Below are 57,671 nucleotides of genomic sequence, written 5' to 3'. Positions count from 1 at the left end.
TCGCGTTCACGTTACCAATAATTAAAAACTCTTTATCATATCTTACAAGTTGCTTAATATATTCTCGAAAAAGACTGAATGGCGGATTAGTTACCACTATATCGGATTGTTTCAGTAGTTCCACAGATTCATCGCTACGAAAATCGCCGTTGCCTTCTAACGGCGCCCATTCATTATCCTTATTTGCCTTTAGTTGCAATGCAACATCTTTCAGGTTGAATTCACCATCGCCGTCAATATCATGCACTGCGTTGATAATAAATCTGTTCGCAGTTATTTTAGGAAGGTCTTTTGAATGCGTTAGAGTCTCATCATCACTAAATAACTCTATTTGCGTATTGGCAATAGCTGAAGGTTTATAGCTGGTAGTGATTAGCCGCTTCAATCCAATCCTGTTGAAATTTAGTACGAAATAGCGAAAGAAGTTGCTCTCAAAAGGATCGTCGCAGTTGCAATACACTACCTTACCTCGAAATACATCAGGGCTGTACTCTAAATACGATTCAATCTCTTTTTGAATATCGTTGAATTGGGTATAGAACTCGTCGTTCTTTACCCTTTTTGCATTTGTAAGACTTTTGTTTGCCATGCTTTTTCCAACCTACTTTCTTTGCCACCAATTCATTGCGAATTAGTGTTTTCTATATGTATAATAGTATAACTTATACTAGAATAGATTCAATTCAAATATAATAAAAGGACAGTCAAGGCATCTTTACTCGCCCCAATGTCCATTTATTAGTTAAATTAAATTGTTACTGAAAATTGTTATTAGATCGATTGTTTTACCAAGGTGAATTAGTTTTTTGTTTATCCAGTTCTAATCTTTTAGTTTTTTTGATGGCATTTAATTCATCTCTGACCTCAATAAACTTTTTTCGATACGATTTTACAACCTCAATTGTAATTGGCTCTTCCCGCATCGTATCACTACGATTATGCGCATCAATAAATCTAGAGAGTTGACCGTGCATATCTACTATTTTTCCCGCTTTCATATCATCCCATGGCACTTCATTGAGATTACTTACTCGTATATAGTCATCATGTCTTTGGATGGTTTTGTTAAATAAGACTTGCTCTATCAGGGCTTCGCAACCACTCCTAAGCAAACTAAAACTATCAACAAGCCTTTGTTGCTGTTGCTGATGTTGATCATCTAAAAGTCCTGCTTCAACAATCAATCTATCAACCTCTTGAGCTATTACTGCAAGTGTAGCAAGTTTAGGGCTGCTATTTAACGATATCTTCCCTGGGCGATTTCCAAGACGCTGGATCCAATGTGCTTCGTATGGGGTGTCAAGTTCTGAAGAAATATCGGCAAGATAACTTAAAAAGACTTTATCATGCGTTAGGATTATTACTTGACGTCTTGAAGCTTCAATGACTAATCTGTGAGCAATTTGCCTCTTTCTTACATGATCCAAAGATGTCACTGGGTCGTCAAAAATGATTCCACTGTTCCTCTTATCGAGTGAAATCTCCGTCATAAAATCGGCAAGCGCACAAACCCTTTGTTCTCCTTCACTTAATATCTTTCCCATTTTATGATCAGCCGAAATGTTTAACCGCAACTCTTTGACCGTAGAACCACTTGCCCCTCTTGTAGTTACGGATACTCCAAAGTTACAATCCAATGTTTTGCATTCTTCAGCAAATCTGCGCTTATATTCTTCAGTAACAATTTGATCAAATAGTTCTCTTTGTTTCGTTGTTATTTGCCTTCTAGGAAATGTTATTCCTTCACATGACTTAAGCCAAGATTGGTTTTTAACATACGTAATGACTTCTTCTTTTATTTGAGAGTATATTTTACAATGCGTAATTAGATTCAATTCATCTTCTAACTTTTTAATATCTAACTCCGGATTACCTAGTGCATCAATTTGCTTATTAATTTCTGATATCATAGTTTTTAGTTTCTCAATAAATAATGGCGCAATTTTCGGGTAATCACTTACTTCCAGACGCTCTGTTTTCTCCTTTACTTTTTTATTAATTACGAATGAATTCTCAATCTGTTCTTTTAAATGATTGAAATACTCCTCATCCATTTCTCTAACAATTCTTGCTCCTGGAGAATCAACATCGAATTTTGGAAACTCAATTTTTTCGAGTAGCTTTCTATGTTTCTCTAAGTTTTCTTTTGCTATTTTTAACTCATTCAAAGATTTTCCTTCTAAAAAAGACCAATAGCGTTCAAATAGCGATAATTCCTCATTTCTTAGGCCTTGCTTGCATAGAGGACATTTAGTCAAAGCAAATTCTGAATTGAACTTCTTTTCATCGTCGAGTAAAACTTTGGCGGCGCTAATGAGTGATTTCCACTCTTCAGATCCAGTAGTTAAGAACAATTCATCTCTGAACGAACTTTCCCCCATCCTTTTTGAAAGATCCGTCTTTTGATTAATTTCGTTAATATATGATATGGTAGTGGTAATATATTCTAGATTAAATATTGAATTAATTTTCTCTAGTTTTTCAACTAAATCTTCGATTTCCTTAACCTCAAGGGTTAACTGCTTTTTCTTGGATTCAACATCTAGTTTACGGAGTTTTTGTAACTCATCTTGTATAACTGCGGTTCGTTCAGCATCACTTGATGAATAATTCCATTGATTTATTTGTTCTGACGAAACCTTATGATCTAATTCATTACAAAACTTAGAAATTATACTTTCGTTCTCAAAACGGCCGTCTGATGGGTTTTGAGTCCTACGACGTGCTTTTTCGTTATTCAATTTCTTTTCCAAATCATTAAATGCTTCGATTACATACTCAAATACCTTTAATTGAATAGGGGTAATGGTTACATTTGATGTGCCATTAATATGTATTTGAACACTCGATGAATCAAATACCGAAAATTTCTGTAAGATATCGTATTTTTCATCTTCTTTATAATTAATTTTTTTTTGTTCGTCCCCAATAACCACATTAAAATCCGCTGAAGCTCTAGTTGATTTTGAAACCTTTGTTTCCCTAAGGTTTGGAAGTATACTTTTATCTCCTCGCGAGAAACAAGCAGAACTAAGTAATCGTGAATAGCCAGACTTACCAGAACCATTCTCGCCGTATATTAAAGTAAGGTTTTTACCAAATACTAACTTTTGATCTGATTGCAATGCATTGACATGCTTTAGATTATATACATCTTTAAGATAAACCACCTGTTCTTGATCCTCAGAAATATTTGTCTTGGAGATACCAATAAAACTAAGCGGTGTACGCTCATGCTTTTCCCCACTTATGTAGTCTTCCATCAATATAGTATAAATCTCTTCTATTTTCTTATCATCAAGCTTCCCCTCATTATTTGCGAACAACCAAATTTGTTGTTCCCAATAAGGTCGTGAATTAAGCCAATTTCCCATGTTATTAAGATAGATCATCCCAACACCACCAAATAAATTAGTATCTCAACCATTCTACTACATATTCCAACAAATTCCTTCAATAAATAATAAAATAAGAGGACAGCTAAGATTTTTATCTTAAACTGTCCTCTTATTTACTTAATCCAAATTGTTACTGAAAATCCACCATGTAAGTATATTGTGTTCGTTTTTGATAAGGTTGGTGGAGGCGAGGGGATTTGAACCCCTGTCCGAAGATCAGGTCACACAGGCATCTACGGGTTTAGTCACAGTTTTGATGTCACCTAAAAGTCATTGCTAGCAATGACTGGCATCGAAAGCGATACCTCGACGCCCCGTAACCGGCTGCGATCTAGGTCAGCCTGATTGTCTTCTTCAGCACACCCCAGGCGGAGATGTGACAGCGTATCCCACTAGAGTTGGTCCACCACAAATTACTTATTCATTGTTATAGAGTATAAAATATTCATTAATCTCTGATTATTATACGGCGATTCAATCATAGCTCTGAGCATTAAGGCAGGTTCAACTTCTGCAAATTCTATACAAAACCCAGACTCTAAGGCTAGGGAACGTATGAACTCACGTTGAGTACGTCCGTTTCCTTCCCTGAATGGATGAAGAACATTTAGTTCCGTAAAATAATAAGTAATTCGTTCTATAAACCGTTCAAACGGCAGATCTTTTAATAAATTTTCGCTACTGAGTTCACTCAACAATTGATCAGTTTGACTAACTAGAAATCTTACATTAGCGAAACGAAAGTTATCTTTGGCAATATCCTCTTCTCGCAGTTCGCCTGCAAAAGGATAGATATCCTTAAAAATGAATTTATGAATATTACACAAATGCCTTCGGTCATACTTCCCTTTCAGTGACCTCATATTGAGCAATCTCAATCGATCAAGTGTTATCATTCTTTCAAAGGCATCTAATTGCTCTTGCACTGTAAACCCAGGAATATTGACTAATACATCGCTATTAGGATAGCAATACTTTGAATCACTTTCGTTATACACTTTTTGCAATTTCCATAGCTTGAGCAAGAAACTCTGCGTTCTTCATTTTCCCATTAGCTCTTTTTAATACTAGTTCTTCTTCCCGATTCGTAAGATGCATTCCTTCGATCGCAAGAGAAGCTTTGGCATTTAACATTGCATGGAGTTTTTTCTCATGCGTGTATCGTTTCACAAGCAACACCCGTTTCTTGTTTTTGTTTCGATGTGAGATATGTATATTCAATTAGCTTGTCCACCTTTCCTGCGAAGAATACTTCTAATTAATTATAACAAAAAACTTTAAAAACGGGGACTCTGTTGTAAATTGCAGAACCACATCCTCATACGATTTTCAATTCACATGATACATATCCACTCAGAGTACATTCAACACAAAAAAGACACCTAACATGGTGTCTCCTCTGATAGGTTTGGTGGAGGCGAGGGGATTTGAACCCCTGTCCGAAGATCACGTCACACAGGCATCTACGGCCCTCATCCCGACACATGGGCGATGCAGTGCGAGAGCACGCGAGCAGGTTATTAAGCTGCTACAGCGTAAGAAGTTCCAGCATTCTCATCCTACTTGCGGTAACCGCTGATGAACTTGGCAGCATAATTGGCTTTAGCGTTAATAAAGCAGACGATACTCCTTGCCCTCGTTCTAAATAAGTTGAATCTCAATTCTATAATTGTATAATTGTTATTACAGTTGAATATGATGATAAGGAGGAACACTAATGAATAGGATGGTTGAGATGGAGCGAAAAGTGACCAAATTCGGCAACAGTCTGGGTATAACTATGACTGACGCTTTGAGGCAAATTGGATTGGATCAAGGTGATATAGTCAGCATTGATGTTAGTCCCGATACAGGAGAAATCGTCATTAGGAAATCAACAAAAGTTTCATTGCCTGAAGGAATCAGTGCAGATTTTATGGATACTTTGACTGATGTCATTGAGGAATACGATCAAACACTTAGAGGACTTAAAGACAGATGACATCCATTCGCTATTTATCCGTCCAAGAAGTAATAGCTATCAATGTAGCCATGATTCAACGTTACAGTCCAGGTGAACATATAGGAGTTAAAGAACCTGGATTGCTCGAATCAGCCCTCCATCGACCTCAATCTTCTGTCTTTGGTGAAGATGCTTATCCCACTATTTTCGAGAAGGCTGCGGCTTTGTTCGAATCGATTGACCAAAACCATCCTTTCCACAACGCAAATAAACGAACTGCTTTTGCAGCACTGGTTATATTCTTACGTTATAATGGCCTGCACATTAAGATGGATATCAAAAAAGCCGAGGATTTTACGGTGGATATGGTTAATCATGGATTCGATCGTCAACAGGCAGCTGCGATCATTGAAGCTCACTGCATCACGGTTCCGAAATCATAAAATGCACAAACACCATCCTCATGCGGATGGTGTTTGTGTTGGTGGAGGCGAGGGGAGTTGAACCCCTGTCCGAAGATCACGCCACAGGGCTTTCTAGGGGTGTAGTCGCAGTATTGATGTCACCTAAAAGTCATTGCTAGCAATGACTGGCATCGAAAGCGATACCTCGACGCCCCGTAATAATAATTCACTACTTGTTTTAGCCTACACTAGCGGATGCGGCTTCTTCCATTCCTTGCAAGCTTAGTTTCATGCCCATAGCTAGTGCTAACTTAAGAACAGTATCAAGACGAGGAACGGTTCCCGCATTCTCGATGCGAGCAATTGACTCTTGATGAAGGCCCACTTTATCCGCCAGTTCCTTTTGAGTCCATCCCAACTCTACTCTTCTTTGGTGAATGGCATTGACTAATTCCGCAACAGCTTCAAGTTCATTCATACGAATTGGATCTATGGATTTTAATTCTTTCTTCTTTTCGCTCCAACTTTTCATTTATCGTCACTCCCTTTACTTTCTAGACAACCATTTCTCCATTCGTCTTTCGGCAATCGCAATTTCTCTAAGTGGTGTTTCGAAAAATAATATACGATTATTCCCTGGACGCAACTCCCACACATCACCTTTAATGCGTTTCGTGAATTTCTCACCAGCTCGCGTTCCTTTATCCTCTAACCGATTCAAACAATAAATAATCTGCTCTAATTGAACTCGAGCATTCTTATTCTTCGGGGCAGCAGCATCTAGCTCATCAATAAACTTTTCGACTGGCTTATTACCATCCTCATCTTCGTAAAACAATATATTGTACAAAGTTACCTCCGACTCTTTACAAGTATACTCATTACTTGCTCCAATTATAACATATAGATCATATTTACGCATATCCACTTAGAGTACATTCAACACAAAAAAGACACCTGACACGGTGTCTCCTCTGATAGTATTGGTGGAGGCGAGGGGATTTGAACCCCTGTCCGAAGATCACGTCACACAGGCATCTACGGGTGTAGTCACAGTTTTGATGTCACCTAGGCCGACGCCCCGTAACCGGCTGCGATCTAGGTCAGCCTGATTGTCTTCTTCAGCACACCCCAGGCGGAGATGTGACAGCGTATCCCACTAAAGTTGGGCCCTCATCCCGGCACATGGGCGATGCAGAGCGAGAGCACGCGAGCAGGTTATTAAGCTGCTACAGCGTAGTTTGTTTGTTGTTTGCCATTTAATTGGCTTTAGCGTTGATGAAGCAGACGACTCCCTGCTACCCGCAACCCGCGCTCGTCCAACCCCCGTCGAATCCATAAACGCCCCCAAATTTCGCATAAATGAAGCCTCATCCTCCCAGCCGCCATACGACAAGTACAGCACCGGTCAGGACAATCAACATTTAGCATGGAACAAAGGACCTCTGGAATGAGGTGGATACAGCTAACGGATTTATAAAAATCAGCTTGCTTGCCTTACAAACTTAGTATACCACGAGCGCCAATAAAATGCTTCAAGATGTTGCTGGCAAGCTTGCCCCTTCCATCCATGGAAGCGCTGGTGTAACTTGACTTTGACGATGTGATTACCGAGCCACCTTCTGCTTCTCGCGAAGCACACGCTGAATATCGCGCTGAGCATCACGCTTCGCCGCCGATTCGCGCTTATCGTATTTCTTCTTGCCCTTGCCAAGACCGATCAACAGCTTGGCATAGCCATTGCGCACATAAATCTTCAATGGAACGATCGCGTAGCCTTCTTGCTTCGTCTGACCGTACAGCTTATGAATTTGCTCCTTGTGCAGCAGCAGCTTGCGAGCTCTAGTCGGGTCCGAAGGATTATGAATATTGCCCTGCTCGAACGGGCTAATATGCATATTGTTAATGAAGATCTCGCCGTTCCGAATCGTAGCGAATGCATCGTTAATGTTCGCTCTGCCATTGCGCAGCGACTTGATCTCCGTGCCCTTCAGCACCATGCCCGCTTCGAATGTTTCCTCAATGAAATAGTCATGGGAAGCTTTCTTGTTTTGGGCCAATTGCTTGCCGTCATTCTTCTTACTGCCCATGCCGATCACCTCACACTCCGGGCTATATCCGCTCCAGCAATTGGAACGCGGACATTCATTGTATCAATTTTGATTGAAGAAATCAAGAAAGAGCATACACCAAAAACCGCCCCCAGCCTTGCGGTCGAGGGCGGTTTCCGCATGAAGTTGAATGAAGTAGCAGCTATTACAGCTTAACTACGTTCTCAGCTTGTGGTCCGCGGTTGCCTTCCACAACGTTGAATTCAACTTGTTGGCCTTCTTCAAGAGTCTTGAAGCCTTCGCCAACGATTGCGGAGAAATGTACGAATACGTCATTTCCGCCCTCTACTTCGATAAAGCCGTAGCCTTTCTCAGCGTTGAACCATTTAACAGTACCTTGTTGCATGTCTGTGTACCTCCTTGCACAAATATTAATATGCGCCTATTTCTGTTCTTGAAAACAAAAAATTCACACATTGAAAAGGACTTCATGATGCAATGATACCCTTTTCAATATGTGAATGCAGGCTCATCAATCAGATGACTTGAGTTTACTATAGCCTTCGCGAAAAAGCAAGGGATAGAATGTTTATATTTTTTGTAACGATATCCAATCGTTCCACCCTAAGTATGAAGGAGCATCGAACTGCAGCAGTGAACCATGTCAGTCCATACGCTCCTTCATTCCAGCCAGATTTTACGCCGACTTGCAAAGCCTTATTTTTTCTTTTTGCCCGTTTTTGCAGGTGAACTGTTTTTCTTCTTTTTCTTCTTCGCCTTCTTGCCGGCTAACGGCACGACTACCGCATCGTTGCCGCCATCTCCAACGAATACACCGCTTCGCGATGTGTTCTTGCGGCGCTTGCCTGCACTGCCTTCTCTTGCTCCTTCGCCGGAACTGCCGGAGCTGCCGCCGATGGCGGAACCGCTGCCGTCTGCTCGGCCCGGGCGACCGCCGCCACTGCTCTTCCTGCGTCCTTGACGACGGCTCGGCAAGCTGCTGAACCATTCGCCTGAATCATCGCCTCCGCGCTGTCCGTCGTTGCCGGACTCTTCATGGCCAATGACGTCATCGCCTTCACGGCGAGCGCGACCGCGAATCGGCAATCCCCACATATCCTTGCGGGAAACTGCGGGAGTAGCTGTTGTGTCATCGGCCGGCAAGAAGTCGCGTTCGCCTTCAGCCTCCGGACCTCTCAGCCACGGATTGCCGCCTTTGCCATCAGGCCCGTTGTGCACATGACCGCCGTCGCCACGCTTCCGGCGTCGCCCGTCACCGCCGCGGCCGCTGAAGCTTATGCCGTTTCCGGAGCCGCCTTTGCCCTGACGTGCAGCCCCAGCCCCTCCGGTTCCGCCAGCAGCGGAACCGGGACCTCCGCGCTTATTGCCGCCGCCCGGGCCGCCATTGGAGCCTCCACGTTCGCCGCGTCCGCGGCGCCTTCCTTGCTGGCGATCATCGTCGCGGCCATTGCGACCGCGCTTGCGTCCGCCGCCCGCACTATACCCGCCGCCGTCGGACACGCCTCTGAAGTGCTGCCGTGGCTTCATGTCCACCATCTCGAAGTCGATGGTGTATTCCTCCATATCGACACGCGATACGCGCACTTTCACCTCATCGCCGATGCGATACACTTTGGACGTGCGCTCTCCGATTAGCACCATATGCATCTCGTGGAAGTGATAATAATCGTCGTTCAAGTCGCTAAGCCGGATTAATCCCTCTACTGTATTGTCCAACTCGATGAACATGCCGAAGCTCGTTACGCTGCTGACAATCCCGTCGAATTCCTCGCCGACCTTATCCAGCATGAATTCGCATTTCTTCAGCCGCTCTGTATCCCTCTCCGCATCGACCGCCACCCGCTCGCGCTCCGAGGAGTGCTGGGCGACATCCGGCATGCGCGCCGACAGCGCCTCGTTCCGCGCCTCGCTCAGCATGCCGCCGCCCTCGATGACCTCGCGCATAATGCGATGGATGACCAGATCGGGATAACGCCTGATCGGCGATGTGAAGTGAGAATAGAATTCCGCCGCAAGTCCGAAGTGGCCCAGACTTTCCGCATCGTACTTCGCCTGCTTCATTGACCGCAGCATCATCGTAGAGATCACAGTTGCTTCCTTCGTCCCCTGAATCTCTTCCAACAGCGTCTGCAGCGCGCGGGGATGCACGGAGTTGCCCTTGCCCTTCACGACATAGCCGAAGTTGGAGGCGAATCGCAAGAAGGTTAGCAGCTTCTCGCTGTCGGGGTCCTCGTGAATACGGTACAGGAACGGTACTCGCAGCCAATGGAAGTGCTCCGCGACCGTCTCATTGGCCGCCAGCATGAATTCCTCAATAATCTGCTCCGCAACCGAGCGCTCCCGCTTGACGATATCGACAGCCTTGCCTTCTTCGTCCACCAGCACTTTCGACTCCTGGAAGTCGAAGTCGATCGCGCCCCGCTTCATCCGCCTGGAGCGCAGCCGCATTGCCAGATGCTCCATCATACCGAACATGTCCAGCAGCTCGGAATAACGCTCCTTCAGCTCCGTCTCGGGCTCCTCATCCGTAGCGTTCAGAATTCGTCTCACATTCGTGTAAGTCATTCTTTCCTTCGTGCGTATCACACTGGTGAAAATATCGTGCCTGACCCGCTTCATCTTGCTGTCGAACTCCATCTCGCAAGAAAGCGTCAGACGATCGACCTGCGGATTAAGCGAGCAGATGCCGTTCGACAGCCGGTGCGGCAGCATCGGAATAACCCGGTCCACCAGATACACGCTGCACCCCCGCCTGTACGCCTCCTGATCCAGCGCGGACTGCTCCTTCACATAATAGCCGACATCCGCAATGTGTACGCCCAGCACATAGTTGCCGTTCTCCAGCCGCTTCACATGAACGGCATCATCCAGATCCTTGGCATCCTCGCCGTCGATGGTGACAATGACCTCATCCCTCAGATCGCGCCGCCCTTGCTGCCGAATCTCTTCCTCTGTAATCGTATCGGGCGCAGCTTCGGCTTCCTTCATGACTTCCTCCGGGAAGCCCTCCGGCAGCCCATGCTTGCGGATAATGGACAGAATATCGACGCCGGGATCATTTTTGTGCCCCAGTATTTCCATAATTTCGCCTTCGGCGGCTGACCGGCCTTCCGGATACGAGACGATGCGGACCACGACCTTCTGGCCGCTGACCGCTCCCTTGAACCCTTCCTTCGGAATGAAAATATCCCGGTTGATCCGCTTGTCATCCGGAACGACGAAGGCATACGCTTCGTGATGCTCGAATGTTCCCACAACTTGCGTAACCGCCCGCTGCACGATACGGACGACCTCGCCTTCCATGCGGCCTCCGCCCTCGCTCTTGGACGTCACCCGGACAAGCACGATATCGCCGTTCATCGCACTCTTCAGGTCATTGGCATGCAGATATACGTCAGGATGGTCCTTCTCGTCTACAATGAGGAATGCGAATCCCTTCGCATGCGCATGCACCTTGCCCCGCAGCAGATTCATCCGCTCCGGCACGCCGTACCGCTCATTGCGCGTCCGGATAATCTTGCCCTCTTCCTCCAGCGCGTTGAGCAGCTTCAAGAACGCCTTGAACTCCGCGGCATCGGCAATGCCGAAGTGTCCCTCAAGCTCTTGATACGTCATCGGCTTGTAAGCCGTCTCTTTCATAAAATCAAGCAATTCCTGCTCGTTCATCATGAATGCTAGTTCTCCCCATGACCGCTGCCATCAGCGGTTGATAGATGATCATATACCATGTAGTATACACGAAAGCCTTTCCCCGCATCCCTCATGCACAAAAAAAGACGAGGTTCGCCCTCGCCTTCCAACAGCTCATGTATTATTTCTCTACGAAGTAAGACACTACAAGCGCCAGTACAAAAAATCCTACAGCAAACGCAACCGTCAAGCGTTGCAGGAACAAGTCCAGTCCGCGTGCCTTCTGCTTGCCGAACAGATGCTCCGCACCGCCCGTAATCGCTCCGGACAATCCGGCGCTCTTGCCCTTCTGGAGCAAGACGACAGCGATCAGGCCCAAGGAAAAGACGATGAGTACGATCTTCAATGCGATTTCCATTCAATCCACCTCCAGCGTAGCCGTTCCATAGAAACACATAGACTGATTGTACCATAGCCCTCTATAAGATTCAATAGGAGCGATCAAACCTCAACGTATGCATGATCAACCATTTTTTTTAAATAGGCAAAATTCGCTGCTGCACTCTCCAGGGAACCTTCCGCGAACTGTTCTTGCTCCGCATACACGTTGTCAATGCCCGCGGCGCACAGTTCCCCGACAAGCCGGTCGCAATCCAGCTTGCCCTTGCCCAGCTCCACATCTCTCCGGCCGCTCTCGAAGTCCCGCATATGTACGCCGGCAATCCGCTCCTTATACCGGTGCATATACTGACCGGCATCTTGCCCGGCCAATGCTGCCCAGCCGATGTCCAGCTCCAGCCCCAGCAGATCGGCTGGCACCTGCTCAAGCAGTCGGTCCAGCATCGTCGTGCCGTCCACCACCTTGAACTCACTCTCATGATTATGAATCGCATACTTCATGCCTGCCGATCTCACCTGCTCGCCGCAACGGGACAGCACCTCTGTCAAGTAATTCACCTCGTCCATGGACGGCACTTCCGATACCGGAATCCACGGCGAGACAATCCACTTCACGCCCAGCTCATCGGCGTATTCCAAATCCCTGGCCAGGTCGGACGCCATCTTGCTTATCGTATTGAAATTAATCGACACAATCATCGACGGGATGATCAGCCCCAGCGCCTGCACCTCCGAACGAAGCCGCTTCGCAGGCATATTAAAGCAGCCCGCCAGCTCCGCAGCCTCATATCCGATGTCCGTCACCTTCTTGAGCGTTCCCAGGAAGTCCCGCTCCGCTTCATCCCTGAGCGAATACATCTGAATGCCGATCACCGGCTTGCGCATACGAACGTCACCTCTCTTCTGGACTTCCTTTCTTACAATGTGTCCAGAAGCAGGTGCCGGTTATGCGCGTGACGGCCAATTGGAACGAATCCGTTCTACGACGCGGGCATCCACGCCATATTGGAAGCTTCCCTTCACGCGTGCTCCCGAGCCGAAATGTACTTCCGGCACACCCGTCTTCTTCACGAAGTCCGCCGCGTTATCGGCATTCAATCCGTATCCGCCCATAATGCGCGGCCCTCCCAGTTCAGCAGACAGCTCCTGCAGCATACGCAATTGCCCGGCCGATTCCGGCGCGGGACGCAATCCTCCCGCCGTCAGCACTCGGCTGATCGCCTCATATTCCGACAGCACACGAAGCCCCTCGGCTTGATCCTGCAGCTCGTCGAACGCGCGATGGAAGGTCACATCCATGCCGTCGGCAGCTGCCAGCAACAGCTCCAGCCCCGTCCGGTCAATCTCGCCGGCAGCATTCAGCAAGCCGATAACGATTCCGGCCGCTCCCGCGGCGCGGGCCGCTTCAATATCCCGTAGCATGACTCGCTGATCCGTCTCGTTATAGCGGAACGACTGGCTGTGCGGCCGAATCATGACATTGACGGGAATAGCCGCCGCTTGCACAGCGGCTTCCATCAAGCCTGCGCTGGGCGTAAGCCCCCCTTCCGCAATGCCGCTCACCAGCTCAATCCGGTCTGCGCCGGCTGCGGCAGCCACTGCCACATCGTCCGGCGTAATCGCGATAATCTCAACAATCATCTCTATAGCTCCTCTGTTACAGATAATATATAATCGGCCAGCAGCCGCACGCCATAGCCGGTCGCGCCGGCCGGTGAGTAGCCGCGCGCAGGCTTGGCCTGCACTGTATTGGCCATATCGATGTGCGTCCATCGGATATTCTTGTCAACGAAGCGGCGCAGGAACAGTGCAGCTTGAATCGCTCCGCCGTAAGGGCTGGAGCCGATATTGTTCAAGTCGGCATAATCGCTGCGAAGCAGCTCCTCATATTCCTCCACGAGAGGCATTGCCCAATTGCGATCGCCATTGCGCTCACCGATCTCATGCAGCTCCCGCGCCACCGCCGTATCGCCCCAGACGCCCGCCATGCCAAGACCTAACGCCTGGCCTACATTGCCCGTCAGAGTCGCGATATCGATGATCCGGCTCGCTCCCAGTCGCTGGGCGTGCAGCAGCGCATCAGCCAGTATGAGCCTTCCTTCCGCATCGGTGTTGCCCACCTGTACGTGCAGACCGTTAGGATAGGCGATTACGGTGGACGGCACATACGCTTCGCCGTCCGGCACGTTGTACGCTGTCGGGATGAGCGCAACGACATTCGCCTCCGCTCCCAGCCTGGCCAGCATATGCATCGCTCCCAGCACCGCGCAAGCGCCGCCCATATCATAACGGGCTTCGCTCAGGTCCTTGCCTTCCTTCACATTCATACCGCCCATATCGAAGGTGACGCCTTTGCCTACCAATGCCATTAGCGGCAGATCCGGCTGTGTCCTGTAGGTCAGCTGAATCATGGCCGGTCCGTGGCTGCTGCCCCTTCCCACCGTCAGCAAGCCCGCCATCTCCAGTTCATGCAGCGCTTCGCCTTCGATCACCTCGCAGGTCATGCCCGGCAATAGCGAGAAGTGCTCCCGGCACGCTTCCGCCAGACGGAGAGGCGTCATCACATTCGACGGCTCGTTGCACCAGTCGCGTGCCAGCATAACCGCTTCCGCGCGAACAGTGGCGCGCTCTGCTGCAGTCTTCACCATTGCGCCGCCATCTTCCTCCGCCGCTTCGGCCGCTTCCGCTCCACCGGCCGCACTGTTATCGCTAACCCCGATATCTGCATCACTGCCGGAATGGCCGCCAGCCACCCCCGCAACGATATGAAGCCGATCCACGGCTTGGAATCGCGCGGAAGGCGTCTTGTACTTGTCGAAGCTGTATCCGCCAAGCAGCCAGCCCTCCGTCCAGGCTTCGACTGCCGCTTCCATCGTGCAGCCGCAGGCGGCTGCAACAGCAGCAAGTTCCCGCTCCTCAAGCGATACGGTCGACACGCGCCGCGCGGCAATGCCCCTGGCGCACTGTCCCGCCGCCCGTCGCAGCCCCTCCAGCGTCAGCGACGCCGTCTTGCCGAGTCCAGCTATAACATACTCCGCTCCGTTGTCCAGACCGAACGACAAGGCGCCAGCGGCTCCTGCACCAGGTACCCCATTCGACGAGCCGTCCTCCAGCTCCAGCCGAAGTCGCAAGCCCCCGACTCGTTCCATGCCTACGGTCACTTCCATATGCTCCCCCCCTTACGATTGCCTGACATCAGGCATGTCCAGATTGCCCAGCTCGTAGATTGCTCGGGCGAACATCGCCGTCGCTTGCATCAGCTCGTCGATATCGACGTACTCGTCCGGTTGATGCGCGGTGTCTTCGCGATCCGGGAACAATGCGCCGAATGCGACTCCGTACGGCATCTTGCAGGCATACGTCCCTCCGCCGGTCGACAGCAGCTCGGGCTCCAGTCCCGTCTCTTCCCGGTATATTCGCTGCAGAGCCCCGATCATGGGATGGCTTCTCGGCACATGATGCGGCTCCTTCACTGTAATATCCCGCCAGCGATAACCCAGGCGGCCGACGCAATGCGAGATCCGGCCAATGATTTCTTCGGCGTCCGAGCTGATGGGATAGCGAATATTAAGCACTAGGCTGGAAGATACGCCCCGCTCATAACCAATCACCCCGACATTGACGGTGAGCTCCTTCGTCTCTTCATCCCGCCGGGCGATGCCGAGACGTTCGCCAAGGTAGTCATCCACGAAGTACAGCTCGCAGCAGTCCAGGAAGCTTCTCGCTTCCGCATCGACAGACTGCCGGCTCAAGAAGCCCGCCAGCTTCAGCCCGGCATTCACACCCTTCTGCGGCTCCATACCATGGGCAGACCTCCCCTTCACACAGATCTCCACCAGTCCGTCATCCAGCCTGACCGCACTTCTTTGAACGGAAGCAGTCTCGCTATAGCGCTGCAGAGATGCCCGGAGCTCGTGCAGCCGCTCGTCAGACACCCCCATTAGAATCGCTTTTGCTTCGTCGGGCACCATATTGGCTGCCGTCCCGGCTTGGAAGCTGATAAGCACCAACTCGGCATTCTCATCAGCTGGCTCATGCCCGTCCGCTCCTGCCGTTACATCCGCTATCCGCTCGATCCGGCCGTTCACCTGTCCCTTCTCGGCATTCACGATGGGGAATACCGCGTCCGGCGTGAAGCCTGCCAGCGGCGGCCGCTGCCTGCGATTGTAGGCGTCCATACAAGTCATACCGGTTTCTTCGTCGATTCCGAATATAAGCCTGACGTTATGCTTCATCGGCAGCCCGAGCTCTTTCACGATTTTGAGAGCATAGAGCGTAGCCATCGCCGGCCCCTTGTCATCGATAGCGCCGCGCGCATACAATCTGCCGTCCCTGATCCAGGGCTCGAAGGGCGGTGTCGTCCAGTTGCCCGTGGCGGGAACCACATCCAGATGACTCAATACGGCGATATACTCTCTCTGGCTTCTTCCGATGCGCCGCTTCTCCCGGACGGCGTCATATTCCGCGTATCCTACCAATCCGTCAATGACAGCCGTATGCAATCCGCTCTTCTCCGCCAGCCTTATCATATATTCCAACGCGCGCGCCGAGTGGCAGCCTTGAGGCTGCCCCGGGCCGCTGCTCGCGGCATCCTTCACGCTCGGAATGGCCAGCAGGGGAATCAGGTCGCCCAGCAGCGCTTCGCGTCTCGCTTCTACTTCCGCTTTCCAATCGATCATTAGTCCACCATCACATCTTCGAGCCGGAATACCGCCTGATTTCTCCCGATGACCAGCCCGTTGTCGTTCCGGATCTCCGGCGGACCGATCCGGTACATCCGATCGATGGTCGCCCGGTTGCTATAGTCGATCTGCTCCAGTATGGATGCGACGATAATCGGCCACTCCTCCTCGGAGCCGTCATTCACCTTCAAGGCGAAGGCCATACGCTCCTTCCGCAAGGCGAAGCAATAGACGCCCTTGGCGCCGCCCTTGGCCACGATATTGTCGTCCATCAGCAGATTGGGACAGATCAGATAATCGGCGGATATCATCGCGGGATAGCGATTCATATTCGCCGTCACTTCCATGACGGCCTTCCGGACCGCTTCATCTTCTATCAGATCGGGACAAGCCAGCTTAAGGAAGGCTCTGGCCATTCCTGATAGCGGCATGCCGAATACCGGGAAGCCGCAGCCGTCCGTTCCGATTCGAATGTCTCCGGTCGGCACTTCGGACAGAAGGGCTACGATACGAAGCACTTCCTGCTGAGCGGGATGACTAGCCTGTTCATACCCCTCCAGCGGATAACCCATGCCGATGCAATAAGCGAGTAGCCCCAGATGCTTGCCGGAGCAATTGTGATACACTCTGCGCTGCGGCTTGCCGCCAGCCACTAACGCATCTCTGGCATCCATATCCAGCGGATAAGTCGGCTTGCATACTAGCGCATCCTCGCGAAGACCCAGCTTCGAGAGCATTCCCTCCAGCGCTTCCACATGATACGGAAGCGCCCGATGCGATGCCATCATGATCGCCTTCTCCTCGTCCGTGAAGTGGAATCTCTCATCCAGGAAGCCGCCCATGAATGCCGGTATCGCCTGCATCGGCTTGGCCGCCGAGCGCATGAACGTCACCCATTCCGGATCGCCCGACCGGTATACAACCTTCCTCCTCTCATTCACACCGCAAATATGACCGTAATGAACATTTTCCAAGAAACCTCCGCGGTACTCCTCCACCAACACATTGCTCATTCTCTGTTGCCTCCTCACACATGGCGGAAAAGGATTCATTCCCAAGAATGAATCCTTCCCCTACTCTTATTGGATTATTGCTGAGCATCGTAAGCCGCTTGATAGATTTCGATCAGGCGCTTCAGATTCATGCTGTCCAGCGTCTTCAGATACGTATCCCACTCCGCGTCGATATCAGCGTCGCCGATAATGAAGCGAGCCATCATCTCCTCTACGAAGTCGTTGATCGTCTTGGACAGGTCAGCTGTCTCTGTCGCTTGATCGTTCGTCATGAACAGCGGCGGAACCGTTTTGTATTGATCAGACTTGAACGGCTCATAGTTATTTTTCGTCTCGTGATACAGAATATCCTCTAATGCGTCCTCACCTTTACTTACTGCGCTCAAGCGGAACTCGTTCGAACGGTTGGACGGACCGGTCTGCGCCCAGTGTATATTCTGCACTTCGCCGAAGGACTTCAGGTCAATCCACTTGGCAGGCTCGCCGTTAATGCCGATCTCGCCTGCCTCCGCATCGCGCCATTCCTCGCCCGGACGACCGTAGTTGGAACGAAGCGTATGCTCGTATTCGAAGAGACCGTCGGCCCAGCGAAGCGCAACCTCAGGATGCTTCGCTTTGTTTGTAATAATGAATGTGCCAAGCGTCATGCCGGACGGATCTGTCGGAGCGAAGCCCTCGCCGTTCGGCCCTTTCAATACCGGAACAGTCTTATATTCACTCCATCTGCCGCTCTCGCCCATCAGCTGGGTGAAGACGCCTTGGTGGCCGCCCGTCGATGCGCCGAGAAGAACCGTATCCGGATTTTCGCCAATTTGAATCAGCTGGTTGTCATCTTGCGTGAAGGACTCGCTTGCGATCAGGCCGTCTTGATACAGCTTGCGGATATACTTCAATCCTTCCTTCCACTCCGGCTTGTCGAAGGCGACGTCCATGACGCCATCTTTCACGAACATGTGCTTCGTGCTGCTTCCGTATACCGGGTTGTAGATGAAGGAGTTCATCAGGAACGCATCCATGGAAGATCTCCAGCTCTTCGGCGAGATGGACAATGGAATTTCGTCCGCTTTGCCGTTGCCGTTAGGGTCTTGCTCCTTGAACGCCTTCAGTACGTCATAGAGCTCATCCGTCGTAGTAGGCATGTCAAGGCCAAGCTTATCCAGCCACGGCTGGTATATCCACATCTTCTGGCTCATGGAGCAGTGGTAGCATTGGTTGATTTCCGGCAAGCCGTAGATGTTGCCGTCCGGTGCCGTTATCGCTTTCTCTACCTCCGGGTATTGCTCGAACAACTTCTTCGTCTGCACGCCATGCTCTGCGATCAGATCGTTCAGCGGCAAGAAGGACCCTTCACTGCCGTAGATCATCTGCTGTGCCGGCGTGACGTTCAGACCGAGAATGACATCAGGCAGATCGCCTCCCGCCAGCACCAGGTTCAGCTTTTCCTGCATGCTCTGCTCGGGAACGACTTCCCACTCGATATGCACGTTCGTTTTCTCTTCATACCACTTCGTGAATTCATTCGTTGCGAAATCCTCGACTAGCGGATTGCCGCGAACCATGACCTTCAGCGTAACCTGCTCGTTCACGATCGGGTAAGTGCCGGGTTCCGTCAGCAGCTCGGCAGAACCGCTATTGCCGTTGCCGCCGCTCTTCCCGTCATTCCCGCCCTTGCCCGTATCTTTATTGTTATCGGAGCCGGAGCATCCGGCAAGCACAAGCGTTAACACCATGACAACCGCAAGCATAGACATGAGAAGCTTCTTCAAATTGACCCCTCCTAATAATAAGTTGCTATTATCCCTTCAACGATCCGATCATAACGCCCTTCACGAAAAACTTCTGCACAAACGGATAGACGACAATCAATGGCAGCGACGATACGACGATAAGCGAATACTTGAGCAGTTCCCTCAAGCCTTGGCGTGCGGCTGCCGTCTTAGCGTCCCCGATCATATCGATGTTCACTTCATTCTGAATGAGAATATCGCGCAGAATGAGCTGAAGCGGATACAAATCAGGACTCTTCAAGTAAATCATCGCATTGAAGTACTGATTCCAGTGGCCTACGGCATAGAACAAAGCGATAACCGCCAGAATGGGACCCGACAGCGGCAGCACGATGCGCCACAGAAAGCGGAAGTCATTGCAGCCGTCGATCTGGGAGGCTTCCAGAATCTCATGCGGAATGGTCGTCTGGAAGTACGTCCGCATAATGATCACATTCCATGCCGTCAGCGCGGTCGGAATGATCATCGACCAGAACGTATCGATCATGCCCAGTTCCTTGACAATCAGGTAGTTGGGAATGAGCCCGCCGTTGAACATCATCGTGAAGACCAGCATCAGCATGAATGCCCCTCTGAAGCGGAAGTCGCGACGGGACAGCGGATAAGCCGCCAGAATCGTCATCGCCACATTGAGCAGCGTCCCGATACCCGTATAGAGAACTGTGTTCTTGAAGCCGACGAGTACATTTTTATTTTTAAATACCGCCGTGTAGCCATCAAGCGACGGCTCCACCGGCCACAGCCACACCTTGCCCGACATTATCGCGTAAGTCGAACTGAAGGAGGCGCTTACAACATAGATCAAGGGATAGAGTATAATCAACAGCACGAATGTCAGCAGCACATAGTTGACGATAGTAAACACTCTATCTCCACCGGATTCTTTCATTGCGTTCGTTTCCATGCACTATCCCCCCTTACCATAAACTTTCCTGTTTCATTTTCTTGGCTGCGGTGTTCACGATAATGAGGAGAGCGAAGCCGACAACCGCCTTGAACAATCCGATTGCTGTGGCGTAAGAGAAGTTCATCGCCTGTGAAATCAAGCCTACCTTGTACACGTAAGTGTCGATCACTTCGGAGGTCCGCAAGTTAAGCGCATTTTGCATAAGCAGGATTTTCTCGAAGCCGGTCTCCAGCACCTGTCCCGTATTGAGGATTAGCAGGATAACGGCGATCGGCAGTATGCCGGGAATATCGATATGCCAGATGCGCTGCACTTTGGATGCACCGTCGATCACGGCCGCTTCGTGAAGTGCGGGATCGATTCCCGCCAGCGTCGCCAGATAGATGATGCAAGCGAAGCCGACGTTTTGCCATACATGAGACCATACATAAATCGACTGGAACAGCGACGCATCGGCCATGAAGTTGATCGGCTCCACTCCGAACCAGCCCAGCACCAGGTTAATGGCGCCCGTGCGAGGGTCCAGGAATTGGAACAGCAAGCCGACGAGCACGACCACACTTATAAAGTACGGTGCGTACGTCACCATTTGAACCGTCTTTTTGAACCGCTGGTTCCTCACATAGTTCAATCCGATTGCAAGCATTATAGGAAATGGAAAGCTTGCGATCAGCGTATAGAAGCTGACGCTTAACGTATTGAACAGGAGCCTGCTGAAATCATAGGATTCGAAAAACCGCATGAAATGCTTCAGTCCAACCCATTCGCTGGCGAAAATGCCCTTGGAAATAGAGAAGTCCTTGAAAGCAATGACGGCTCCCAGCATCGGAACGTACTTAAATAATAGAATGTAGATCAAAGGTGGTAAGAAAAGCACATACAGCTGCCAACTACGAAAGGTTCTCCGTCTTGCAATCAAGTTACGTCCCCCCTTGGTATCGCCAAAGTCATGTTTACCGGCCGGTGATTCGAAGTATAGACGACTGGGACTCCTTTCGTAAATATGACATATTCTAACGCTATTCCTCATTCAAGAAAGCGCTTTATTATGATCATTATTCCTTATTCATGCCGTGTGCAAATCTTTAGAAACCGCTTTCCTCACTTGCCTTTGCGGTATTCCGTAGCACTGATGCCGTTGGCCCGCTTGAAGGCGCGGCTGAAGGAGTTCAGGGAATAATAGCCTACCAGACGGGCGATCTCGTTCACCGATGCGTCGCCTTCCTTCAGCAGTTGCCGGGCCGCGTTCATCCGCAGCCGCTCCACATATTCCGAGAAGTTGACTCCTGTCTGCTCCTTGAAAAAGTATGAAATATACGTCTCCGAAGTTTGCAATTCCTCCGCCAGCAGCGTCAGGCCCAGATCGGTACGACTGTAGTTTTGCTCGACATAAGCGATCAACCGTTCCTTCAATTCGTCGTTATGGCTCTTCTTCCGGTCATGATGCTTGTCGCATAAGCTGAGGAACGCATCGCCAAGCAGCTCCAGGCTTTCCTCCATCGTCCGCTTTGGCTCCGTCGCCAGCAGCGCGCCTTCGCGCTCGTCATGCAGCTCCTCTGCGGGAATGGTCGACTGCTCGCAGCATTTCAGCAACGTGCCGGACAGCTCGTGAATGAAGATTTTGCCCACGGAATGCGGCAGCGAGCGCTCCTGTACATTCTTCTCCGCCAGCTGGGCAAGCACACCCTTCACCTCTTGGCTGTTGCCGGACTTCACAAGCCCCATCAACCGCTGCTCCAGATCCGACGGGTAGAAGTAGGCTTGAATCGCTATCGTCCCGATATCGCCATGGCAAGCGACCGGCTGTTCCGCCGACCATTCCTTGCGGTCAAGCAGGAAGCCCGCCTCCTGGTAGGAACGGCTGACATCCGTCAACTGACTGCAGCTGCCGCCAGCCGCAATATAGGTCAGCACGCCGAGCTTCTCGCTTATCCCGCTCTGCAGTTCCTCCAGCAGCTGGCGCGTCTTCTCTTCGAAGCGCTTCCGGGACGAGGCGTCGCCATGAAGGAACAAGGCGATCTGATGCTCGTCAAGATCAAGCGTTGTGACCATGCCGGCATATTCCTTCGTGATTAGCTCCCTTATTCCTAGCTTCTGGATGTCCAGCTCGTCCAATATTTCTTCCGTATAAGCTCCCTTATAGCTGGCCAGCTGCAGGATGGCGACCGTAACATAGCGGCCTTCCCAGGACAGCTTGGAGTGCTCCATGGCGAGTTCAATATCCCGGCTCGAAGGGAATTGGCCGCGCAGCAGCCTGCCCAGGAAGGCGCTGCGCAGCAAGGGCAATTGCTCGTCCAGCTTCGCAAGCAGCGTCTCATGATTGAAGATAAGACTCGTCACCGACTGTCCCACATAATCCATTGTATGACGTACGGATGCGGTGTTGGTCGTCACGCCGCGCTGCTCCGGCAGCAGCCGCAGCATCTTCCATAGCCATTGGCTGTTGCGATAAGAGAAGTAGAGTGCGGCAAGCAGACCGCCCAGCAGCGCGATGACGAGAACTGTCAGGAATGTCTCCCGGATATATTCCGCCCTCTCCATCAGCTTCTTCTCCGGCTGCAGCGCTACGTAGGTCCATCCGCTGTAGCTCGAGCTGATGCGGGTGACGTACATATTCTCCCCGCCTACCTCCATATGATAATAGCCGTCCTTCATACTCGTCAGAGAGAGGCTGAACGGGCCGTTGCCGAAGGAACTGATCAGCTCGCCTTGCTTGTTGGCGATGAACGCCACGCCGCCGCTTAGCGTCAGGTTGGACAGCATGCCCCGGATCTGGGTATTGTCGATGAGCATCAGCACTTGCCCGTTCTGAGTTCCCGTGCCGAACGGCTGCAGGAATGTGACGACGGAGGAGGACTTCCCTTGGTACAATGACGCCCTTCCCGGCACATACTGCTTGGAGCGGTCATTGCTTAACAGCATTTCCCTCCACTCTTCATACGAGACGCCTTCATATTGGAATTTCAGATCGTAGAGCTGCCGCAGCTTGCTTACGCTCTTGGGCGATATGGCCAGCTCGCTCTCGGGGTAGATGACATAATAATCGATGAGGAATTGATTGACGAGCGAATAGTCGAACAGGTCGTTCTTCACATCAATAATGCGGTAAGGATTGCTGTCGCGGAACGGGTCCTTCACCTGCAGGAACGACAATACCTTCGTGTTGCTGGCGACCTGCATCGCAATTGTCTCCACTTCGACGAACCGTCGCTCCAGATTCTCTTGCATTTGCACCAGCATATATTGCGCCGTGCTTTGAGCGTTCGACTCCACCTTCTGCGCCGTTCTTTCATAGATGAACAGCCCTGCGCCGCCGAATAGCGCAAGCAGCAGCGCGAACGGAATGAAATAATACAGAAGTACTTTCACATGATTGCCACGCGCTTTCCCCATTCATTACAACCCCCTTTGTTTCTCTATCTCGCATCTGCACCACAGTGTGCATCTCTATCTGTGTCTGTATAGCATATATCGTCTTTAATCATATTAATTTTTACAATATTAAAAAGAAAATGTATAAGTTTTACATTTACTCGTGAGCAATACTTGATAACGCTTTCAAATATCATAGTTAGAACAGCAATAGCAAAATAATTATACATGAGCTTGTACGCAGATGCCACCTCTTTTGCCCTCTAATCGATTACTAATTTCAGACAATATGATTAGGTAAAAGGCTTGCCTTCCGGCTCCAATAGAAAAAACCGCTTCGCGAGACCATTATGATCTCGGGAAGCGGCTTTCCGATTGCCGTGCCTTAAGCGGCACTGCGATCTTATTTGAAGTTTTTCAGATTATAGAAAGCAGCTTTGCCGCCGTATTGCGCCGTAGAGCCCAGTTGGTCCTCGATGCGGAGCAATTGGTTGTACTTCGCTACGCGGTCTGTACGGGATGGCGCGCCTGTCTTGATCTGGCCAGCGTTAGTCGCCACCGCGATGTCAGCGATCGTGCTGTCTTCGCTCTCGCCGGAACGGTGGGAGATGACTGCAGTATAGCCTGCGCGCTTCGCCATTTCGATTGCGTCGAACGTCTCTGTCAGCGTACCGATCTGGTTCACCTTAACCAGAATGGAGTTGCCCACGCCTTTCTCGATGCCGTCGGACAGACGCTCTGTATTCGTCACGAACAGGTCGTCGCCCACGAGCTGAACTTTGCCGCCCAGCTTGTCGGTAAGCAGCTTCCAGCCGTCCCAGTCGTCTTCGGAGCAGCCGTCTTCGATCGATACGATCGGATATTTGTCCACCCAGGAAGCAAGCAGATCCACGAACTCTGCGGAAGTGAAGGACTTGCCTTCGCCGGACAATACGTACTTGCCATCCTTGTAGAACTCTGTGGATGCAACGTCCATGCCCAGGAATACGTCTTCGCCAGGCTTGTAGCCGGCGCGCTCGATTGCGGAGATGATCGTTGTGATCGCTTCTTCGTTGGAACCCAGGTTCGGCGCGAAGCCGCCCTCGTCGCCAACTGCCGTGTTCAGACCTTTGTCATGCAATACAGCCTTCAGGTTGTGGAAGATTTCCGCACCGATGCGAAGCGCTTCTTTGAAGTCCGCAGCGCCAACCGGCAGAATCATGAACTCTTGCACGTCGATGTTGTTGTCGGCATGCTCGCCGCCGTTGATGATGTTCATCATCGGTACAGGAAGAGTTTTCGCGTTGAAGCCGCCAAGGTAAGTGTACAGCGATACGTCCAGCGCGTCTGCAGCAGCGCGCGCTACGGCCATGGATACAGCCAGAATAGCGTTGGCGCCCAGCTTGCCTTTGTTAGGCGTGCCATCGATTTGAATCATTTTGCGGTCGATTGCGACTTGATCCAATGCATCCAGACCGATAATTTCCGGTGCGATCAATGTATTTACGTTTTCTACTGCTTTCAGTACGCCTTTGCCCAGGTAACGGGACTTGTCGCCGTCGCGCAGCTCTACCGCTTCATATGCGCCTGTGGATGCGCCGGAAGGCACGATAGCACGGCCTTTACCGCCAGATTCCAGCGTTACTTCTACCTCAACTGTAGGATTCCCGCGGGAATCCAGCACTTCGCGTGCATATACGTCAACGATCATGGACATGAATAGACACTCCTTCAATGTTCAATTAGTGTTGTTGTTGGCCTTGCTCGATCCTTACTTGATAAGCGATTGCCCTGTCATCTCAGCCGGCTTGTCAAGCTTCAGCAGCTCCAGCATCGTCGGCGCGATATCCGCCAGAATGCCGCCGTCGCGAAGCTCCAGACCTTCTCTTGTGACAATGAGCGGAACGGGATTCGTCGTATGCGCCGTATGCGGACGGCCATTCTCATCGCTAATCATATCCGCGTTGCCATGGTCCGCCGTAATAATGCAGACGCCGCCTTTCGCCAGCACCGCTTCCACCACTTTGCCGAGACACTCGTCCGTCGTCTCCACCGCCTTGATCGTCGGCTCCAGCATGCCGGAGTGGCCGACCATATCCGGATTGGCAAAGTTCAGAATGATGGCGTCATGCTTATCCGCTTCAATCTCCCGCACGGTCGATTCCGCCAGCTCGTAGGCGCTCATCTCCGGCTGGAGATCGTACGTCGCCACCTTCGGCGAATTGATCAGCACGCGCGTCTCGCCGGGCAGCTCGACATCGCGGCCGCCGCTGAAGAAGAACGTGACATGCGGATACTTCTCCGTCTCCGCCGTACGCAGCTGGGTCTTGCCGTTCTGCGCCAGCACTTCGCCCAGCGTGTTGTCCAGGTTCTTAGGCGAGTAAGCGACATAACCGCCGACCGTCTCGCTGAACAAGGTCAGACAGACGAAGTGAAGATGCTTCGGACACTTCTCTCCGCGATCGAAGCCGCGGAAATCCTCATTCGTGAACACTTGCGACAGTTGGATAGCACGGTCGGGACGGAAGTTGAAGAATACGACGGCATCCTCCGACTCCACGAGACCGACAGGCTTATTATCCTCGCCCACGATAACCGTTGGCATAACGAATTCATCATATACGGATTTCGCGTAGGATTCAACTACCGCTTCCACGGGATCGGTGTACTGCGGCCCTTCGCCATATACCATCGCCCGGTAGGACTTCTCCGTACGTTCCCAGCGCTTGTCGCGGTCCATCGCGTAGTAGCGGCCTTGCACCGTCGCAATGCGGCCTACGCCCAACTCGTCGATCTTCGCCTGCAGCGCTTCGACATAACCCTTCGCGCTGTCCGGAGCGACATCGCGCCCGTCCAGGAACGCATGGATGTAGACTTCCTTCAAGCTCTCCTTCTTGGCCAGCTCCAGCAAGGCGAACAGATGGGCAATGTGGCTGTGCACGCCGCCGTCGGACAGCAGACCGTACAGATGCAGCTTCTTGCCCTTCTCCTTCGCATGCCTCACTGCGGCAAGCAGCGTCTCATTGTCGAAGAACTCGCCTTCACGAATCGACTTGCTGATCCGGGTCAGGTCCTGATACACGATACGTCCCGCTCCGATATTCAGATGGCCGACCTCCGAGTTGCCCATCTGCCCTTCTGGCAAGCCTACCGCTTCACCGCACGCCGTCAGAGTGGTATTCGGATATTGCTGCAAGTATTTGTCGTAGTTGGGCTTGTTCGCTTGCGCAACCGCGTTGCCCGTGACATCATCGCGCAATCCGAAGCCGTCCATAATAATTAATGCTACCGGTTTGCGTTCAGCCATCTTACTTGGCCCCCTCGATGAGAGCGATATAAGATGCAGGCTCCAGGCTTGCGCCGCCGACGAGCGCGCCATCGATATCCGCCTGGCCCATATACTCCGCTACGTTGTTCGGCTTTACGCTGCCACCGTATTGAATGCGGACGGCGCTGGCTGTCGCATCGTCGTACAGCCCCGCCACGATGCCGCGGATATAGCCAATGACATCCTGCGCATCCTCGGATGTGGAGGATTTGCCTGTTCCAATCGCCCAGATTGGCTCATACGCAATAACGACAGCTGCCGCTTGCTCCCGGGACAGACCCTCGAACGCCGCCTCCGTCTGCACCTTGCATACTTCCTTCGTCGCACCCGCTTCGCGCTCCTCCAGCTTCTCTCCTACGCATACGATTGGAGTAAGCCCATGTCTGAATGCGGCGTGAACCTTCTTGTTCACGATCTCGTCCGACTCTGCGAAGTAAGCGCGGCGCTCGGAGTGGCCGATGATGACATACGTCACGCCAAGCTCATTCAGCATTCCTCCGCTGATCTCGCCAGTGAAAGCTCCGTTATCCTCGAAGTGGACATTTTGCGCTCCGATCGCAATGCTTGTCCCCTTCGCCGCTTCGACGAGAGCGGGAAGATTCGTATAAGGCGCGCAGATAACTGCCTCGACGCCTTCCACCTCCGCTTTGCCCTTCACTTCTGCGAAGAAGCTTTGCGCTTCGGATACCGTTTTGAACATTTTCCAGTTGCCCGCAATAATCGGTGTTCTGCTCATGCTTGTGCCTCCTTAGGCTTATTTGTCGTTAAGAGCTTCTACGCCCGGCAGCTTCTTGCCTTCCATGAACTCCAGAGAAGCGCCGCCGCCTGTAGAGATGAAGTCCATCTGGTCCGCCAGGCCGAACTTCTCAGCCGCTGCAGCGGAATCGCCGCCGCCGATGACTGTGTAAGCGGACGTCTCTGCCGCAGCTTGCGCTACAGCAAGCGTGCCATGGGAGAACGGCTCAATCTCGAATACGCCCATAGGTCCGTTCCATACGACGAGCTTGGAATTTTTGATGACGTCTTCGTAGATGGCGCGCGTCTTCGGTCCGATGTCGATACCTTCCCATTCGGCCGGGATGCCGTCCACGTCTACGATTTGCGTATTCGCCGTCGGGCTGAAATCGTCCGTTACCACAATATCAACCGGCATATAGAAGTTTTTGCCCAGCTGCTTCGCCTTCTCGATGAAGCCGAGCGCCAGATCCAGCTTGCTCTCGTCCAGAAGCGATTTGCCGACTTCGTGGCCTTGCGCCTTGAAGAAGGTATAGGACAAGCCGCCGCCGATAATAATATTGTCCGCGATCTCCAGCATTTTGTCGATAACCGCAATTTTATCTTTCACCTTGGAGCCGCCGATAATTGCCGTGAACGGGCGCTCAGGATTGTGAAGCGCCTTGCCCAGCACATCCAGCTCTCTCTCCATCAGCAGACCGGATACGGCCGGCAGCAGGTGCGCGATGCCTTCTGTAGAAGCATGTGCGCGGTGAGCTGCGCCGAACGCGTCGTTCACGAACAGGTCGGCCAGCTTCGCGAACGCCTTCGCCAGCTCAGGATCATTCTTCTCTTCACCCGCATAGAAGCGCACGTTCTCAAGCAGCAGCACATCGCCGTTCTGCATCGCAGCGATTTGTGCTTCCACCTTCTCGCCGATCGCTTCGTCGGCTTTCGTCACCGACTTGCCCAGCAGCTCGGAGAGACGTACAGCGGATGCCGTATGGCGCAGCTCCTCGACCACTTCGCCCTTCGGACGGCCCAGATGGCTCGCCAGGATCACTTTTGCGCCTTGCTCGATCAGATAGTTAATAGTAGGAAGCGTCTCGCGGATCCGCTTGTCGTCGGTAATTTTGCCGTCTTCGATCGGCACGTTGAAGTCCACGCGCACGAACACTCTTTTGCCGGCCAGATCAGCCACATCGCGTATGCTCTTTTTATTCATGAATGGAACCCTCCCAGATTTATATTGCGAAGAAAACAGGAGAAGGGCGCCCCTTCCAGGGAAGGAACGCCCTCATGGCGGGACCCTGCTTCAGGGCACAAGGCCTTGGGGCCAAAGCTCATTCGCAGAGACAGCCAGAACGCTGAAGTCCTGCCCGCTTGTCTCCTCTTACAGACCTTTCGCTGCGATGTAAGCAGCCAGGTCAACTACACGGTTGGAGTAGCCCCACTCGTTGTCGTACCAGGATACCACTTTCACCATGTTGCCTTCTACGATCATAGTCGACAGAGCGTCGATTGTGGAGGATGCAGGATCTGTGTTGTAGTCGCTGGATACAAGCGGCTCTTCGTTGTAGTTCATAATGCCTTTCAGCGGACCTTCTGCAGCAGCCTTCAGAGCGCCGTTCACTTCTTCAACCGTTACGTCGACTTTCAGCTCGGCTACAAGATCAGTTACGGATACGTTAGGCGTAGGAACGCGCATAGCCATGCCGTTCAGCTTGCCTTTCAGCTCAGGCAGTACAAGGGATACAGCTTTCGCTGCGCCAGTTGTGGAAGGAATGATGTTCTCGGCAGCTGCGCGAGCGCGACGAAGATCTTTATGCGGAAGATCCAGTACGCTTTGGTCGTTCGTGTAGGAGTGAATAGTTGTCATCATGCCTTTCACGATACCGAACTTGTCATTCAGCACTTTCGCGAATGGAGCAAGACAGTTCGTTGTGCAGGATGCGTTGGAAACAATGGTATGTGCCGCAGGGTCGTATTTGTCTTCGTTAACGCCCATTACGATTGTGATGTCTTCGTTCGTTGCAGGAGCGGAGATGATCACTTTCTTCGCGCCGCCTTGCAGATGAAGCTCAGCTTTGTCCTTCGCAGTGAAGATACCAGTGGACTCTACTACGATTTCAGCGCCTACAGAGGACCAAGGCAGATCGGCAGGGTTGCGCTCCGCGAATACTTTTATCTCACGTCCGTCAACAATCAACGCGCCTTCTTTCGCTTCAACAGTTGCGTCCAGCTTGCCGTGAGTTGTGTCGTATTTCAGAAGATGAGCCAGTGTCTTCACGTCTGTCAGATCGTTAACCGCTACTACCTCGACATTAGGATTGTTCAGGGAAGCGCGGAACACGTTACGGCCGATGCGACCAAAACCATTAATACCAACTTTAACCATTTGTAGTTCCTCCTAAGCATTTGTATGATGCAAAATATATTTCAAGACATTGCATGGCACAGGCTCTCGCCTTATGCGTTGCATTGTCATGATGCCCGCCATACTAACTCTCATCTCCGAGTCATCTCTACTATTGAAGTAGCGGCAGCCTCGTCGGTGATGAGAACATCGTTGTGCCCGAAGCGCATAATGGATGCAATGGCATCCGCCTTGCTTCTGCCTCCGGCAACGCCGATAACAACTTCAGTGTTCACAATATCCTCTAGTCGTAACCCTACAGTCTGCATTTTGTGGACGACAGCGCCATCCCGGTCGAAGTAGTAGCCGAATGCCTCTGCCAGCGCACCGTCTTGGGTCATCGCCGCCACATCCGTCTCCTTCAACCTTCTGCGTCTGGCCATCACCTTCGCATCGCCGATCCCGTGAACGACTATACGCGAGCTTCGGATCACATCGACAATCTCCCGTATATTCGGCTCGCCCATAATTGACGAGTAAGCCTCCTCGCCCAGGAAATCAGGTACATGCAGCAGTCGATAATGCCCGCCCGTACGCTTCGCCATTGTCGAAGCGAGCGTATTGGCCTGATAATCCAGGCTTTCGCCAAGACCTCCGCGCGCAGGCACGAACCATACATCCTTGGCCGATGCCGGCAATACGAGCTGATTGGCTACCTGGGCAATTGTCGTGCCGCCTGTTACCGCCACAACATCCCCTTGCCTCACTGTCTCCCGCAGCACTTGGCAGGCCGCTCTTCCCAGCTCCCGCTTCGTCTGCAGCGAGCTCTCGGAATCGCCTGCTACGACAACCACGCGCGATAAGCCGAATTCGTCCTGCAGCTCCTTCTCCAGAGATGACAAGCCGAATAACGACTTGTAGAGCGGTTCAAGCTGCTCCAGTAGCTCCTTGCCCGCTTCACTGATCCGCATCCCGGCGGAGTGAATCTCCAGCAGCCCCTGCTCCTTCAGAAAGTCGGTTTCTGCACGCAGCACTCTCTCCGTCATCGCCATCTCGGTCGCAAGCGTCCGCCGGCCGATCGAATCCGACAGCATGACCTGATGCAGGATGGCATATCGTTTCCTCATCGTATTGAGAAGATCCGGTACAAGCTGCTGCTGCAATTCAATGAGCTGACGCATTTGCTCTCCTTCTCTCCATCAGTCAGAGCCAGAGACTCTTATCGAATATTGGAACTTTCCACCTCGGGACATATAATGTCCCGGCGCTTCATTTTAAGTCCCACCCTTATATTACCGAATAATCTCACGTTCTGCAAGTGCCGGAGCCTTGATGGAAACGATTACTCGACAATTTCACAAAATATTTATTTGGAGATTGCTCTTGCTTTCAGAACGAGAATGTCATATAATCAATTTTGCTACTGTTTTTGCGCCCGTGGTCCAATGGATATGACGTAGGCCTCCGGAGCCTGAGATCTAGGTTCGATTCCTAGCGGGCGCGCCACTATAGAGCATACATAAGCTGCCATGCGACTTTTTGTCGCCGGGCAGCTTTTTTCATGACCGTATCACTGCCATCCGATACTCAGGCCACGTTCCGCACTCCAGCCAATGCCGCATGTCTTGCAGCCCCGCAGCATCCTGTCCCGCTCCTTCATCCGTCCCTCGCTACTCCCTCTACCGGAGTGGAATGTTTGACTTTCTTTGACTTTTGTTTTTTTATCCGTTATTATAGGAATACATTAAGATATATAGAGAACATACTTTCGAAGGAGGATTGGTTGGATATGAATTTTGTTCCAATGGTAATCGAGCAAAGCAATCGCGGTGAACGCTCCTACGATATTTACTCTCGCCTGTTGAAGGATCGCATCATCATTCTGGGATCGGGCGTCAACGATGTCGTAGCGAACTCCATCATTGCACAGATGCTGTTCCTGACAGCCGAAGATCCCGATAAGGATATTTCGTTGTACATTAACAGTCCAGGCGGTTCCATTACGGCAGGAATGGCCATTTACGATACGATGCAGTACATTAAGCCTGACGTATCCACCATCTGCGTCGGCATGGCCGCATCCATGGGCGCGTTCCTGTTGGCGGCAGGAGCCAAGGGCAAGCGCTATGCCCTTCCGAACAGCGAGGTCATGATTCACCAGCCGCTTGGCGGAGCCGAAGGGCAGGCCAGCGACATCGAAATTCGCGCGCGCCGCATCCTCAAGATGCGCGACAAGTTGAACAACATCTTGGCAGAGCGCACAGGACAGCCGCTTAGCCGCATCGAGCAAGATACCGATCGCGATTACTTCATGAGCGCCGCCGAGGCGAGTGAATACGGCTTGATCGATAAGGTCATCGAGCGCATCGATTAATAAGACGCAACCTGGCGCAATTGAAGCAACATGTTCTTCATGGCAGAGTCACAGCTTTGACAAGAGCCTTTCATTCCATAAACTTGGAATTAAGGGCTCTTGTTCGCTTATAGTGACAATAATCACATCTCCCCCTTTTCTGTGATGCTATCCTTTGCATACGAAGAATACAGCGGAGCGACAGCAGGGTAACAGCACCGCAACAGATTATGCACCCGGTGAAGCAGCCGGGATAGCAATGAGGGGGCAGCGCGATGGAAGCCGAACCGCTACGGCAAGTCGAACAATTAGCATTGAAGAAGCTGAAAGTGTTCAAGCAGAGCATCATCATTTCCTTATCCAGATCCATGCTGGCGAGCATGTTCATTGGCTTCGGGGTCATTGTCGCCTTCAAGACCGGAAGCTACTTCTATATAGAGCATTCTCCGCTTGCCTATCCGATAGCAGCCTTAACCTTCGGAACGGCGATTATTCTCATCAGCTATGGAGGAGGAGACCTGTTCACAGGCAACACGTTCTACTACAGCTACGCCGCATTGCGCAAGAAGATGAGATGGACGGATACGATCAAGCTGTGGATTACCAGTTATTCCGGCAATGTGCTGGGAGCGGCCGCATTCGCTTTCCTGATCTGGTCAACCGGACTGTTCGACAGCGACTACGTGAACGGCTTCCTGCTGGAAGTGGCGGACAAGAAGGTGAACACACCGGTTATGCAGCTGTTTTTCCGAGCCATATTGTGTAACTGGCTTGTCTGTCTCGCCTTCTTCATTCCGATGTGGATGAAGACCGACGGCGCCAAAATGTTCGCCATGATGCTATTCGTCTTCTGCTTTTTCATCTCCGGCTACGAGCATAGCATTGCCAATATGTGTACGTTCGCGATCGCGATGGTCGTGCAAGATGGTACCATCGTTTCATTGGAAGGGGCTATCCGCAATTTGATTCCTGTCACGCTTGGCAATCTGATTGGCGGAAGCGTGCTGATGGGCTGGATGTATTATTTCGTCAACAAACCATTCCTGAACGATGGAGAAAACAAAGCCTAAGCCAGAAACTTATCCAGATAGAAGGAGACTAGAATTTCACTATGAAAAAAACAAAAGTAGTCGTTATCGGAACGGGAGCCGTAGGCGCAACAACAGCTTATACATTGCTGCTGCGGAACCGGATGGATGAGCTGGTGCTTATCGACAGCAATCACAATAAGGCGGCGGGAGACGCTCTCGACATGAACCACGGCATGCCGTTCCTCGGCGGAGCCAAAGTATGGGCGGGAACTTACGAGGATTGCGCAGGGGCCGACATTATCGTTATTACCGCAGGCGCAGCGCAGAAGCCGGGAGAGACCCGGACGGATCTGTTGAGACGCAACGCCGACATATTCGACAGCATCATACATCAAATTCTTCCACATAATAAAGAGGCCATCCTGCTAATCGCGACCAACCCCGTCGATATAATGAGCTATATCGCGTGGAAGAAGTCCGGCTTGCCCGCGGAACGCGTTATCGGCTCCGGGACACTTCTGGACAGCGCAAGGTTCCGCTATCTGATCGGCCAGAAGCTTCACATCGACTCGCGCAGCGTACATGCCCATATCGTTGGCGAGCATGGCGATTCGGAAGTGCCGCTATGGAGCCTGGCCAACATCGCCGGGGTGGAGCTGCAGCTCTCGCAGGAGGACAAGGAAGAGATATTCGTCAACACAAGAGACGCGGCTTACAGCATTATCGAAGCGAAAGGCGCTACATACTATGCGATTGCACTTGCTATCGACCGAATCTGTACAGCCATTCTCCGAGATGAAGGCGCCGTACTGAATGTCTCCACGATGTTAGGCACTTATTGCGGCGTAGAAGCCGACACTTACCTTGGTGTCCCATGCATCGTCGACCGCAACGGCATCAGGGAGACTCTGGAGCTGACGATGACTGAGCAAGAACAAGAGCTGTTCCGGCTATCGGCGAACAAGATGAAGTCGATCATCGCCGATATGGAGCAAGCCTGAACCTCATCTGATTCCTGCGTTATACCGGCAAAAAAAAGAACGTCCCGGATTCACTCCTTCAGGAGCGAGTCCGGGACGTTCTTTTTCCATTATGGAATTTGTCTTATCCCTATAAGCTCAGTACAAGCGCGTTTATGCTGGGCTTATAGGATGAGAAAACCTGTACCCTCGGCTTTTCAAAAAAGATCAGCCTAAAGGTTCGCAAAGTAAAACCACTTCGCATGTGCATCAGACTGGTCTTACTGGTTTTCCAGTTCTTCCTTGCTGACAAGAGCAACTAAAGCGTTTACAGCCTGTTCCGCGTCCGATCCGTCAGCACTTATGGAAATTTCTGTACCTGAGCTAATCGCCAAGCTCATAATACCCATAATGGATTTCGCATTAACCTTCTTATCGTCCTTCTCCACGAATACCTCAGAGGAGAATTTATTCGCTTCTTGAACGAACAGCGCTGCTGGTCTTGCATGAAGTCCCGTTCTCAGACGAACAACAACTGGAAGCTTTGTCATGGAATCATACCCCCTATATTTAATGAAGTCCTTATATGCGCGATGTGATGAAGAGTACCCTTGATATGACCACCAAGCAAAATACTTTTACATCTCATTATATCATTTTACGCCTAATTGCACTAGGTAAAACTTGCTCCGCTGCGTATTTTTTCAGCAAGTTCGTCTATTTTGCGAAGTCTGTGATTGACCCCGGATTTGCTTACTTTCCCCTTCAGCATCTCTCCGACCTCGGTCAGGTTGGAATCCGGGTGAAGCAGTCGAACCTCCGCCACTTCCTTCAGCTTATCGGGCAGATTTTCAAGCCCGATTTCCTTCTGCAGCAGCTTTATATTGTCGATTTGCCGAACAGCGGCGCCTATCGTCTTATTCAGGTTGGCCGTCTCGCAATTGACAATCCGATTAACGGAGTTGCGCATATCGCGCATAATCCGAACATCCTCGAACTTGAATAGTGCCTGATGCGCTCCGATGATGTTCAGAAGCTCGATAATTTTCTCGCCTTCCTTAATGTAGAAGATGAAGCCCTTCTTCCGCTCAATGCACCTTGCGTTCAGCTTGAAGCTGTTCGCCAAGTCCACAAGCGCCTCGCAATGCTCCTGATACATCGAAGCAATCTCCAGATGGTAGGAGGAGCCTTCGGGATTATTCACCGAGCCTCCCGCCAGGAAGGCTCCGCGCAGGTAGGAACGCTTGCAGCAGGACTTGCGGATGATGCCCCGGTCAATAGAGGGATTGAAGTTGAAGCCTTCAGAGACGATCTTAAGCTCGCTCAGCACCTCCTGCACCTTGGTGGGCATCCGCACGATATACACATTGTTTTTTTTCAGGCGCATCTTCTTGCGGACAAGCAGCTCTACGTGCACATCGAAGTGCTTCTTGATTAAGGAATAGATTCTTCGGGCAATAGCGGCATTCTCGGTCGAGATGTCCAGAACGATCTTGCGGCTTGATAAACTGACTGAGCCGTTCATTCGGATAAGGGCGGCAAGTTCGGCCCTCTCGCAGCATCCGTCCGTCTCGATTAGCGTCAGTTCCTTCTTCGTTTGCGCCGCAAATGACATCGTTCATCACCTCTTTCGTAACATCCAGTTCTCCACAAGCTTGTAAATATGGTGGCTCAACCGCTCTGCATCATGACGCAGGAACGTCTGGAACAGTACAAGCCGGTCCGCAATCACCTTATAGCCCCGCTTGCTCACCTCATCCATGTCAAGGCGAACGGCTTTGGCTCCTTTCTCGGCGTAACGGTCTTCCACTTGCGGCGGTATATCACCATTGTTAACTATAACATAATCGAATAAATGATGACCAATATGCCGATACACAGCGTCCAAATGCTGACTTACCGTATAATTATCCGTCTCTCCCGGCTGCGTCATCACATTGCAGACGAACAGCTTCACCGCATTCGAAGCAACAATAGCTTGCGCCAGCTTAGGGACGATCAGATTGGGCATTATGCTGGTATAAAGACTGCCGGGACCGATTAATATCGCGTCCGCACTCTCCAGAGCTTCCACCGCTTCCGGCAGCGGCTCCACATCATGCGGCTCCAGGAATACTCTTGCAATTCTGCCGCCGGCCTTCGGAATCATGGATTCTCCCGTAATAATCGTCCCGTCCTCCATCTCCGCGCTCAGCACGATGGCGCGATCCGCTGCAGGCAGCACACGGCCTCGCACCGCAAGCACCTGACTCAACTGACGTACCCCGGTCACGAAGTCGCCGGAGATGTCCGTCATCGCGGCCACTATCAGATTGCCGAGGCTGTGGCCTACCAATCCAGTCCCGTTATTGAACCGGTAATTCAGTACCTCTGCCAGGAGCGGCTCCGTATCGGCCAGTGCCATCAGTACGTTGCGGATATCGCCCGGCGGCGGGATTTGCAATTCATTGCGCAAGATGCCGGAACTTCCCCCGTCATCCGCGACTGTCACGATCGCTGTAATATCCAGAGGCTTCTCCTTCAATCCGCGCAGCATGACGGACAGTCCCGTACCGCCGCCGATGACGACGATTTTGGGACGCCTGATCACTTTCTGTATCGTCTGCATGCTCTCCCCCCGTCAATGCTTGTCGCGCTGGGAGTCGCGATGGCTGACGCGCACCGTCTCCGTATCGCTGCTGCCAAGCATTCTCCCCAAGTATTCGGCAATCGCAACGGATCGGTGCTTGCCTCCTGTGCAGCCGATTCCGATGACAACCTGACTCTTGCCTTCCTTGCGGTACAGCGGGATCAAGTATTGGAGCATATCCAGAAGCTTCGTCAGAAATTGCTGTGTCTCCGGCCACTTCATCACGTAGTCATATACATCGGGGTGCTGTCCTGTATTGGGCCGCAAGTTTTCCACATAATGCGGGTTAGGGAGAAATCGCACATCGAATATCAGATCAGCATCGATCGGAATGCCGTATTTGAAGCCGAAGGATGTTACATTGACGGACAATGTGCTTTGTTCCACGCTGGTGAATTGAGCAATAATGCGTTCCTTCAGGTTTTGCGGCTTCAGCCCGCTCGTATCGATCACGAGAGAAGCCGAACCCTTCAAATCCTCGAGAAGTCTCCGCTCCGCATGAATGCCCTCAAGCGGCAATCCGTCGGGTGCAAGCGGATGGCGGCGGCGGCTTTCCTTATACCGCTGAACCAGCACTTCATCCTTGGCATCCAGGAACAATATTTCAAGATTGATCGTATGATGGTCATTCATATAAGCCAGCGATTCCGACAGCGCAGTGAAGAACTCCCGTCCGCGCAAGTCGATGACAAGAGCTACCTTCCCTATTTTGCCGTTCGACTGCTCAATTAATTCCGCGAACTTCGGAATCAGCACCGGCGGCAAATTATCAACGCAGAAAAATCCGAGATCCTCCAGGCTTTGGACAGCAATCGTCTTGCCCGCACCCGACATACCCGTAATAATGACAAGCTTCGATAAGGTTGCTGTCGTCTCCATGAGTCTCCACACCTACTATCCTCTTAGAATAAGACCCGCTGCACCTACGACACCAGCATTGTTGCCGAGCGTTGCCGGCACGATAGTGACGCCTTCCTTCGCTTGATCAAGCGTATACTTCTCGAACACTTCACGAATTTGGTCGAATAGGAAATCTCCGGCTTTGGATACCCCTCCGCCTACGATGAAGCATTTTGGATTGAGCGCAATAGCCATCATGGACATCGATTTGCCCAGATAGAATGCAGCCCGGCTAATAATCCGGTTCGCCACTTCGTCGCCTGCCTTGGCGGCGTCCATCACGTCCTTGGCCATAATCTCATCCACCTCCGCCAGCGTCGTACGATCGCCGCGCTCTACTGCATCCTTGGCCATGCGAATAATACCCGTTGCGGAAGATACCGTCTCCAGACAGCCCATCTTGCCGCAGCCGCATTGGATCGCTTCCAGATCCGGCACGATAGCGATATGCCCCAGCTCGCCCGCCATGCTGGCGAAGCCTTCTACGATTCGACCGTCGATGATGATGCCGCCGCCGACGCCGGTTCCCAGCGTATAGCATACGCAATGGTCTACGCCGCGACCCGCGCCTGCCCAAGCCTCGCCCAGTGCCGCTACGTTGGCGTCATTGTTGACTTTGATCGTCTTCTGCAGCTCCTGCTCCAGGTAGCCCTTCAAGTCTGCGTCTCGAAGTCCGAGATTCGCCGAATACTTGACATAGCCTCTCGGAATGTCCAGGAATCCCGCGATGCCCACGCCGACGCCATCCACCTGCTCCCAGGCATATGGTGATTCTTCCACGATCATTCTCGCATATTTTGCAATGTTATGAAGGACGGCATCCTGACCCTTGTTCACCTCTGTTGACCCTTCGAAAGTGTGAAGCAGTTGTCCCTCCGCATCGCATATGCCGACCTTGACCGTCGTTCCGCCGACATCAACGCCTACGTAAATCTTCTCAGACATCCAATAGCCACCTCATCCATATATAAAGTTCTTCTATGTTCCAACTATAAGCGTTGTTCCAACTCTGGTCAAGCGCAGTGGCAATCGCCCGAGAAGGGCGCAGCAGCCAGCTATTTCGCACTCTGCTGTCTCTATCGATCCCGCTTCCACGGCGGTAAATGAAGAAGCTGCACCCTAGAGCGTCTACTCGTCAGATGCAGCCTCGTTGTCTCTCCGCCAGTCTTGCATATTTCCAGGAAATAGGACGATCAGCCGTTTAGACGGACTGGCTCCAATCGTGCGTCATGCTTCCTTCCAGGAACCGCTCGCAGTCCAGTGCCGCCATGCATCCGCTGCCCGCGGCAGTGATCGCCTGGCGATACTTGTTGTCCTGCACGTCTCCGCAGGCGAATACGCCTGGCACATTGGTCTCCGAGGTACCCGGCTTGACCTTAATGTAGCCCTGCTCGTCGGTATCCACTTGACCGTCCAGGAATTTCGTATTCGGCGTATGTCCGATCGCGACGAACATGCCGTCGGTTTCGATCACTTCCTCTTCGCCGCTCTCGTTATTGCGCACCTTAAGTCCCGTTACGCCCATTCCTGTCGCAACCACTTCCACCGGCGTACGATTCAGACTCCAGCTGATTTTCTCATTGGCGCGAGCGCGGTCCTGCATAATCTTGGATGCACGCAGTTCATCGCGACGATGCACCAACTCTACATTGGTAGCGAATTTCGTCAGGAAGTTCGCTTCCTCCATCGCGGAATCCCCGCCTCCGACAACGATGATGCGCTTGCCGCGGAAGAAGAAGCCGTCGCAGGTTGCGCAAGTGCTGACGCCCTTGCCGACATTGTCCTTCTCACCCGGAATGCCCAGATACTTCGCGGAAGCGCCTGTCGAGATAATAAGGCTTTCGCCGACGATCTCGCCCTTGCCCTCCACTTGCAGCTTGAACGGACGCTCCGACAGATCGACGCTGTTCACCCATCCCGTCATGAAGGTCGCGCCGAAGCGTTCCGCTTGCTTGCGCATATTCGCCATCAGATCTGGTCCCATAATGCCGTCCGGAAAGCCCGGGAAGTTCTCTACGTCGGTCGTTGTCGTCAGCTGGCCGCCCGGTTCGGGACCTTCGATAATAAGCGGATTCATATTCGCACGGGCCAGATAGATGGCAGCTGTCAGCCCTGCAGGCCCCGTGCCGATAATAATGGATTGGTACATCCCCTTCACCTCTTCGCAGTTTACGCTAGTCTTCCGTATTCGTATCATGCCCGGAGAATACGGAGCTGATTGATTTCATTTTCTCCTTGATGCCGCACACTTCATCGATGAGCTTCACGTGCTTGCTTACTGTAGAGATGGATACGCTGTATCGTACCGACACCTCATGATAGGATATCGTCCTGCGATGCATCTTGGCGGTCAAATATTCCAGCGCAGCCGCCCAGCCTTCCGACTTCGCCAGCTTCGGTACGCCAGGATACACACGGGACAGAAACTCCACCCATAATGTCATCATATCATGCTGTTGCACCAGATCATAATGCTTCGCCATCCGGCTGAGCGCCTCCTGCGCCACGGCTTCCCACTTGTCATGCCACACCGGCAGACGCGAAGGCATCCTGTTGCTCTCAATGATGAGCTCCTTCCCTTCCAGGACAGCCTTCAGACTTCCCCGAACCCCCATATTGCGAAGCACGAAGATCGCGATACGCTTCAAGTAGTCGTCTTCCTCCGGCTCCATCAGGAAGGAGCTTAACGCTTCCTTCACTTCGTTGTCCGCGATCATGCCGAACGCCTGTATGACCTGCAGCTTCGTGTGCTGATCTCCGTGCCGCAGCGCCCAGAAGAAGGAAGAACGAACTAACGGATCACGCTTCAAGTAATCCGGTATGCCCGAGGAAGACTTCTCCCACAGCTTGAGCTGCTCCTCGAACGGCAAGTGGTAGTGATAGCTAAGGGGAGCTGTCGTCCCTCCCTCCTGCCTCTCCTTCAATTGGGACATATAATAGAGCGGAATGCTGGAGCCGGGGTCCAGCTTCATCGTCTGCTTCCACAGCCGCTCAGCCTCCTGCAGCCTGCCGATGTTGCATGCGGCAACCGCAGTATAGTGATACAAGCAGGGGTCTTGAGGTGACGCTCCCTCCTTCACCAAGCGGCTGAAGTGCCCGTAAGCGGACTGATGCTCGCCTAGAATGCCCATCGTTGTCGCCAGCTTGAACACATGCTCCTGATGGAATGGCACCGTCTTCTTCAGCTGCTCGACTAACGGATCAAGGCTGTCTCTGTCGCTCTCATGCTGATAGAAGATCGCCAGATTGCATAGCGCATGCAGATTGCCGGCTTCGTAGCTCAGTACGTCCGCAATCGTAGTCTTCGCTTTATCGAACAACCCCATATAATAATAAGCCAGCGCAAGATTGTTGCGGGCCGCGAGAAATTCCGGCTGCTTCTGCAATATATCCTCCAGAATACGGACCGCCTCCGCGAATTTCCCTTCCTCCAGCAGCGCTCTGGCCCCGTCATGCTCCACCATGCCCTCACGGGATTTGATGTTCGTCACCGGAGTAGGCCGTTCCAGCTCGTAACGAAGCAGCTCCATCATCTCTTCCGCTTCATCCAGGTATTGGCCGTCCGCATCCTCCTGCAGATATTGAATCAGGGAACGCTCCGCCGACTCGAACAGATCCATGTTGGCGTAATTGTTCGCCATGTAGAAGTGGCACTCCGTCATCGTGGGGTCCAGCTCCGTCACAATCCAGCTTAATATGTTGTTGGACTCCTCATAGTTTCCAAGCTCTGACAGAATGCCGGCCATATTGCAATGATTGACCGGATTGTCAGGTTCATATTCGACCGCGCGCCGAAAGTACTTCAGTGCCTTGTCATAGTGGAATCGATCCAGCGAACGAACAGCCCGCTCAAAGAAAAACGTAGCATCCCATTGTATCGGTATGATTTTTGTCTGCCCGCCAGCTGCGACACGCTCCTTCCCTTTCATGGGCAAGGCACCTCCTTTGACCGTTTGTTTTTTCGATTATACCATAGCCGGGACCCCGCATCCTATCATAATATGCAGGAAATCGCGGATAGCCGTAAGGCCATCCGCGATCTCATCCGTGCAGTGCTATTTGGCTGTCGACCTATACGCCTTTGTTCTTGAACAGTGTACTGATAGAGCCGCCGTCCAAGATGATACGGGACGCTTCCGCAAGCAGCGGAGCAACGGACAGGATCGTGAAGCGGTCCGGCCTGTTGTCCGGCAGCGTAATAGAATCCGTAACGATAACTTCCTTAATATTGGGATGATCCAAACGCTCGATGGCATTGCCGGAGAATAGCGGATGCGTCGCGCAGACGTATACATCCTCCGCACCGCGTTCCTTCAAGCCTTCAACGACATTGACAATGGTGCTTCCCGTATCGATCAAGTCCTCGATAATGATAGGCGTCTGCCCTTCCACATCACCGATTACGTGCGTGATGGAAGACTCATTGTGCGCCGGGCGCTTCTTGATCATGATGGCGAATGAAGTATCCAGATAGTTGGCGAGCTTCTCGGCAGTCGAAGCGCGTCCGGCGTCCGGCGATACAACGACAGGATTCTTGATGTTCTTGGCTTTCAGGTAATCGCTGATCAAGTCCAGCGCCGTCATATGATCCACCGGAATGTTGAAGAAGCCTTGAATAGCCGGCGCATGCAGATCGATCGTCAGCACGCGGGTCGCTCCCACGGTCGTCAGCACATCCGCCAGCATCTTCGCCGAGATCGGCTCGCGCGGCGCCGCCTTGCGCTCCTGGCGGGCGTAGCCGTAATAAGGCATAATGATGTTGATCGTCCGGGCGGATGCCCGCTTGGCCGCATCAATCATGACGAGCAATTCGACAAAATGCTCGTTGACGGGATGTGAGAACGATTGCACGAGAAAGACGTCGCAGTTCCGTATCGTTTCTTCGTAGTGGACATAAATTTCGCCGCTCTTGAAACGGGACAGCTTGATAGCACCTAAAGTCAATCCCATTTCCTCGCTAATTTTTTGAGCCAGTACCGGATTTGAGGAACCCGAGAAAATACGCACCTTGTCGCTTAACATGATACCCTCCTGAGCGTTTCAACCAAATAATTTATTGCTGCAATCACAACACTTACTCGTCCTATTATACATTGATTTATTAAGATTTCAAAAAAAAATGCTACGATTTTTCGACAAGTACAAATTCATGCTGATTCATACCGTTTTTAGCGCATTTTATTCGTCGTTGGCTGGCCAAAGCGCCCCTTCAGCACAGCCATGATCTCATCCAGCGGCAAGCCGCGCTCGCGCAGCAGCACCATGAGATGGAACAGCAGGTCGCCGGCTTCGTTGCGAAGCTCCTCGTTATCCCCGTTTTTGGCAGCGATAATGACTTCGGCCGCTTCCTCTCCCACCTTCTTCAAAATTTTGTCGACGCCCTTCTCGAACAGATACGTCGTGTAGGCGCCTTCGGGACGCTCCGCATAGCGTTCCGCAATAATCCGTTCCAACTCCCCGATGATCTCGAACCGTTCGCCTTCCGTCCGTTGCGCTTCCTCCCTCGCCTCGGCCCCGGGAAGCTCTACTCCCTGATAGAAGCAGCTGTACCGCCCCGTATGACATGCCGGCCCTTGCTGTCTGACGCGCAGCAGCAATGCATCGGCATCGCAATCGTAAGCCATCGTCTCAATTCGCTGCAGGTTCCCGCTCGTCGCTCCCTTGTTCCACAGCTCACCGCGCGACCTGCTCCAGAACCAGGTATAACCCGTCTCGATCGACTTCTGCAGCGATTCCTTGTTCATGTAAGCCAGCATCAGCACTTCCTTGCTGACAGCATCCTGCACGACAGCAGGCGCCAGCCCTTCGGCATTCCACTTGATCTCTTCACTCAGAGTCTTCTCCGTCATCTCACCTCTACCCCTTTCTTACGCAAGTCGTCCTTAACCTCGCGAATCGTCATTTCTTTATAATGGAAAATCGTCGCAGCCAGAGCGGCATCCGCTTCCGCGTCCCGGAACACCTCATGGAAGTGCTCGATCTTCCCGGCGCCGCCCGAAGCGATGACGGGAATGCCCACCGAGCGGGACACCTCGCCGGTCAACTTCACATCGAAGCCGTCCTTCGTACCGTCCGCATCCATGCTCGTCAGCAGAATTTCTCCTGCCCCCATCGCTTCCACATCCCGCGCCCATTGCAGAGCTTTGATACCGGCAGGCTGTCTGCCGCCATGCGTATAGACTTCCCATTCGCCCCACTCCGGATTAAATTTGGCGTCGATCGCGACGACAATGCATTGCGAGCCGAACCGTCGCGCTCCATCCGATACCAGCGACGGATTCTTCACCGCCGCCGTATTGATGCCGATCTTGTCGGCCCCCGCCCGCAGCAGCCGCTTCATGTCGTCGACATGGGAGATGCCGCCGCCTACCGTGAATGGAATTGTAATCTCGCCGGCCGTCCGCTGTACCACTTCAATCATCGTCGCGCGTCCTTCGACGGATGCCGATATGTCCAGGAATACCAGTTCATCCGCACCTTCGCGGTCGTAGGTGGCTGCCAGTTCGACGGGGTCTCCGGCATCGCGCAAGTTGACGAAGTTAACGCCCTTTACTACTCTTCCGTCCTTCACATCCAGACATGGAATAATCCGTTTAGCCAGCATGCGGCTGCTCCCCTTTCTCCGTTAACGTCAAAAAGTTGTTCAGCAGCGCCATGCCGAGCTCCCCGCTCTTCTCGGGATGAAACTGCATGCCGAACAGTCGCTCTCGGCCGACAATGGCCGTTACGTCTCCGGCATAATCGGTCGTAGCCAGCAGATCGCTCTCTTGCGCAGGGAGCACGTGATAGGAATGCACGAAGTACACATGCCCTTCCTTAAGATTCCGGAAGAGCGGCGAATCCGGCTGCTTGAACGTCAGCGTATTCCAGCCCATATGCGGCACCTTGAAGTCCCCGTTGAACTTGACGACTTTGCCCGGCAGCAGATTCAGACCTTCGTGACTGCCGTACTCCTCGCTTTCGCTGAACAGCAGCTGCATCCCCAGGCAGATGCCGAGCATCGGCTTGCCCGAAGCTGCGTAGAACTTCACCACTTCATCCAGCCCCGTCTGACGCAGATTCTGCATCGCGTCGCCGAACGCTCCCACTCCCGGCAATATGGCGCCGTCCGCCTCCAGTATGCGTTCCGGCTCCGAGGTGACGACAGCTTCGTAGCCCAGCCGCTCTACCGCTTTGCCGACGCTGTGCAGATTGCCCATACCGTAATCGATAATCGCAATCACGCTAGAGCACTCCCTTCGTGGATGGCACCCCTTGCACGCGCGGATCGATCATCGTCGCCTCGTCCAGCGCGCGGCCCAGCGCCTTGAACACCGCTTCAATCATATGATGCGTATTGTGCCCATAGTGAACAATGACATGAAGCGTAATGCGCGCTTCCAGCGCCAGCTTCCACAAGAATTCATGAACCAGCTCCGTAGAGAAGCTGCCAACCTGCGAGGAAGGATATTCCGCGCGGTACTCGAAGTGAGGACGGTTGCTGACGTCGATGATGACTTGGGCAAGCGCCTCGTCCATCGGAACGAATACGCTGGCGTAGCGCTTGATGCCCTTCTTGTCGCCTAGCGCTTCACGCAACGTCTGTCCGAGACAGATGCCGATGTCCTCTACGGTGTGATGATCGTCGATCTCAATATCGCCCTTGGCGTTCACATCCAGATTGAACTGCCCGTGCTTGGCGAAGAGGTCCAGCATGTGGTTCAGGAAAGGCACATCTGTCTCCAGCTTCGTCTCCCCGCTGCCATCCACCGCGAACGTCAGCTTAATATCCGTCTCATTCGTCGTCCGTGTGATGGACGCTTCTCTTACCTTTTTGTCTGCCATCGTATTCAGCCCTTCTTTCCTCTATTTAAAATGTGTCTATCGGCCTTCCTTCTCCAGCCGAATCTCTATCGCTCTCGCATGCCCCTCCAGCCCTTCGTGGCGGGCAAGCGTCATGATTTTGTCGCCGCTCTCCATCAACGCTTGCTTGCTGTAATAGATCAGGCTCGACTTCTTCAAGAAGTCGTCCACATTCACCGGCGATGAGAAGCGCGCCGTACCGTTGGTGGGAATGATGTGGTTAGGTCCCGCGAAGTAATCCCCGACCGGCTCTGAGCTATACGGCCCCAGGAAGATGGCACCGGCATTCTCGATATGTCCCAGCAAGCTCATGGGATCGTCCGTCAGCACCTCCAGATGCTCCGGCGCCAGCTGATTGACGACGTCTATGCCGGCAAGCAGATCGTTCACGAGCAGCACCGCACCGTAGGCGTCGATCGACTGCCGCGCAATGTCCTGCCTCGGCAGCGTAGCCAGCTGCCGCTCCAGCTCGGCCGCGACGGCTTCCGCCAGCGGCTCCGAAGGCGTAACGAGCACGGCTGACGCCATCTCATCATGCTCCGCTTGCGACAGCAGGTCGGCGGCAATATAAGAAGCGTCCGCATTCCCGTCCGCGAGCACGACGATCTCGCTGGGCCCCGCGATGCTGTCGATATCCACCGCGCCGAATACGGCGCGCTTCGCCAGCGCGACATAAATATTGCCCGGGCCGCATATTTTGTCCACGGGGGCAATGCTCTCCGTGCCATAGGCGAGTGCCGCTATAGCCTGCGCACCCCCGACCCGGTACATCTCCTTCACGCCCGCTTCCGCGGCTGCGACCAGAATATACGGGTCGATGCCCGCCTTGCCGCCCGTCGCCGGCGGCGTCACCATCACGATCTCCGGCACCCCGGCCACCTGTGCCGGAATAACGTTCATCAGCACGGACGAGGGATACGCCGCTTTGCCGCCGGGCACATAGACGCCCACCCGCTTCAGCGGGCGCATGATCTGGCCCAGCATCGTCCCGTCCGGCTGCAGATCCATCCACGAGTTCCGCAGCTGCTTCTCGTGGAACCGCCGTATGTTCACAGCAGCCTCCCGAATCGCTGTGAGGAATGCGGCGTCGACTACCTCATACGCCGCTGCAATCTCCTCCTGCGTCACGCGCAGCTCAGTCGCCGTCAGTTGCATGCCGTCGTGCTGCTCCGTATAGCGCAGCAGTGCCGCATCCCCTTCCGCCTTGACGTCTCCGACGATACGCAAGGCTGATTCATTCTGCTCCGGTGTACCGTACTCTACCTCGCGCTTCAGCCCGAATTGCTCCGCACGCATAATGCGCATAAGCTCCGCCTCCCTCTTCCTATCCATCTATTGTACTTAACCGGACGAGCCGCCACCCGCTTATGTGTTGATCGCTTCACGCTCTGTTCCATCGTCCTGTCCCATTAGCCAGCCTAATGATTCATCCCGTTAACGTTCCGCCATCCCGCTTTCAGCGACGGTCGCCCGCTCTTAATGCGCCCCGGCCGCAATCGTCGCCTGCAGCATGTCGCACAGACTCTGAATACGCTCGTTCTTCATCCGGTAGCTCACTCTGTTGGCGATTAGCCGGCTTGTTATCTCGAAGATCGAAGCCTGCTCCACGAGCCCGTTCTCCCGCAGCGTCTGTCCCGTCTCCACCATATCCACGATACGATCCGCCAGACCGATTAGCGGAGCAAGCTCGATGGAACCGTTCAGCTTGATAACCTCCACCTGCTGCCCTTGCTCGCGGAAGTACGCGGAAGCCACGTTAGGATACTTCGTTGCCACGCGCGGATGGATGGTCGGCTTCCAGTCCGGCATACCTATGACCGACATGCGGCACTTCGCAATACCCAGATCCAGCAGCTCATACACGTCCTTATTCTCCTCCATCAGCACATCCTTGCCCACTATGCCGATATCCGCCACACCGTACTCCACATAAGTCGGCACATCGACCGGCTTCGCCATAATGAATTCCATATCCATCTCAGGCAACTCGATGATCAGCTTCCTCGTATCGTCGAAGTCGCTCGGTATCGGCAGCCCCGCTTCGCGGAACAGCTTGGAGGCTTGCTTGTAGATGCGCCCCTTCGGCATCGCAACCTTCAATATATCCTTCTGCCCGTTATTGCTCATTGCCCGCTTCCTCCTTCCGCACCGTCATTGCCGTACACAAGCACACGGGTATAGTCCGTACCCCTGTTGCCATTCGCGGCAGACTCATCCTGCAGCAACAGCTGCGCTTCCACCCGTTCCGTCACTGCGCTCACACCCGACCGTCTCAGTTCCTGCGCCTTGGCCAGCGCCGCGGCTCTTCCCTCTGCTGTATACCGGACAAGAACGCGCTCTTGCTGCTCTTCCCGCTCCGCGCCAAGCAGTTCCAGTATCCGCGTCGTCTTCAGTGCGAAGCCGGTAGCGGCCGCCGGGCGGCCGAATTGCTCCAGCAGATTGTCATAACGTCCGCCGCTGACGACGGGGAATCCAAGATCCGCCGCGTACCCTTCGAAGGTCATGCCTGTATAATAAGAGAAGTCGCCGATCATCGTCAGATCAATCAGCACATGCTCGCTGACGCCGTATGCCTTCAGCACTTCCCATATATCGCATAGATGGGCGATAGACTTGCGCGCCGTTGCATTGACGCTAAGCTGAAGCGCTGCATCGCATATTTCCCCGCCGCCGCGCAGCCTCAGAATATCCTCCAGCTCCTGCTGTACATGCGCTTGCAGGCGAAGCCCCTTCAAATAGTCACGGTAGCCGACATAATCTCGGCTGAGCAAGCATTCCTTCAGCTGCTCCTGCGCCGCACGGTCACTCGGCAGCGCCTCCTCCAGCAATCCGTTCAGGAAGCCGACATGACCGATCGCAATCTTGAACCGGTCTACGCCTGCCGCCTTGAGTGAAGCAATCGCCAGCGCCACCACTTCAGCGTCCGCTTCCGGGGAAGGGTCGCCTACCAGTTCCACACCCGTCTGGAAGAACTCCGCCACTCTGCCCGCTTCCTCTTCGATCGCTCTGAATACGTTGGAATGGTACGACAAGCGCACCGGGAACATCTTATCCTTCAGCAGCGACGCGACTACGCGCGCGATAGGGGCCGTCATATCCGAACGCAGCACCAACGTCGTTCCCCGCTTGTTCAGCAGCTTGAACAGCTTCTGATCGGAGGTGGAGCTGGCTACGCCTACTGTATCGTAATATTCCATCGTAGGCGTAATAATTTGCTCGTACCCCCACGCTGACATGCAGTCCAGCACATTTCTCTCGATGTTGCGCAATTGCCTGACCGCTTCAGGCAAATAGTCTTTAACGCCTGTCGGCTTCTCGAACACCTTTGGTTTAGACATCATCTTGCCCCCTGATATTTACTTTACTATATTAAAGCGATAATATGCTACCTTGCTAATAAAATAAAGTGATTAGTCGATATCGTAGCATGATTGCCCCTTCCCGTCAAGCTGCCCCACCATGCTATGCTTCACCTTGTTTGCAGCGTTGTCTTCCCGAATTGCCATGACACTCTCGCCTCCACTGCCGGAAATATCGCACCAAACAAAAAAGGACTCCTTCGAGCAAGCCTGTCCCCAAATACGGGAACCGCCTCCCTCATACCGGAATCCCCTCACCTCCGCCGCTTCCCCTCTTGATGTCGTTAATCTCTTATATCCTTAATGACCTTCATCGGATTGCCTCCTACCAACGTATAGGACGGCACATCCTTATGTATGAGCGACCCCGCCGATACCACCGCATGATCGCCGATCGTAACGCCGGGAAGAATCGTCGTGTTGGCTCCGATCATGACATGATCGCCGATGACGACATCGCCAAGTCTGTATTCCTTCGTCAAATATTCATGCGTCAAAATCGTCGTATTATAGCCGATAATGCTATTGCGTCCAACCGTTATCCGTTCGGGGAAGAACACATCCACCATTACCATGAGTGCGAACGCCGTATGTTCTCCCACCTTCATCCCCAGCACACGGCGATATATCCAGTTTTTCAAAGGCAAGGAAGGACAATAGCGCGCTGCCTGAATAAAAATGAAATTGCGCACGCCCTTCCATCTGCTGACTGTAGAATACAGCTGCCAGAGCGCATTAGGGCCTTCTACCGGATAACGCTCAACGTTCCTCAAGCGGCTCCCGCTCCAATCCCGCGAAAGCATACAGCTCCCGCATATCATCAATGACATAATCGGCGCCGGCCTTCCGCAGCGCTTCGGCCCCCTTCAGCGACCAGGCTACGCCTACGGCCGTTACCCCGGCAGCCTTCGCCGAAGCCATATCCACGACGCTGTCCCCGACCATAATCGTACTCGCGGGGTCTGCCTTCAGCAGCTCCATTCCCCGCTGTACCGGCTCCGGATGTGGCTTGGGATTCGTCACATCGTCTATTGTCACGATTGCGTCGACATCGTCGTAGATGCCTACGAACTTCAGACCTCGTTCCGTCGTCAGCCTCATCTTCGTCGTGACGACGCCCATGGCAATTCCTTCCCCATGCAGTCTATCCAGCACTTCATTGACGTGCGCGAACGGCTTGACCAGCTCATCGTGCAGCCGCAAATTGACTTCGCGATAAGCCGCCACCAGATGCGTTACGTCCTCCAGTCCGGAGAAACGCTTCATCTGGTCGCCTAGCGGCTCCCCCATGGAAGGGATAATGTCGTCCCGGCAGAAGCCTTCCGGCACCGTACCTTTGAGCGATTCCAGGAACGATCTGATAATCAGCTCGTTCGTATCCAATATCGTGCCGTCCAGGTCGAACAGCATCGTGCGTACAGCATTCATTTGTTCAGCTACCTCCAGTCGTCGTGTCTTGTCCGTATGCTGCTTTACGGGTTGCTCGTATCTCGCTTATGATCCCCATCATCCGTCATCGTATCGGACTCGCCGCCGCTCTCCTTCATCTCCTCACGACTGTCAGCCGGCGCATCCGCTACCCGCTCCGGCTTCGTGGATACGATAGGATCGGAGTAGTGGGTGCTAGCGGCTCCAGTCACTCTGCGCACAATGATGAAGATGATGGAAGCGACGATCAGACCGACAGCTACCAATTGCGAGATGCGAATATTGCCGTAAGCCGGGTCCAGATAGCCCTTGTCGAACACCAGATTCATAGGCGCCCACAGACTGTTCATAATCGAAGCGAGCCATCCCGGTCCCATGAAGGCCAGACTGTCAATGCGCAGTGCCTCGATGAAGAAGCGACCGATGGAGTACCAGATCAGATATGTAGCCATCAACTCGCCTGTACGCAGGAACTTCTGACGACGCAATACGAACAGCACCACCAGACCGACCAGGCTCCAGAGAGATTCATACAGAAATGCGGGATGGCGGAACGCGCCTTCCTGAATTGCTTGATCCACGATAAACATCTGATCCACGATGAAATTGGGCAAGTTCAGCGTCTCGCGCAGGAACGATTCCTCGACGGGCCCGCCGTACGCTTCCTGATTCATGAAGTTGCCCCAGCGTCCAATCATTTGACCGGCGAGCAGAGAAGGCGCGCATATGTCCACAATGCGCCAGAAGCTGTAACCCTTGTATCGGGAGTAGAAGATGCCTGCCAGGAATGCACCTATTATGGCACCGTATATCGCAATGCCGCCCTCCCATATTTTGAATATGTCCATGGGATTGTCCTTGTACTCATCCCACATAAACGCCACATAATAAATTCTGGCCCCGATAATAGCGGTTGGCGCTCCAATGAGCAGCAGGTCCATGAAGAAGTCGGGCTTAATGCCGAACCGCTTCCCTTCCTGCACCGCAAGCAGCAGCCCCACAAGCGCTGCCGCTCCCAAGATAAAGCCGTACCATCTTACCTCAATAGAGCCAATCGTGAATATAACCGGATCCAACGCCAACGTTTGCATATGCCCGACCTACTCCTCTTCCTATTATTAGAATAATGTAGCCCATTGTGCTTGCACGGCCTATCAATCGTAATCGTCGATGTCGTCCGATATCGTCTCTGTCAGCTTGTTCGTGAATTGCAGCGCGGCATTGTAGCCCATCCGCTTCAGCCGGAAGTTCATTGCTGCAACTTCAATGATGACGGCCAGGTTGCGGCCCGGACGAACGGGAATGGTCACCAATGGAACATCGGTATCGATAATTCGCGTCGTCTCTTCATCCAGCCCCAGCCGATCATACTGCTTGTCCTGCTGCCAACTCTCCAGCTTGATGACGAGCCCGATACGCTTCTGCGTACGAACCGCACCTGCACCGAACAGCGTCATGACGTTAATAATGCCAAGTCCTCTGATCTCCAGCAGATGGCGAATAAGCTCCGGAGCCGTGCCGAACAATTGACCGTCGGAAGTCTGCCTAATCTCGACGGCATCATCCGCTACTAGGCGGTGACTTCGCTTCACAAGCTCCAGCGCCGTCTCGCTCTTGCCAATGCCGCTGCCGCCCGTAATGAGCATACCTACCCCATAGACATCTACCAGCACGCCGTGAATCGTTGCCGTCGGCGCCAGCTTGCGTTCCAGGAAGTCCGTTATGCGGCTGGACAATATCGTGGTTGCCACACTGCTTCGCAATACCGGGACATTCGTCTCATTAGACTGCTCCAGCAGCTCCTTCGGCGCTTCCAATCCGCGGGTCAAGATGATGCATGGCGTTTCTTCGTGACATAATCTAACCATGCGGTTCCTTCGCTCCTCGCTGTCCAGCATGCTGAGGAATGAGATTTCCGTTCTTCCAAGCAACTGTACCCGTTCGCTGGGATGATAATGGAAGTAACCGGCCATCTCCAGTCCCGGGCGATATAAGTCGTCGACGGTTATGCTGCGTTTTAACCCGTCCTCACCGGACAGAATCTCGAGTTGGAAATGCCGGACGAGCTCGGATACTTTTACTTTCTTCGGCATAATGTTGTGAAGCCTCCTTCATATAAAACCGCAATCCAGGCGGGACAAGTCTTTTTTCCCAATGTCTTCATCGTAATGCAAAAAAGCGCCGAACGCAACGTTTCGCATTCCGGCGCCTCTTTTTATTTGATTTCGACCTTCATGTCATCGAGAGCATATCCCGGATATTGCTCGATCTGAAATGTAATCGGCTGTTCATAAGGCTTCTTGGCCATTTTATAGGTTATATGCTGACTTCCTTCGTAGAAAGAACCTTCCCGCACACCTGTATCCAAAAGCTATGCAAAAAAGAAGCCCCCGGAATAACCGAAGACTTCCTTCTTATTATAGTAGATTAGTTCTCGAAAATGTTCAGCTCGGACTCTTTGTCGAACAGGTGAGCCTTGTTCATATCAAGAGCAAGCTTCACGCTAGCGCCGTCGCGCAGACCGGAACGTCCGTCTACACGAGCGATAACTGTGTCGGAACCGATACCGTTCAAGTACAGGTACATTTCATGACCAAGGTTCTCCGCTACCTCTACGTTCGCGTTTACGATCGTTTTCGGAGATGCCTCCAGGAATACCGGCTCTTCATGAATGTCCTCAGGACGTACGCCCAATACGACTTCTTTGCCAATATAGCCTTTGGAACGGATAACGCCAGCTTTGCCCTCTGGTACGACAACGTTAACGCCAGCAGCCTTGAAGTACACTTCTCCGCCTTGCTCCGACAGGGTGCCGCTGATGAAGTTCATGGATGGAGCTCCGATGAATCCAGCAACGAAGATGTTTACAGGATGGTTGTAAAGCTCTTCCGGAGAAGCCGTCTGTTGAATGAAGCCGTCCTTCATAACAACGATACGGTCACCCATCGTCATAGCCTCGATCTGGTCATGCGTTACGTAGATTGTAGTCGTCTCAAGACGCTTAGTCAGCTTGCTGATCTCCGCGCGCATCTGGCCACGAAGCTTGGCATCCAAGTTGGAGAGAGGTTCGTCCATCAAGAATACTTGAGGCTCACGAACGATCGCACGACCGAGAGCGACACGCTGACGTTGACCGCCGGACAACGCCTTAGGCTTGCGATCCAGCAAATGCTCGATATCAAGAATTTTAGCAGCTTCACGAACACGCTTGTCGATGTCTGCTTTTTTGAATTTACGAAGTTTAAGACCGAATGCCATGTTTTGATACACGTTCATGTGCGGATACAGGGCATAGGATTGGAATACCATTGCAATATCGCGATCTTTAGGAGCAACATCGTTCACGAGGCGGTCGCCAATGAACAATTTACCTTCAGTGATTTCTTCAAGACCCGCAATCATACGCAGAGTTGTCGACTTACCGCAGCCGGATGGGCCAACCAGTACGAGGAACTCTTTGTCTTGGATGTCCAGATTAACATCAGTTACGGATGCTTTCTCTGCACCTGGGTATTTTTTGTAAATGCCTTCTAAACGTACGCCTGCCATGTTCAATTTCCCCCTAAAAAAGAAATTTCGATATGCATCTATCTTATCCCACACAAGGAATTATGACTATGCACATACTTTACAAAAAAATTAATGCCTTTTCGTAACTTTATACAATAGCAATATAATTTTCACTAATACGGCATCTCGGAACTGTCTAACGTCCAATCCCGTCTCCTGCTTCAGCTTGTCCAGCCTGTACAAGAGCGTATTGCGGTGAATGTAGAGCTTCTTGGCCGTCTCGCTGACATTGCAGTCCAATTGAAAGAAGGTCTCCAACGTTGCCAGCATCTCTGATTCCACGAACAGATCCGTTCTCTTCAGCGATTGCTCCAGATAACGGGTTCTGTGCTGCTCCGGAATAGCGTTAAGCAGACGTTCCAATTGCAGCATCCATGGCAGATGAATATTGGTTCCGATATGGAACTTGCGGCCCAGGTTAATCGTTTCTCTTAAGGTAATCGTCGTCTCCACTATCCCCTTCGAAGGTGAGACGGGATGCGTCACCGCCAGATGGCATTCGCCCAGCCATTCACTGGCGAGCATCTCGTGAAGGGCTGATACGATGGAAGCCAGACTTTCCTCCACGCTCTCGTCTTCACTAGATTCAACTGTGTCCTGCTCTTCATCTTTAAGAAGCGACATCGGCCCCCAGATGAGCCATTCCTGACTGGTAAGCGGAATGAGCAGAATATCTTCGGACATGAAGGAGCGAAGAAGCTTCTCCAACTCCTTGTACGCGGCTTGCTTCGCGCTATGCTGCTCCGTAATAAGCAGGAACGGAATCATTTCACGATAGAGACGAGTGCCCGTCATCAATTGCCCAGGCAGGGAGTATGCCGGCTCGCTTGTCTCCAGCTGTGTCAGTATCCAATCGCTTATTTTGCGTGCGTATCTTTCCGTATCAGACATATTTTTATCATATTGATCCTTCGGACTATCGGTCTTGGCAGCATGCTGCAGGGTCCAGCTGACAAGCTCCTTTTCCTTCAATGTAAGCGCAGCGGATTCCGTTTCCAGCACCGTTACCTTATCTTCCAACACATCCGCCGCGAACCATAATCTGTTCCCTTTCTCCAATCGCTGTCCGGCTGATATAGCTCCTGCCTGGCTATCCCCTATCCATGCAGCATCCGCATCGATCGAACGATCCTTCCACTCCGTAAGCGTCTTCACGACAATTTGTACAGGACAATTCAATATGTGCTGCAGTTGACCTAACCAGTCGTTTTTGCTCATTTTGTTTCCTCACTCCATGTCAAACGCTTTTGTTCGTCATTGTAACATATCGCCTGCAATAATTCACTTTTACGCTCAACCGCTTCACTTGGTTTGACCCATTATACATTTCATGGTAATCTACGAACGAATGAGAAAACATATCAAAGGAGAAACCATCATGTCCAATATCGTGATTATATCAGGCAGTCCCAATGCGACTTCCAGACTGAACGGCATGATTGATTATGTTCGCGAGCAGCTGGATAAGCTGGGACATTCGACAAGCACAATCACAGTCGTGACCTTACCGGCTGACGACCTGATTCATTCCCGTTTCGGCAGTGCCGCTATCGTAGAGGCCAACAGACTGGTTGAAGAAGCCGCTGGTGTCATCATTGCAAGCCCGGTCTATAAAGCTTCCTATACAGGTGTCTTGAAAACTTATTTGGATCTACTGCCACAGAAAGGGTTAGAAGGCAAAGTAATCGCTCCCTTGTTCATAGGAGGCACGCTGGCTCATCTTCTGTCCATTGATTATTCGCTCAAGCCGGTTTTGTCATCCATGGGAGCAAGACATTTCGTTCGAGGGGTATATGCGACCGATTCACAGATTGGCCGCAGCCAAGACGGTCATAATCGTACAATCTTCGAGTTAAACGAGGAAATTGCAGACCGGCTGCAATCGACTGTGGAGGAGCTTATTGCCGAGCTGCGACTAAGAAGCCAGCAATAATGGATACGAGTATAACGTCTGGGAGGAAATAACTGCTGGCGTGCAGTTATTTCCTCCCCTCAGCATAAAATAACCCCACAAAGTGGGGCTCTATTTCGAAGCTTACTGGGATACTTTGCGGAGACCCCGGAACTTATAAATTATAATAATGTGAGAAAACCTCGATCGAGGCCTTTCGAAGATGGGCGACCGCGTTCAGAGGTAGGTTTTATCGCCAAATAGAATTCTATTTCCCGCTAATCCGGAAACTTATAAATTCTACTGTGGGAAGAAAAACGCCTAGCGGCGTCCTTCATACATATTCCCAAAATCCAAGTGAGGTTACATCGCTAACAGCTATCATTCGCCCACTTTCCTACCTCTAACCGAAGTTACATCGCTTACAATCCACGATTCGCCCACTTTCCACTCTCCAGCCGAGGTCACATCGACTGCAGCCTCATAACCAGCCACTTCCCTACCTCCAACCGAGGTTATATCGCTTACAGCTCATACGGAGCTGGAGGCTGCTTAGTTGGATTTCGAGTAGTTATTATTGTAAAAATCCCCAACCCATATCCTACAAGTGGAAAATGTACAGTTAAATCAGACATTATCACACTAAAACTCGTCCCTCGGACAAATTAATAGCACAAAATCCAGTTCATTTGTCATAAGTGGAAGTATTTCGATAAATGAATGACATGAAATACAGTTAAATTAACCTCACCAGCTTCATACTCCATCCAATTCAAGCGCAACGGTTACCGCCGTCCTTTGGCGGCATTAGCTTACGCTTCGCGATAAAGTATTGGCGCATCAGTATAAGAGTGCAACTTTTGCTTTTCTATACGTAAAAAAAGAGAAGCAGCGCTTCTCCATATCATTATTATTCACCTGAGTAAAACTGGTGAGCCATGAAGGACTCGAACCTTCGACACCCTGATTAAAAGTCAGGTGCTCTACCAACTGAGCTAATGGCTCGTGAGAGAATGGTGGAGGATGATGGATTTGAACCACCGAACCCGAAGGAAGAGATTTACAGTCTCCCGCGTTTGGCCACTTCGCTAATCCTCCATAGGATATCTTACGTCTGCCATTAGCAGAAATAAGTGGTGGCTCGGGACGGAATCGAACCGCCGACACGAGGATTTTCAGTCCTCTGCTCTACCAACTGAGCTACCGAGCCATGCATTCTTATGAGTGCGATTCCCGGAAGCCAAGACAGACCACTTCAAAGGAACTCTTCACTATATTTAAGGTATACTGGCGGAGCTGACGGGATTCGAACCCGCGGTCTCCTGCGTGACAGGCAGGCATGTTAGGCCTCTACACCACAGCTCCACAGATATATAATGTCGCGTCTTTTCTGATGCAATCTTGAGAAGAATGACATCGAAAAACGCATGGTGGAGGATGACGGGATCGAACCGCCGACCCTCTGCTTGTAAGGCAGATGCTCTCCCAGCTGAGCTAATCCTCCATATGGTAGCGGCGGAGGGGATCGAACCCCCGACCTCACGGGTATGAACCGTACGCTCTAGCCAGCTGAGCTACGCCGCCATGCTTGTCCGATGGACAAGTTCAAATCAGGTAATGACATCGCCAAATGCCATGTACAAAGCCTCTGTTCCTGTAGCGCTCGTCTACATTCACGTCTTCATTGCACCCTGAAAACTGGATACGAAAGTGCTGCTTTAGCTGT

52 protein-coding genes, 7 tRNA genes and 1 other RNA gene (1 of these 60 running past the window's edge) are annotated in these 57,671 nt (G+C 52.2%); 7 read left to right on the top strand and 53 right to left on the bottom strand.

Going from position 1 to position 57,671, the window contains the following annotated elements; genetic code table 11:
* The 4 genes from M6D81_RS27160 to M6D81_RS27145 all read right to left on the bottom strand — a co-directional run.
* Positions 1-589: the start of an adenine-specific methyltransferase EcoRI family protein gene (locus M6D81_RS27160; RefSeq protein ID WP_262680320.1), read on the bottom strand. The gene continues 617 nt to the left of window position 1, outside the view; only the first 589 of its 1,206 coding nucleotides appear in the window; it begins with the start codon at positions 587-589; its stop codon lies beyond the left edge, outside the window.
* A 196-nt stretch (positions 590-785) separates the two neighbouring features.
* A complete protein-coding gene (locus tag M6D81_RS27155) occupies positions 786-3,392 on the bottom strand; it encodes an AAA family ATPase (protein WP_262680319.1) in 2,607 nt (868 codons plus the stop codon).
* A gap of 419 nt (positions 3,393-3,811) precedes the next feature.
* Positions 3,812-4,396 (bottom strand): Fic/DOC family protein, encoded by a 585-nt coding sequence (locus M6D81_RS27150; RefSeq protein WP_262680318.1) that lies wholly within the window; start codon positions 4,394-4,396, stop codon positions 3,812-3,814.
* Positions 4,389-4,619 (bottom strand): hypothetical protein, encoded by a 231-nt coding sequence (locus M6D81_RS27145; protein ID WP_262680317.1) that lies wholly within the window; start codon positions 4,617-4,619, stop codon positions 4,389-4,391. The genes M6D81_RS27150 and M6D81_RS27145 overlap by 8 nt, the downstream gene beginning before the upstream one ends.
* A 496-nt stretch (positions 4,620-5,115) precedes the next feature.
* On the opposite strand from M6D81_RS27145, the gene M6D81_RS27140 reads away from it, so the two are divergent.
* Both M6D81_RS27140 and M6D81_RS27135 read left to right on the top strand, forming a co-directional pair.
* Positions 5,116-5,379: an AbrB/MazE/SpoVT family DNA-binding domain-containing protein gene (locus tag M6D81_RS27140; RefSeq protein WP_262680316.1), complete on the top strand. Its 264-nt coding sequence runs from the start codon at positions 5,116-5,118 to the stop codon at positions 5,377-5,379.
* A complete protein-coding gene (locus M6D81_RS27135) occupies positions 5,376-5,783 on the top strand; it encodes a type II toxin-antitoxin system death-on-curing family toxin (protein ID WP_262680315.1) in 408 nt (135 codons plus the stop codon). The genes M6D81_RS27140 and M6D81_RS27135 overlap by 4 nt, the downstream gene beginning before the upstream one ends.
* A gap of 199 nt (positions 5,784-5,982) precedes the next feature.
* Here M6D81_RS27135 and M6D81_RS27130 read toward each other — a convergent pair whose 3' ends face one another.
* The 22 genes from M6D81_RS27130 to M6D81_RS27025 all read right to left on the bottom strand — a co-directional run bounded on the left by M6D81_RS27130 (position 5,983) and on the right by M6D81_RS27025 (position 31,164).
* A complete protein-coding gene (locus tag M6D81_RS27130; protein WP_262680314.1) occupies positions 5,983-6,276 on the bottom strand; it encodes a helix-turn-helix transcriptional regulator in 294 nt (97 codons plus the stop codon).
* A 15-nt stretch (positions 6,277-6,291) separates the two neighbouring features.
* Complete coding sequence (locus M6D81_RS27125) at positions 6,292-6,594, bottom strand: type II toxin-antitoxin system RelE/ParE family toxin (protein WP_262680313.1); 303 nt, start codon at positions 6,592-6,594, stop codon at positions 6,292-6,294.
* 134 nt (positions 6,595-6,728) lie between these two features.
* Positions 6,729-7,093, bottom strand: a transfer-messenger RNA (tmRNA) gene (gene ssrA, locus M6D81_RS27120).
* Between the two features lie 258 nt (positions 7,094-7,351).
* Entirely contained in the window at positions 7,352-7,834 is a 483-nt protein-coding gene (smpB, locus tag M6D81_RS27115; protein WP_262680312.1) for an SsrA-binding protein SmpB, read from the bottom strand.
* 166 nt (positions 7,835-8,000) lie between these two features.
* On the bottom strand, positions 8,001-8,201 hold the full coding sequence (locus tag M6D81_RS27110; protein ID WP_262680311.1) for a cold-shock protein: 201 nt from the start codon (positions 8,199-8,201) through the stop codon (positions 8,001-8,003).
* A 311-nt stretch (positions 8,202-8,512) separates the two neighbouring features.
* Positions 8,513-11,485 (bottom strand): ribonuclease R, encoded by a 2,973-nt coding sequence (gene rnr / locus M6D81_RS27105; RefSeq protein ID WP_262680310.1) that lies wholly within the window; start codon positions 11,483-11,485, stop codon positions 8,513-8,515.
* 142 nt (positions 11,486-11,627) lie between these two features.
* A complete protein-coding gene (secG, locus tag M6D81_RS27100) occupies positions 11,628-11,864 on the bottom strand; it encodes a preprotein translocase subunit SecG (protein WP_262680309.1) in 237 nt (78 codons plus the stop codon).
* An 83-nt stretch (positions 11,865-11,947) separates the two neighbouring features.
* Entirely contained in the window at positions 11,948-12,730 is a 783-nt protein-coding gene (locus M6D81_RS27095; protein WP_262680308.1) for a sugar phosphate isomerase/epimerase family protein, read from the bottom strand.
* Between the two features lie 60 nt (positions 12,731-12,790).
* Positions 12,791-13,486: a copper homeostasis protein CutC gene (locus M6D81_RS27090; RefSeq protein WP_262680307.1), complete on the bottom strand. Its 696-nt coding sequence runs from the start codon at positions 13,484-13,486 to the stop codon at positions 12,791-12,793.
* Between the two features lie 2 nt (positions 13,487-13,488).
* Positions 13,489-15,012: a leucyl aminopeptidase family protein gene (locus tag M6D81_RS27085; protein WP_262680306.1), complete on the bottom strand. Its 1,524-nt coding sequence runs from the start codon at positions 15,010-15,012 to the stop codon at positions 13,489-13,491.
* A 12-nt stretch (positions 15,013-15,024) separates the two neighbouring features.
* Positions 15,025-16,524 (bottom strand): dipeptidase PepV, encoded by a 1,500-nt coding sequence (gene pepV / locus M6D81_RS27080; RefSeq protein WP_262680305.1) that lies wholly within the window; start codon positions 16,522-16,524, stop codon positions 15,025-15,027.
* A complete protein-coding gene (locus tag M6D81_RS27075) occupies positions 16,524-17,540 on the bottom strand; it encodes an asparaginase (protein WP_262680304.1) in 1,017 nt (338 codons plus the stop codon). Before M6D81_RS27075 ends, pepV begins: the two co-directional genes overlap by 1 nt.
* 74 nt (positions 17,541-17,614) lie before the next feature.
* The gene (locus M6D81_RS27070; protein WP_410795801.1) at positions 17,615-19,291 is read right to left on the bottom strand and encodes an ABC transporter substrate-binding protein; all 1,677 of its coding nucleotides are present in this window, start codon (positions 19,289-19,291) and stop codon (positions 17,615-17,617) included.
* Between the two features lie 43 nt (positions 19,292-19,334).
* The gene (locus M6D81_RS27065) at positions 19,335-20,231 is read right to left on the bottom strand and encodes a carbohydrate ABC transporter permease (protein ID WP_262680302.1); all 897 of its coding nucleotides are present in this window, start codon (positions 20,229-20,231) and stop codon (positions 19,335-19,337) included.
* A 13-nt stretch (positions 20,232-20,244) separates the two neighbouring features.
* Complete coding sequence (locus M6D81_RS27060) at positions 20,245-21,117, bottom strand: ABC transporter permease (protein WP_410795800.1); 873 nt, start codon at positions 21,115-21,117, stop codon at positions 20,245-20,247.
* A 218-nt stretch (positions 21,118-21,335) separates the two neighbouring features.
* On the bottom strand, positions 21,336-23,627 hold the full coding sequence (locus M6D81_RS27055; RefSeq protein WP_262680300.1) for a helix-turn-helix domain-containing protein: 2,292 nt from the start codon (positions 23,625-23,627) through the stop codon (positions 21,336-21,338).
* Between the two features lie 382 nt (positions 23,628-24,009).
* Complete coding sequence (gene eno / locus M6D81_RS27050) at positions 24,010-25,302, bottom strand: phosphopyruvate hydratase (RefSeq protein WP_262680299.1); 1,293 nt, start codon at positions 25,300-25,302, stop codon at positions 24,010-24,012.
* Positions 25,303-25,356: 54 nt separating this feature from the next.
* On the bottom strand, positions 25,357-26,892 hold the full coding sequence (gpmI, locus tag M6D81_RS27045) for a 2,3-bisphosphoglycerate-independent phosphoglycerate mutase (RefSeq protein ID WP_262680298.1): 1,536 nt from the start codon (positions 26,890-26,892) through the stop codon (positions 25,357-25,359).
* A 1-nt stretch (position 26,893) separates the two neighbouring features.
* Positions 26,894-27,649 carry a triose-phosphate isomerase gene (tpiA, locus tag M6D81_RS27040; protein WP_262680297.1) on the bottom strand — a complete coding sequence of 252 codons (756 nt, stop codon included), beginning with the start codon at positions 27,647-27,649 and terminating at the stop codon, positions 26,894-26,896.
* Between the two features lie 18 nt (positions 27,650-27,667).
* The gene (locus M6D81_RS27035; protein WP_262680296.1) at positions 27,668-28,852 is read right to left on the bottom strand and encodes a phosphoglycerate kinase; all 1,185 of its coding nucleotides are present in this window, start codon (positions 28,850-28,852) and stop codon (positions 27,668-27,670) included.
* Positions 28,853-29,020: 168 nt separating this feature from the next.
* Complete coding sequence (gap, locus tag M6D81_RS27030) at positions 29,021-30,025, bottom strand: type I glyceraldehyde-3-phosphate dehydrogenase (RefSeq protein ID WP_262680295.1); 1,005 nt, start codon at positions 30,023-30,025, stop codon at positions 29,021-29,023.
* A 110-nt stretch (positions 30,026-30,135) separates the two neighbouring features.
* On the bottom strand, positions 30,136-31,164 hold the full coding sequence (locus tag M6D81_RS27025) for a sugar-binding transcriptional regulator (protein WP_262680294.1): 1,029 nt from the start codon (positions 31,162-31,164) through the stop codon (positions 30,136-30,138).
* A gap of 250 nt (positions 31,165-31,414) precedes the next feature.
* Here M6D81_RS27025 and M6D81_RS27020 point away from each other — a divergent pair.
* From M6D81_RS27020 to M6D81_RS27005, 4 genes are all read left to right on the top strand, one after another.
* Positions 31,415-31,489: transfer RNA gene (locus tag M6D81_RS27020), tRNA-Arg, on the top strand.
* A 283-nt stretch (positions 31,490-31,772) separates the two neighbouring features.
* On the top strand, positions 31,773-32,357 hold the full coding sequence (clpP, locus tag M6D81_RS27015; RefSeq protein WP_262680293.1) for an ATP-dependent Clp endopeptidase proteolytic subunit ClpP: 585 nt from the start codon (positions 31,773-31,775) through the stop codon (positions 32,355-32,357).
* 254 nt (positions 32,358-32,611) lie between these two features.
* Positions 32,612-33,406 carry a formate/nitrite transporter family protein gene (locus M6D81_RS27010; protein ID WP_262680292.1) on the top strand — a complete coding sequence of 265 codons (795 nt, stop codon included), beginning with the start codon at positions 32,612-32,614 and terminating at the stop codon, positions 33,404-33,406.
* Positions 33,407-33,447: 41 nt separating this feature from the next.
* Positions 33,448-34,368: an L-lactate dehydrogenase gene (locus M6D81_RS27005; RefSeq protein ID WP_262680291.1), complete on the top strand. Its 921-nt coding sequence runs from the start codon at positions 33,448-33,450 to the stop codon at positions 34,366-34,368.
* Positions 34,369-34,607: 239 nt separating this feature from the next.
* Here the strand turns inward: M6D81_RS27005 and M6D81_RS27000 are convergent, their stop codons facing one another.
* The 21 genes from M6D81_RS27000 to M6D81_RS26900 all read right to left on the bottom strand — a co-directional run bounded on the left by M6D81_RS27000 (position 34,608) and on the right by M6D81_RS26900 (position 55,272).
* Positions 34,608-34,877, bottom strand: a complete 270-nt coding sequence (locus M6D81_RS27000; protein WP_262680290.1) for an HPr family phosphocarrier protein — start codon at positions 34,875-34,877, stop codon at positions 34,608-34,610.
* 122 nt (positions 34,878-34,999) lie between these two features.
* The gene (gene whiA / locus M6D81_RS26995; protein WP_262680289.1) at positions 35,000-35,941 is read right to left on the bottom strand and encodes a DNA-binding protein WhiA; all 942 of its coding nucleotides are present in this window, start codon (positions 35,939-35,941) and stop codon (positions 35,000-35,002) included.
* A 6-nt stretch (positions 35,942-35,947) separates the two neighbouring features.
* The gene (locus M6D81_RS26990; protein WP_262680287.1) at positions 35,948-36,934 is read right to left on the bottom strand and encodes a gluconeogenesis factor YvcK family protein; all 987 of its coding nucleotides are present in this window, start codon (positions 36,932-36,934) and stop codon (positions 35,948-35,950) included.
* 12 nt (positions 36,935-36,946) lie between these two features.
* Positions 36,947-37,834, bottom strand: a complete 888-nt coding sequence (gene rapZ / locus M6D81_RS26985; RefSeq protein WP_262680285.1) for an RNase adapter RapZ — start codon at positions 37,832-37,834, stop codon at positions 36,947-36,949.
* Positions 37,835-37,849: 15 nt separating this feature from the next.
* Complete coding sequence (locus M6D81_RS26980) at positions 37,850-38,800, bottom strand: ROK family glucokinase (RefSeq protein WP_262680284.1); 951 nt, start codon at positions 38,798-38,800, stop codon at positions 37,850-37,852.
* Between the two features lie 256 nt (positions 38,801-39,056).
* Positions 39,057-40,004, bottom strand: coding sequence for a thioredoxin-disulfide reductase (gene trxB, locus M6D81_RS26975; RefSeq protein ID WP_262680283.1), 948 nt, complete (start codon positions 40,002-40,004; stop codon positions 39,057-39,059).
* A 25-nt stretch (positions 40,005-40,029) separates the two neighbouring features.
* On the bottom strand, positions 40,030-41,784 hold the full coding sequence (locus tag M6D81_RS26970; RefSeq protein ID WP_262680282.1) for a tetratricopeptide repeat protein: 1,755 nt from the start codon (positions 41,782-41,784) through the stop codon (positions 40,030-40,032).
* A gap of 142 nt (positions 41,785-41,926) precedes the next feature.
* The gene (locus tag M6D81_RS26965) at positions 41,927-42,877 is read right to left on the bottom strand and encodes a ribose-phosphate diphosphokinase (RefSeq protein ID WP_262680281.1); all 951 of its coding nucleotides are present in this window, start codon (positions 42,875-42,877) and stop codon (positions 41,927-41,929) included.
* A 146-nt stretch (positions 42,878-43,023) separates the two neighbouring features.
* Positions 43,024-43,704, bottom strand: a complete 681-nt coding sequence (gene hisIE / locus M6D81_RS26960) for a bifunctional phosphoribosyl-AMP cyclohydrolase/phosphoribosyl-ATP diphosphatase HisIE (protein WP_262680280.1) — start codon at positions 43,702-43,704, stop codon at positions 43,024-43,026.
* A complete protein-coding gene (hisF, locus tag M6D81_RS26955) occupies positions 43,701-44,459 on the bottom strand; it encodes an imidazole glycerol phosphate synthase subunit HisF (protein ID WP_262680279.1) in 759 nt (252 codons plus the stop codon). The genes hisIE and hisF overlap by 4 nt, the downstream gene beginning before the upstream one ends.
* Complete coding sequence (gene hisH, locus M6D81_RS26950; RefSeq protein WP_262680278.1) at positions 44,449-45,078, bottom strand: imidazole glycerol phosphate synthase subunit HisH; 630 nt, start codon at positions 45,076-45,078, stop codon at positions 44,449-44,451. Before hisH ends, hisF begins: the two co-directional genes overlap by 11 nt.
* A 1-nt stretch (position 45,079) precedes the next feature.
* Positions 45,080-45,679, bottom strand: a complete 600-nt coding sequence (hisB, locus tag M6D81_RS26945) for an imidazoleglycerol-phosphate dehydratase HisB (RefSeq protein ID WP_262680277.1) — start codon at positions 45,677-45,679, stop codon at positions 45,080-45,082.
* Between the two features lie 36 nt (positions 45,680-45,715).
* Positions 45,716-47,002, bottom strand: a complete 1,287-nt coding sequence (gene hisD, locus M6D81_RS26940; protein WP_262680276.1) for a histidinol dehydrogenase — start codon at positions 47,000-47,002, stop codon at positions 45,716-45,718.
* A gap of 171 nt (positions 47,003-47,173) precedes the next feature.
* A complete protein-coding gene (gene hisG / locus M6D81_RS26935) occupies positions 47,174-47,824 on the bottom strand; it encodes an ATP phosphoribosyltransferase (RefSeq protein WP_262680275.1) in 651 nt (216 codons plus the stop codon).
* A complete protein-coding gene (locus tag M6D81_RS26930; RefSeq protein ID WP_262680322.1) occupies positions 47,821-49,035 on the bottom strand; it encodes an ATP phosphoribosyltransferase regulatory subunit in 1,215 nt (404 codons plus the stop codon). The genes hisG and M6D81_RS26930 overlap by 4 nt, the downstream gene beginning before the upstream one ends.
* 305 nt (positions 49,036-49,340) lie before the next feature.
* The gene (locus tag M6D81_RS26925; RefSeq protein WP_262680274.1) at positions 49,341-49,829 is read right to left on the bottom strand and encodes an acyltransferase; all 489 of its coding nucleotides are present in this window, start codon (positions 49,827-49,829) and stop codon (positions 49,341-49,343) included.
* Entirely contained in the window at positions 49,816-50,484 is a 669-nt protein-coding gene (gene ppaX / locus M6D81_RS26920; RefSeq protein ID WP_262680273.1) for a pyrophosphatase PpaX, read from the bottom strand. The genes M6D81_RS26925 and ppaX overlap by 14 nt, the downstream gene beginning before the upstream one ends.
* 44 nt (positions 50,485-50,528) lie before the next feature.
* Positions 50,529-51,575 (bottom strand): prolipoprotein diacylglyceryl transferase, encoded by a 1,047-nt coding sequence (gene lgt, locus M6D81_RS26915; RefSeq protein WP_262680272.1) that lies wholly within the window; start codon positions 51,573-51,575, stop codon positions 50,529-50,531.
* A gap of 63 nt (positions 51,576-51,638) precedes the next feature.
* Positions 51,639-52,577 carry an HPr(Ser) kinase/phosphatase gene (hprK, locus tag M6D81_RS26910; RefSeq protein ID WP_262680271.1) on the bottom strand — a complete coding sequence of 313 codons (939 nt, stop codon included), beginning with the start codon at positions 52,575-52,577 and terminating at the stop codon, positions 51,639-51,641.
* Between the two features lie 334 nt (positions 52,578-52,911).
* Positions 52,912-54,033, bottom strand: coding sequence for an ABC transporter ATP-binding protein (locus M6D81_RS26905; protein WP_262680270.1), 1,122 nt, complete (start codon positions 54,031-54,033; stop codon positions 52,912-52,914).
* 90 nt (positions 54,034-54,123) lie between these two features.
* Complete coding sequence (locus M6D81_RS26900) at positions 54,124-55,272, bottom strand: PucR family transcriptional regulator (protein ID WP_262680269.1); 1,149 nt, start codon at positions 55,270-55,272, stop codon at positions 54,124-54,126.
* A gap of 160 nt (positions 55,273-55,432) precedes the next feature.
* Here M6D81_RS26900 and ssuE point away from each other — a divergent pair, with 160 nt between their 5' ends.
* Complete coding sequence (gene ssuE / locus M6D81_RS26895; RefSeq protein WP_262680268.1) at positions 55,433-55,987, top strand: NADPH-dependent FMN reductase; 555 nt, start codon at positions 55,433-55,435, stop codon at positions 55,985-55,987.
* Positions 55,988-56,874: 887 nt separating this feature from the next.
* On the opposite strand, the gene M6D81_RS26890 is transcribed toward ssuE, so the two are convergent.
* The 6 genes from M6D81_RS26890 to M6D81_RS26865 all read right to left on the bottom strand — a co-directional run bounded on the left by M6D81_RS26890 (position 56,875) and on the right by M6D81_RS26865 (position 57,529).
* Positions 56,875-56,950, bottom strand: a tRNA-Lys gene (locus M6D81_RS26890).
* 9 nt (positions 56,951-56,959) lie between these two features.
* Positions 56,960-57,043, bottom strand: a tRNA-Tyr gene (locus M6D81_RS26885).
* A 36-nt stretch (positions 57,044-57,079) separates the two neighbouring features.
* Positions 57,080-57,155: transfer RNA gene (locus M6D81_RS26880), tRNA-Phe, on the bottom strand.
* Positions 57,156-57,233: 78 nt separating this feature from the next.
* Positions 57,234-57,310, bottom strand: a tRNA-Asp gene (locus tag M6D81_RS26875).
* A gap of 63 nt (positions 57,311-57,373) precedes the next feature.
* A tRNA-Val gene (locus M6D81_RS26870) sits at positions 57,374-57,449 on the bottom strand.
* A gap of 3 nt (positions 57,450-57,452) precedes the next feature.
* A tRNA-Met gene (locus tag M6D81_RS26865) sits at positions 57,453-57,529 on the bottom strand.
* Between the last annotated feature and the right edge of the window lie 142 nt (positions 57,530-57,671).

It is taken from the genome of Paenibacillus sp. J5C2022 (assembly GCF_025567625.1).
Classification (GTDB): domain Bacteria; phylum Bacillota; class Bacilli; order Paenibacillales; family Paenibacillaceae; genus Pristimantibacillus.
Note: the sequence above shows the minus strand (reverse complement) of the source record. Positions and strands in the feature narration are given on the sequence as shown.

Excerpts from the sequence above, each read along its gene's own strand:
- ppaX (WP_262680273.1), bottom strand. The coding sequence starts at position 50,484 with ATGAATGCTGTACGCACGATGCTGTTCGACCTGGACGGCACGATATTG.
- M6D81_RS27110 (WP_262680311.1), bottom strand. The coding sequence starts at position 8,201 with ATGCAACAAGGTACTGTTAAATGGTTCAACGCTGAGAAAGGCTACGGC.
- M6D81_RS27035 (WP_262680296.1), bottom strand. The coding sequence starts at position 28,852 with ATGAATAAAAAGAGCATACGCGATGTGGCTGATCTGGCCGGCAAAAGA.
- gap (WP_262680295.1), bottom strand. The coding sequence starts at position 30,025 with ATGGTTAAAGTTGGTATTAATGGTTTTGGTCGCATCGGCCGTAACGTG.
- M6D81_RS27075 (WP_262680304.1), bottom strand. The coding sequence starts at position 17,540 with ATGAGCAATGTGTTGGTGGAGGAGTACCGCGGAGGTTTCTTGGAAAAT.
- M6D81_RS27155 (WP_262680319.1), bottom strand. The coding sequence starts at position 3,392 with ATGATCTATCTTAATAACATGGGAAATTGGCTTAATTCACGACCTTAT.
- M6D81_RS27130 (WP_262680314.1), bottom strand. The coding sequence starts at position 6,276 with ATGAAAAGTTGGAGCGAAAAGAAGAAAGAATTAAAATCCATAGATCCA.
- clpP (WP_262680293.1), top strand. The coding sequence starts at position 31,773 with ATGAATTTTGTTCCAATGGTAATCGAGCAAAGCAATCGCGGTGAACGC.
- tpiA (WP_262680297.1), bottom strand. The coding sequence starts at position 27,649 with ATGAGCAGAACACCGATTATTGCGGGCAACTGGAAAATGTTCAAAACG.
- M6D81_RS26905 (WP_262680270.1), bottom strand. The coding sequence starts at position 54,033 with ATGGCAGGCGTACGTTTAGAAGGCATTTACAAAAAATACCCAGGTGCA.
- M6D81_RS26965 (WP_262680281.1), bottom strand. The coding sequence starts at position 42,877 with ATGTTAAGCGACAAGGTGCGTATTTTCTCGGGTTCCTCAAATCCGGTA.
- M6D81_RS27010 (WP_262680292.1), top strand. The coding sequence starts at position 32,612 with ATGGAAGCCGAACCGCTACGGCAAGTCGAACAATTAGCATTGAAGAAG.
- M6D81_RS27000 (WP_262680290.1), bottom strand. The coding sequence starts at position 34,877 with ATGACAAAGCTTCCAGTTGTTGTTCGTCTGAGAACGGGACTTCATGCA.
- M6D81_RS26990 (WP_262680287.1), bottom strand. The coding sequence starts at position 36,934 with ATGCAGACGATACAGAAAGTGATCAGGCGTCCCAAAATCGTCGTCATC.
- eno (WP_262680299.1), bottom strand. The coding sequence starts at position 25,302 with ATGTCCATGATCGTTGACGTATATGCACGCGAAGTGCTGGATTCCCGC.
- M6D81_RS27085 (WP_262680306.1), bottom strand. The coding sequence starts at position 15,012 with ATGGAAGTGACCGTAGGCATGGAACGAGTCGGGGGCTTGCGACTTCGG.
- M6D81_RS26970 (WP_262680282.1), bottom strand. The coding sequence starts at position 41,784 with ATGAAAGGGAAGGAGCGTGTCGCAGCTGGCGGGCAGACAAAAATCATA.
- whiA (WP_262680289.1), bottom strand. The coding sequence starts at position 35,941 with ATGTCATTTGCGGCGCAAACGAAGAAGGAACTGACGCTAATCGAGACG.
- M6D81_RS26980 (WP_262680284.1), bottom strand. The coding sequence starts at position 38,800 with ATGTCTGAGAAGATTTACGTAGGCGTTGATGTCGGCGGAACGACGGTC.
- ssuE (WP_262680268.1), top strand. The coding sequence starts at position 55,433 with ATGTCCAATATCGTGATTATATCAGGCAGTCCCAATGCGACTTCCAGA.
- M6D81_RS27135 (WP_262680315.1), top strand. The coding sequence starts at position 5,376 with ATGACATCCATTCGCTATTTATCCGTCCAAGAAGTAATAGCTATCAAT.
- M6D81_RS27005 (WP_262680291.1), top strand. The coding sequence starts at position 33,448 with ATGAAAAAAACAAAAGTAGTCGTTATCGGAACGGGAGCCGTAGGCGCA.
- M6D81_RS27065 (WP_262680302.1), bottom strand. The coding sequence starts at position 20,231 with ATGGAAACGAACGCAATGAAAGAATCCGGTGGAGATAGAGTGTTTACT.
- trxB (WP_262680283.1), bottom strand. The coding sequence starts at position 40,004 with ATGTACCAATCCATTATTATCGGCACGGGGCCTGCAGGGCTGACAGCT.
- hisIE (WP_262680280.1), bottom strand. The coding sequence starts at position 43,704 with ATGACGGAGAAGACTCTGAGTGAAGAGATCAAGTGGAATGCCGAAGGG.
- pepV (WP_262680305.1), bottom strand. The coding sequence starts at position 16,524 with ATGATCGATTGGAAAGCGGAAGTAGAAGCGAGACGCGAAGCGCTGCTG.
- hisD (WP_262680276.1), bottom strand. The coding sequence starts at position 47,002 with ATGCGCATTATGCGTGCGGAGCAATTCGGGCTGAAGCGCGAGGTAGAG.
- M6D81_RS26930 (WP_262680322.1), bottom strand. The coding sequence starts at position 49,035 with ATGTCTAAACCAAAGGTGTTCGAGAAGCCGACAGGCGTTAAAGACTAT.
- M6D81_RS26900 (WP_262680269.1), bottom strand. The coding sequence starts at position 55,272 with ATGAGCAAAAACGACTGGTTAGGTCAACTGCAGCACATATTGAATTGT.
- gpmI (WP_262680298.1), bottom strand. The coding sequence starts at position 26,892 with ATGGCTGAACGCAAACCGGTAGCATTAATTATTATGGACGGCTTCGGA.
- hisF (WP_262680279.1), bottom strand. The coding sequence starts at position 44,459 with ATGCTGGCTAAACGGATTATTCCATGTCTGGATGTGAAGGACGGAAGA.
- secG (WP_262680309.1), bottom strand. The coding sequence starts at position 11,864 with ATGGAAATCGCATTGAAGATCGTACTCATCGTCTTTTCCTTGGGCCTG.
- M6D81_RS27070 (WP_410795801.1), bottom strand. The coding sequence starts at position 19,291 with ATGTCTATGCTTGCGGTTGTCATGGTGTTAACGCTTGTGCTTGCCGGA.
- M6D81_RS27090 (WP_262680307.1), bottom strand. The coding sequence starts at position 13,486 with ATGATTGTTGAGATTATCGCGATTACGCCGGACGATGTGGCAGTGGCT.
- rapZ (WP_262680285.1), bottom strand. The coding sequence starts at position 37,834 with ATGGAGACGACAGCAACCTTATCGAAGCTTGTCATTATTACGGGTATG.
- M6D81_RS27025 (WP_262680294.1), bottom strand. The coding sequence starts at position 31,164 with ATGCGTCAGCTCATTGAATTGCAGCAGCAGCTTGTACCGGATCTTCTC.
- M6D81_RS27055 (WP_262680300.1), bottom strand. The coding sequence starts at position 23,627 with ATGGGGAAAGCGCGTGGCAATCATGTGAAAGTACTTCTGTATTATTTC.
- rnr (WP_262680310.1), bottom strand. The coding sequence starts at position 11,485 with ATGATGAACGAGCAGGAATTGCTTGATTTTATGAAAGAGACGGCTTAC.
- hprK (WP_262680271.1), bottom strand. The coding sequence starts at position 52,577 with ATGCCGAAGAAAGTAAAAGTATCCGAGCTCGTCCGGCATTTCCAACTC.
- smpB (WP_262680312.1), bottom strand. The coding sequence starts at position 7,834 with ATGGGCAGTAAGAAGAATGACGGCAAGCAATTGGCCCAAAACAAGAAA.
- lgt (WP_262680272.1), bottom strand. The coding sequence starts at position 51,575 with ATGCAAACGTTGGCGTTGGATCCGGTTATATTCACGATTGGCTCTATT.
- M6D81_RS27095 (WP_262680308.1), bottom strand. The coding sequence starts at position 12,730 with ATGCGCAAGCCGGTGATCGGCATTCAGATGTATTCGCTCAGGGATGAA.
- hisB (WP_262680277.1), bottom strand. The coding sequence starts at position 45,679 with ATGGCAGACAAAAAGGTAAGAGAAGCGTCCATCACACGGACGACGAAT.
- M6D81_RS27140 (WP_262680316.1), top strand. The coding sequence starts at position 5,116 with ATGAATAGGATGGTTGAGATGGAGCGAAAAGTGACCAAATTCGGCAAC.
- hisG (WP_262680275.1), bottom strand. The coding sequence starts at position 47,824 with ATGAGCAATAACGGGCAGAAGGATATATTGAAGGTTGCGATGCCGAAG.